This window comes from Bacillus sp. JJ1609, from assembly GCF_036967045.1.
Classification (GTDB): domain Bacteria; phylum Bacillota; class Bacilli; order Bacillales; family Cytobacillaceae; genus Mesobacillus.
The window spans coordinates 243765-287998 of the sequence record NZ_JBALSS010000008.1 but is presented as its reverse complement, the minus strand read 5'-3'; the positions used below and the strand labels follow the sequence as shown (position 1 = coordinate 287998).

General features: G+C 41.5%; 40 protein-coding genes, 9 tRNA genes, 1 pseudogene and 1 riboswitch. Of the genes and pseudogenes, 39 read left to right on the top strand and 11 right to left on the bottom strand.

Going from position 1 to position 44234, the window contains the following annotated elements; all coding sequences use genetic code 11:
- The first annotated feature begins 1 nt into the window (after position 1).
- The 9 genes from V7654_RS10200 (at position 2) to V7654_RS10160 (ending at position 935) form a co-directional block, all read left to right on the top strand.
- Positions 2-77, top strand: a tRNA-Phe gene (locus tag V7654_RS10200).
- Between the two features lie 72 nt (positions 78-149).
- Positions 150-234 (top strand) — tRNA-Tyr (locus tag V7654_RS10195).
- A 9-nt stretch (positions 235-243) separates the two neighbouring features.
- Positions 244-317: transfer RNA gene (locus V7654_RS10190), tRNA-Trp, on the top strand.
- 11 nt (positions 318-328) lie between these two features.
- Positions 329-404, top strand: a tRNA-His gene (locus V7654_RS10185).
- A 40-nt stretch (positions 405-444) separates the two neighbouring features.
- Positions 445-519: transfer RNA gene (locus tag V7654_RS10180), tRNA-Gln, on the top strand.
- Between the two features lie 5 nt (positions 520-524).
- Positions 525-599: transfer RNA gene (locus tag V7654_RS10175), tRNA-Gly, on the top strand.
- Positions 600-607: 8 nt separating this feature from the next.
- Positions 608-682, top strand: a tRNA-Cys gene (locus V7654_RS10170).
- A gap of 42 nt (positions 683-724) precedes the next feature.
- Positions 725-809 (top strand) — tRNA-Leu (locus V7654_RS10165).
- 52 nt (positions 810-861) lie between these two features.
- Positions 862-935 (top strand) — tRNA-Gly (locus V7654_RS10160).
- A gap of 205 nt (positions 936-1140) precedes the next feature.
- On the opposite strand, the gene V7654_RS10155 is transcribed toward V7654_RS10160, so the two are convergent.
- The gene (locus V7654_RS10155; protein ID WP_335430221.1) at positions 1141-1809 is read right to left on the bottom strand and encodes a B3/B4 domain-containing protein; all 669 of its coding nucleotides are present in this window, start codon (positions 1807-1809) and stop codon (positions 1141-1143) included.
- Positions 1810-1961: 152 nt separating this feature from the next.
- On the opposite strand from V7654_RS10155, the gene queG reads away from it, so the two are divergent.
- From queG to yhbH, 8 genes are all read left to right on the top strand, one after another.
- Positions 1962-3119 carry a tRNA epoxyqueuosine(34) reductase QueG gene (gene queG / locus V7654_RS10150; RefSeq protein WP_335430220.1) on the top strand — a complete coding sequence of 386 codons (1158 nt, stop codon included), beginning with the start codon at positions 1962-1964 and terminating at the stop codon, positions 3117-3119.
- Positions 3120-3264: 145 nt separating this feature from the next.
- Complete coding sequence (locus V7654_RS10145; protein WP_335430219.1) at positions 3265-4146, top strand: amidase domain-containing protein; 882 nt, start codon at positions 3265-3267, stop codon at positions 4144-4146.
- A gap of 149 nt (positions 4147-4295) precedes the next feature.
- Positions 4296-4775: a tRNA (uridine(34)/cytosine(34)/5-carboxymethylaminomethyluridine(34)-2'-O)-methyltransferase TrmL gene (trmL, locus tag V7654_RS10140; protein WP_335430218.1), complete on the top strand. Its 480-nt coding sequence runs from the start codon at positions 4296-4298 to the stop codon at positions 4773-4775.
- A gap of 68 nt (positions 4776-4843) precedes the next feature.
- On the top strand, positions 4844-5593 hold the full coding sequence (gene nfsA, locus V7654_RS10135) for an oxygen-insensitive NADPH nitroreductase (protein ID WP_335430217.1): 750 nt from the start codon (positions 4844-4846) through the stop codon (positions 5591-5593).
- Between the two features lie 288 nt (positions 5594-5881).
- On the top strand, positions 5882-6043 hold the full coding sequence (locus V7654_RS10130; protein WP_335430216.1) for a hypothetical protein: 162 nt from the start codon (positions 5882-5884) through the stop codon (positions 6041-6043).
- A gap of 44 nt (positions 6044-6087) precedes the next feature.
- Complete coding sequence (locus V7654_RS10125) at positions 6088-7983, top strand: PrkA family serine protein kinase (RefSeq protein ID WP_335430215.1); 1896 nt, start codon at positions 6088-6090, stop codon at positions 7981-7983.
- 90 nt (positions 7984-8073) lie between these two features.
- On the top strand, positions 8074-8250 hold the full coding sequence (locus V7654_RS10120; protein ID WP_335430214.1) for a hypothetical protein: 177 nt from the start codon (positions 8074-8076) through the stop codon (positions 8248-8250).
- A gap of 718 nt (positions 8251-8968) precedes the next feature.
- A complete protein-coding gene (gene yhbH, locus V7654_RS10115) occupies positions 8969-10138 on the top strand; it encodes a sporulation protein YhbH (protein WP_335378704.1) in 1170 nt (389 codons plus the stop codon).
- A 29-nt stretch (positions 10139-10167) separates the two neighbouring features.
- Here the strand turns inward: yhbH and V7654_RS10110 are convergent, their stop codons facing one another.
- The 3 genes from V7654_RS10110 to V7654_RS10100 all read right to left on the bottom strand — a co-directional run bounded on the left by V7654_RS10110 (position 10168) and on the right by V7654_RS10100 (position 11907).
- On the bottom strand, positions 10168-10368 hold the full coding sequence (locus V7654_RS10110; protein ID WP_335430213.1) for a YgaP family membrane protein: 201 nt from the start codon (positions 10366-10368) through the stop codon (positions 10168-10170).
- A gap of 156 nt (positions 10369-10524) precedes the next feature.
- Positions 10525-10854 carry an FAD-dependent oxidoreductase gene (locus V7654_RS10105; RefSeq protein WP_335430236.1) on the bottom strand — a complete coding sequence of 110 codons (330 nt, stop codon included), beginning with the start codon at positions 10852-10854 and terminating at the stop codon, positions 10525-10527.
- 207 nt (positions 10855-11061) lie between these two features.
- Positions 11062-11907: a C39 family peptidase gene (locus tag V7654_RS10100; RefSeq protein WP_335430212.1), complete on the bottom strand. Its 846-nt coding sequence runs from the start codon at positions 11905-11907 to the stop codon at positions 11062-11064.
- A 533-nt stretch (positions 11908-12440) separates the two neighbouring features.
- Here V7654_RS10100 and V7654_RS10095 point away from each other — a divergent pair.
- From V7654_RS10095 to V7654_RS10085, 3 genes are all read left to right on the top strand, one after another.
- Entirely contained in the window at positions 12441-13379 is a 939-nt protein-coding gene (locus V7654_RS10095; RefSeq protein WP_335430211.1) for a sugar-binding transcriptional regulator, read from the top strand.
- 752 nt (positions 13380-14131) lie between these two features.
- Positions 14132-15307 carry a glucose-1-phosphate adenylyltransferase gene (locus tag V7654_RS10090; protein WP_335430210.1) on the top strand — a complete coding sequence of 392 codons (1176 nt, stop codon included), beginning with the start codon at positions 14132-14134 and terminating at the stop codon, positions 15305-15307.
- 94 nt (positions 15308-15401) lie between these two features.
- Positions 15402-16157 carry an NRDE family protein gene (locus V7654_RS10085; RefSeq protein WP_335430209.1) on the top strand — a complete coding sequence of 252 codons (756 nt, stop codon included), beginning with the start codon at positions 15402-15404 and terminating at the stop codon, positions 16155-16157.
- An 82-nt stretch (positions 16158-16239) separates the two neighbouring features.
- Here V7654_RS10085 and V7654_RS10080 read toward each other — a convergent pair whose 3' ends face one another.
- Positions 16240-17202: an NAD(P)H-dependent flavin oxidoreductase gene (locus V7654_RS10080; protein ID WP_335430208.1), complete on the bottom strand. Its 963-nt coding sequence runs from the start codon at positions 17200-17202 to the stop codon at positions 16240-16242.
- Positions 17203-17361: 159 nt separating this feature from the next.
- The gene (locus V7654_RS10075) at positions 17362-18192 is read right to left on the bottom strand and encodes an aldo/keto reductase (RefSeq protein ID WP_335430207.1); all 831 of its coding nucleotides are present in this window, start codon (positions 18190-18192) and stop codon (positions 17362-17364) included.
- A 154-nt stretch (positions 18193-18346) separates the two neighbouring features.
- Here V7654_RS10075 and V7654_RS10070 point away from each other — a divergent pair, with 154 nt between their 5' ends.
- From V7654_RS10070 to V7654_RS10060, 3 genes are all read left to right on the top strand, one after another.
- Positions 18347-18553 carry a hypothetical protein gene (locus V7654_RS10070; protein ID WP_335430206.1) on the top strand — a complete coding sequence of 69 codons (207 nt, stop codon included), beginning with the start codon at positions 18347-18349 and terminating at the stop codon, positions 18551-18553.
- A 444-nt stretch (positions 18554-18997) separates the two neighbouring features.
- Entirely contained in the window at positions 18998-19843 is an 846-nt protein-coding gene (locus V7654_RS10065; RefSeq protein ID WP_335430205.1) for a DegV family protein, read from the top strand.
- A gap of 109 nt (positions 19844-19952) precedes the next feature.
- Positions 19953-20861: a Gfo/Idh/MocA family protein gene (locus V7654_RS10060; RefSeq protein ID WP_335430204.1), complete on the top strand. Its 909-nt coding sequence runs from the start codon at positions 19953-19955 to the stop codon at positions 20859-20861.
- A 45-nt stretch (positions 20862-20906) separates the two neighbouring features.
- On the opposite strand, the gene V7654_RS10055 is transcribed toward V7654_RS10060, so the two are convergent.
- Positions 20907-22199, bottom strand: a complete 1293-nt coding sequence (locus tag V7654_RS10055; protein ID WP_335430203.1) for an NCS2 family permease — start codon at positions 22197-22199, stop codon at positions 20907-20909.
- A gap of 100 nt (positions 22200-22299) precedes the next feature.
- A riboswitch (purine riboswitch) is annotated at positions 22300-22401 on the bottom strand.
- Between the two features lie 338 nt (positions 22402-22739).
- Between V7654_RS10055 and V7654_RS10050 the strand changes: the two genes are divergently transcribed.
- From V7654_RS10050 to V7654_RS10025, 6 genes are all read left to right on the top strand, one after another.
- Positions 22740-23060, top strand: a complete 321-nt coding sequence (locus tag V7654_RS10050) for a hypothetical protein (RefSeq protein WP_335430202.1) — start codon at positions 22740-22742, stop codon at positions 23058-23060.
- Between the two features lie 135 nt (positions 23061-23195).
- Positions 23196-23873 (top strand): hypothetical protein, encoded by a 678-nt coding sequence (locus V7654_RS10045; protein WP_335430201.1) that lies wholly within the window; start codon positions 23196-23198, stop codon positions 23871-23873.
- A 14-nt stretch (positions 23874-23887) separates the two neighbouring features.
- Positions 23888-24118 carry a 4Fe-4S binding protein gene (locus V7654_RS10040; protein WP_335430200.1) on the top strand — a complete coding sequence of 77 codons (231 nt, stop codon included), beginning with the start codon at positions 23888-23890 and terminating at the stop codon, positions 24116-24118.
- Positions 24119-24135: 17 nt separating this feature from the next.
- On the top strand, positions 24136-25200 hold the full coding sequence (locus V7654_RS10035) for a 3-methyl-2-oxobutanoate dehydrogenase subunit VorB (protein WP_335430199.1): 1065 nt from the start codon (positions 24136-24138) through the stop codon (positions 25198-25200).
- Positions 25201-25202: 2 nt separating this feature from the next.
- Positions 25203-25955, top strand: a complete 753-nt coding sequence (locus tag V7654_RS10030) for a thiamine pyrophosphate-dependent enzyme (protein WP_335430198.1) — start codon at positions 25203-25205, stop codon at positions 25953-25955.
- Positions 25955-26497 (top strand): 2-oxoacid:acceptor oxidoreductase family protein, encoded by a 543-nt coding sequence (locus V7654_RS10025; RefSeq protein WP_335430235.1) that lies wholly within the window; start codon positions 25955-25957, stop codon positions 26495-26497. Before V7654_RS10030 ends, V7654_RS10025 begins: the two co-directional genes overlap by 1 nt.
- A gap of 33 nt (positions 26498-26530) precedes the next feature.
- Here V7654_RS10025 and V7654_RS10020 read toward each other — a convergent pair whose 3' ends face one another.
- Positions 26531-27058, bottom strand: a complete 528-nt coding sequence (locus V7654_RS10020; protein WP_335430197.1) for a D-glycero-alpha-D-manno-heptose-1,7-bisphosphate 7-phosphatase — start codon at positions 27056-27058, stop codon at positions 26531-26533.
- A gap of 19 nt (positions 27059-27077) precedes the next feature.
- Positions 27078-27707, bottom strand: coding sequence for a DNA-3-methyladenine glycosylase (locus V7654_RS10015; protein ID WP_335430196.1), 630 nt, complete (start codon positions 27705-27707; stop codon positions 27078-27080).
- A gap of 448 nt (positions 27708-28155) precedes the next feature.
- On the opposite strand from V7654_RS10015, the gene ytvI reads away from it, so the two are divergent.
- Positions 28156-29187 (top strand): sporulation integral membrane protein YtvI, encoded by a 1032-nt coding sequence (gene ytvI, locus V7654_RS10010; RefSeq protein WP_335430195.1) that lies wholly within the window; start codon positions 28156-28158, stop codon positions 29185-29187.
- Between the two features lie 76 nt (positions 29188-29263).
- Positions 29264-29443 (top strand): H-type small acid-soluble spore protein, encoded by a 180-nt coding sequence (locus V7654_RS10005; protein ID WP_335430194.1) that lies wholly within the window; start codon positions 29264-29266, stop codon positions 29441-29443.
- A 112-nt stretch (positions 29444-29555) separates the two neighbouring features.
- On the opposite strand, the gene V7654_RS10000 is transcribed toward V7654_RS10005, so the two are convergent.
- Positions 29556-30812, bottom strand: coding sequence for a HAMP domain-containing sensor histidine kinase (locus V7654_RS10000; RefSeq protein WP_335430193.1), 1257 nt, complete (start codon positions 30810-30812; stop codon positions 29556-29558).
- A gap of 352 nt (positions 30813-31164) precedes the next feature.
- Between V7654_RS10000 and V7654_RS09995 the strand changes: the two genes are divergently transcribed.
- From V7654_RS09995 to V7654_RS09960, 8 genes and pseudogenes are all read left to right on the top strand, one after another.
- The gene (locus V7654_RS09995; RefSeq protein WP_335430192.1) at positions 31165-32781 is read left to right on the top strand and encodes a GGDEF domain-containing response regulator; all 1617 of its coding nucleotides are present in this window, start codon (positions 31165-31167) and stop codon (positions 32779-32781) included.
- Positions 32782-33828 (top strand): HEAT repeat domain-containing protein, encoded by a 1047-nt coding sequence (locus V7654_RS09990; RefSeq protein WP_335430191.1) that lies wholly within the window; start codon positions 32782-32784, stop codon positions 33826-33828.
- The gene (locus V7654_RS09985) at positions 33825-35234 is read left to right on the top strand and encodes a glycosyltransferase family 2 protein (RefSeq protein WP_335430190.1); all 1410 of its coding nucleotides are present in this window, start codon (positions 33825-33827) and stop codon (positions 35232-35234) included. Before V7654_RS09990 ends, V7654_RS09985 begins: the two co-directional genes overlap by 4 nt.
- Positions 35231-38485 carry a hypothetical protein gene (locus V7654_RS09980; RefSeq protein WP_335430189.1) on the top strand — a complete coding sequence of 1085 codons (3255 nt, stop codon included), beginning with the start codon at positions 35231-35233 and terminating at the stop codon, positions 38483-38485. Before V7654_RS09985 ends, V7654_RS09980 begins: the two co-directional genes overlap by 4 nt.
- Positions 38482-38847: a response regulator transcription factor gene (locus tag V7654_RS09975; RefSeq protein ID WP_335430188.1), complete on the top strand. Its 366-nt coding sequence runs from the start codon at positions 38482-38484 to the stop codon at positions 38845-38847. The genes V7654_RS09980 and V7654_RS09975 overlap by 4 nt, the downstream gene beginning before the upstream one ends.
- On the top strand, positions 38840-41302 hold the full coding sequence (locus V7654_RS09970) for an ATP-binding protein (RefSeq protein WP_335430187.1): 2463 nt from the start codon (positions 38840-38842) through the stop codon (positions 41300-41302). The genes V7654_RS09975 and V7654_RS09970 overlap by 8 nt, the downstream gene beginning before the upstream one ends.
- A 166-nt stretch (positions 41303-41468) precedes the next feature.
- Positions 41469-41693 (top strand): annotated as a pseudogene (locus tag V7654_RS09965) (glutaredoxin family protein); the annotation flags it as partial.
- 343 nt (positions 41694-42036) lie between these two features.
- Entirely contained in the window at positions 42037-43389 is a 1353-nt protein-coding gene (locus tag V7654_RS09960) for an L-cystine transporter (RefSeq protein WP_438825280.1), read from the top strand.
- Between the two features lie 75 nt (positions 43390-43464).
- Here the strand turns inward: V7654_RS09960 and V7654_RS09955 are convergent, their stop codons facing one another.
- Positions 43465-44040: a YitT family protein gene (locus tag V7654_RS09955; RefSeq protein ID WP_335430185.1), complete on the bottom strand. Its 576-nt coding sequence runs from the start codon at positions 44038-44040 to the stop codon at positions 43465-43467.
- Positions 44041-44234: the final 194 nt, after the last annotated feature.

Below are 44234 nucleotides of genomic sequence, written 5' to 3'. Positions count from 1 at the left end.
TGGCTCAGTAGCTCAGTCGGTAGAGCAAAGGACTGAAAATCCTTGTGTCGGCGGTTCGATTCCGTCCTGAGCCACCATTTATAAAAATACTTATCTTCACATGAAACATGATTAAATGGGTTTTTCATAAATCAAAATCATGTTATAATGGAGGGGTAGCGAAGTGGCTAAACGCGGCGGACTGTAAATCCGCTCCCTCAGGGTTCGGCGGTTCGAATCCGTCCCCCTCCACCATTTTTCTTTAGGGGTATAGTTTAAAGGTAGAACGAAGGTCTCCAAAACCTTTGGTGTGGGTTCGATTCCTACTACCCCTGCCAATTTTATAATGGCGATTGTGGCGAAGTGGTTAACGCACCTGATTGTGGTTCAGGCATTCGTGGGTTCGATTCCCATCAGTCGCCCCATTATAATTCACAAATTTAATAATAAGTGCATACAATATATTGGGCTATAGCCAAGCGGTAAGGCAACGGACTTTGACTCCGTCATGCGTTGGTTCGAATCCAGCTAGCCCAGCCATTTTTGCGGAAGTAGTTCAGTGGTAGAATACAACCTTGCCAAGGTTGGGGTCGCGGGTTCGAATCCCGTCTTCCGCTCCAATAAGTATGGCGGCATAGCCAAGTGGTAAGGCAAAGGTCTGCAAAACCTTTATTCACCGGTTCAAATCCGGTTGCCGCCTCCATTAGATTATTAATGGTATTTGCAAAGTAAGACATTTTAATACGCCGGTGTGGCGGAATTGGCAGACGCGCACGACTCAAAATCGTGTTCCTTCTGGAGTGTCGGTTCGACCCCGACCACCGGTACCACTTTTATTATTAAACAGGGATACCTGTTTTCTTTATTTCATTTGATATGTATGCGGGTGTAGTTTAGTGGTAAAACCTCAGCCTTCCAAGCTGATGATGAGGGTTCGATTCCCTTCACCCGCTCCATACATACGTAACTAACGCAGCATTTCGTTTCCAGAAAACGAAGTGTTGCGTTTTTTTATGTTTTACGCTGAAATGATTGTATGATCACTTGCTCGTAAATCAGAAAATTCTTATGAGGGGTAAAAAGGTTAGGAAAAAGGTAAATGACTGTAATCCCCTTTTGAAGGAAATTTGAGTAAAACAAACTAATTGAAAAAAGGATGCCTCAGCATCCCACAATTTTATATGTACCTGATCCCCCGTGAATTTGGATGAACATGTTCATTAGTGATTCTGTCATTTTTTCTTTGCTTTCCTGTGAAACCGATGGTCTTAAGTAAACGATTTGCAGAGCGTTAGTAGTTTCTAGCGTTACAGCAGTCCTTTCTGAGTCAACGAATGGGCTGCCAAATGGTCCTTGATCATCTGTGGAAACGATTAGGTTACTTACATTGTTTATTCTGCCATTAAGACCTGCGTATTCTTCTGTTTCTGCACCTATTCTTATCTGGACATTGCCGCTGAACTTATCACTGTCATACACACCAATAGGAACCTGATATTCAAGCGAGAAGAAGTTATTTAAGTCTATAGCGCTATGAACAGGTTGAAGATAGTTTTGTCTGGCTATCCTGCGGTATAAGGCTTCGGCGGAGTGCCTGTAGCGGTTTGGATCTTTTCCTGTATTTTTGAAAATACTTCGCCATTCCTTAATGCCATCTAGATCTGTTACATTTTTTTCTAAGAGATCAAAGTAAATGGATTCCTGGAAAAGCTGAAGCCTGCCTTTTAGCATTTGCGGCGAGTCCCCTACCTGAATATCTTTATATTCTATAACCCCGACCGAAAACCCGGGTATGAGATCACATATTGTACTGGATACCTTAATTTCCATAGATTCCACCTCCAAAACTGCTTAAAAATAGTTTATCATAAAAGTGATGTACATTTAAAATTAGGACTTTAAAAATGAATTTTAAAAAAAGATGTGTTTTTTAGATAGATATACGGTTTGAAAACTAATCTAATATGAAAGGAGGTACCTAAGTGTACATTATCCAACTTAAGCAAGACATCATTGAATATAGCAAAAAAATTGGAATAGATAAAATTGGATTTGCTGCACCATCGACTTTCGAGGAAATGAAAATTCGATTATACAGACAGCAGGAGCTGCAATATCAATCTGGTTTTGAAGAAAAAGATATTGAAAAAAGAACGGAGCCTGCGCTGATCTTTGAACACCCAAAATCAATCATATCGATTGCGCTCGCTTACCCATCTAAGATGAGAACAACGGTTGTCAGCAAGAAGGGTGAGCGAAGAGGTATTTTTTGCAGGGCATCGTGGGGAACGGATTACCATGCGATTTTAAGAGACAGGCTGAAAAAGATTGAAGACTATATTGCTGAAAAGGTCCCAGGTGCTAGATTTAAATCCATGGTCGATACAGGTGAACTGGTGGACAGGGCTGTAGCTGAGCGTGCAGGGATTGGCTGGAGCGGTAAGAACTGTTCTATCATTACCCCTGAATTCGGATCATATGTGTATCTTGGTGAAATGATCACAAATATTCCTTTTGAACCGGATACACCTATGGAAGACAGATGCGGAAGCTGCAATAAATGTGTTGAGGTTTGCCCGACCGGTGCCCTTATCCAAGGAGGACAGCTCGATGCTCAGAAGTGCATTGCATTTGTCACACAGACTAAAGGTTTTCTGGCAGAAGAGTTCCGTGAGAAACTTGGCAACAGGCTATACGGCTGTGACACCTGCCAGACTGTGTGTCCGGAAAATAAGGGGAAGGATTTTCACTTCCACCCAGAAATGGAGCCCGATCCGGAAATTGCAAAACCGTTGTTAAAGCCATTATTAACAATCAGCAATCGTGACTTTAAAGAGAAGTTTGGACACGTATCAGGATCGTGGAGAGGAAAGAAGCCAATCCAACGAAATGCGATTATTGCATTGGCGCATTATAAGGATGAAACAGCCATTCCGGAGCTGATCGTGGTATTGAAGGAAGACCCTCGTCCCGTACTAAGGGGGACGGCTGCTTGGGCTCTGGGCAAAATTGGCGGACAAGAAGCGTTTACTGCACTCACTGCAGCATTTAAGGCTGAAAAAGATGCAGATGTTCTTAATGAGATAGGTAAAGGGCTGGAGTTCTTTAAGGGTGGTTCAGAAACAACTCTATCAATATAAAGAGGAATGGATTTGAAATGAATCCGTTCCTCTTTCTTTTTCCTTGATGTGCAGGTGTTAAGCTATATTCTTTATAAAAACAGTTTTTATATGCTTGAAATCCTGACTCTCTTCATAAATATGAATGATGAAGGGAGAGATGAACATGCGTGAACAACTGCAGGAGCTGCTTGAACAGCGTGTCCTTCAATGTGTCTCAATGCCACGGAATCTTTTGCATGAATGCCCGGCAATCGAGAAAAAGAAGCAGAGCTGCTCAAGAAGATCTGCTGAAATAGTAAAAGCGAAAGCAAAGGGCAGGATTGAAAAAAAAATGGAGGGCAAGGAGACAGCAAAGGTATTGTACGATGTCCATTTCCAATACTTAATCAAGCTAAAGGGCCACTTTTATATGGAAGAGGAAGTGGAAAAGAGGCAGGCCGAGTTTTATAAAGGCGTGCTGGTTAAAGATGAAAAGTTGAAAGAATCTGAGCCAGCTGGAGAAGATGGCGCAGCCATGCCTGTTTTTGCAGAGGAGTCATCACAAAATAGGGCGGGATATCAATATGACCGTTTAAAAGCTGTTCAATATGCCGAGAGATGGTGGAATGACTTTAATCCTGCGTATAAAAAATTCGAGGTCGACTGTACAAACTATATTTCACAATGCCTGCATACTGGTGGAGCTCCGATGAGGGGTTATCCAAACCGCAGCAACGGCTGGTGGATGCAAAATAATAATTGGAGCTTCAGTTGGACTGTAGCCAATGCGATGCGCTCGTATCTTCCTGCCTCAAAGCTCGGATTGAGGGCGAGAGAGGTGAGCGGTGCTGAGGAGCTTAAGCTTGGGGATGTAATCTGCTATGATTTCCAGGGTGATGGCCGGTTCGACCATACGACGATTGTCACGGGGCATGATGCTAACGGGATGCCACTTGTGAATGCCCATACGTATAACAGCAGGATGAGGTACTGGGCGTACGAGGATTCAACAGCTTATACTCCAAATATTAAATATAAATTCTTTACGATTAACGATGATCAGTGACAGCCTTAGTATATGCTCTTTTGATGTCAAATTGGTTCTCTTGCCGCTTAAAACTTAAAAGCTTTCTCTCATGCAAACTGCGCTTTTCTTTGTCGTCCCGGAGTGTAGTGGTATAATAGCTGTTAGAGTTTTAGATAGAGGTGAAAGTCATGGCATTGCATGTAGTATTATACCAGCCCCTGATTCCAGCGAACACAGGAAATATCGCTCGTACATGTGCGGGAACGGATACAGAACTGCATTTAATTAAGCCGTTGGGGTTTTCGACGGATGACAAGATGCTGAAGCGTGCTGGATTGGATTATTGGGAGCACGTTAAAATACATTATTATGAATCGCTTGATGATTTCTATGAGAAGAATCAAGGCGGAGAATTTTTTTATGTAACGAAATTTGGAAAAAAGGCACACTCTGATTTTGATTATAGTGTGGCAGAAAAGGATTTCTTCTTTATTTTTGGCCGTGAAACAACTGGCCTTCCAAAAGAAGTAATTGAAGATAATATTGAAAGATGCCTGAGGCTGCCGATGAATGAAAATATCCGCTCCTTAAATCTCTCAAACACAGCGGCTATTTTGATTTATGAGGCGCTGCGCCAGCAGGATTATCGTGATTTGCGGAAATATTAAGGAGACCATTATAATGGGTCTCCTTTTTGGCATTATATATTAAAACAGACCTAAAAGGAGTTGAGGGCATGAACAATGTAATTGAAACTATTATGCAGCATCGTTCAGTAAGACGATTTGAGGACAAGCCTTTGGATCAGGACCAAATCGAAGCGATCGTGAAAAGTGCGCAAGCTTCCTCCACGTCAAGCTTCATTCAGGCATACTCAATTATTGGTGTAACAGACAAGCAAAAAAAGCAGCGGCTGGCGGAACTTGCTGGCAATCAGTCCTATGTCGCAGAAAATGGTCATTTTTTTGTTTTTTGTGCGGACCTTTACCGTCATAAGATGATTGGCGATCTAGAAAATGCTGATCTTTCGGATTCCATAGAGAGCACTGAAAAGTTCATGGTAGCACTGATCGATACAGCTCTTGCTGCACAAAATGCTGCGATTGCAGCCGAATCAATGGGCCTTGGCATTTGCTATATTGGCGGGATCCGGAATGATCTCGAGGCTGTTAAAGAAGTATTGAAGACTCCGGAGTATGTAGTGCCTTTGTTTGGTCTCGCTGTAGGCTATCCTGATCAAGAAACAGATCTAAAACCACGACTGCCTCTGGAACATGTCTATATGGAAAATGAGTATGAGCAGGATCAGAATGTGTTGGAGCAACAGCTGAAAGAGTACAATAAAACGACATCCGACTATTATCGAGAGAGAACAGGCGGCAAACGGTCAGATACCTGGACTGGTCAAATGGCCAAGATGCTTGGCAGAAAGTCGAGGACGTATATGAAGGAGTTTGTTGAGAAACAGCAGTTGAACAAGAGATAAGACAATTTAAATGCAGGAATTCGTAGCGAGTTGTTTTATAAAAAAGCGATAGCCTAAAAAATACATTTGTTTTCGAGATTTGTAAAATTGCTTAGGTAATGAAAGAAAGCAGTCAAGGCTATAAGCAGGGAAAATCAAAGACCAAATACGATTGTGAAAATAGCCAAATAAAAAAGCTGCCATTCGGCAGCTTTTTATTTTTTATTGATGCCCGGCTTATCATTGTATCCTGCAGTGAAGATTGCAGATAAGAATGCAACAGTAACGCCTATGATTATTAGTAGTTTCATGTATGTAAGCCTCCCTTTTGTTGGATTTGTCCATATAGAATTTATTATAGCCTATAAGTTTGAAACTGTGAAGGAATGGCATGATTTTTTACCAGTAGAAATAAAAAGGACAATCATGGAGCTTGAACCTTTACGCATGTTCAAATTGTTTGCTGCATAGAATTTATTAATCGTCTCTTGATAACGCTACATGGGGAGGTCCATATGGATATTTTAAAAAAGATTGAGTTGTACCGCAAGGATGAAGAGAAGCTGAAGTGGGAAGGGACGTTCAGGGAATACCTTGAAATCGTGAAGGAACAGCCATGGGTTGCTCAATCGGCACATTCGCGTGTGTATAATATGATTAAAGATGCTGGAATTGAAAAAGAAAAAGGAAAGAAACGATATTCCTTCTTTAATTCACAGCTGTTTGGCCTTGAGGAACCATTGGAGCGGCTCGTTGAGGAATATTTCCATCCTGCTGCAAAAAGGCTGGATGTCAGGAAAAGGATCCTCCTGCTGATGGGACCTGTAAGTGGTGGTAAATCCACTCTAGTAACCATGCTGAAAAGAGGGCTGGAGGCATATTCGCATACAGACAGAGGAGCTATTTATGCGATTAAAGGCTGCCCGATGCATGAGGATCCGCTGCATATGATTCCCCACCATCTGCGCAAGGATTTCTATGATGAATATGGCATTCGTATTGAAGGAAATCTGTCTCCGCTTAATATGATGAGATTGGAACAGGAATATGGCGGCAGAATAGAGGATGTAATTGTTGAAAGAATTTTCTTCTCAGAAGATAAGAGGACGGGAATCGGTACATTCAGTCCATCCGATCCAAAATCACAGGATATTGCAGACTTAACAGGAAGCATCGACTTTTCAACCATTGCAGAATATGGATCTGAATCTGACCCAAGAGCATACCGTTTTGACGGGGAATTGAACAAAGCGAACCGTGGAATGATGGAATTCCAGGAAATGCTCAAGTGTGATGAAAAATTCCTCTGGCATTTGCTGAGTTTGACCCAGGAAGGGAATTTTAAAGCGGGAAGGTTCGCGTTGATTAGTGCCGATGAACTAATAGTGGCGCACACGAATGAAACAGAATATCGTTCGTTCATTTCGAATAAAAAGAATGAAGCCTTGCATTCACGGATCATTGTTATGCCAATTCCATACAACTTAAAGGTTACTGAAGAAGAAAAGATCTATGACAAAATGATCAGGGAAAGCGATGTAAATGATGTCCATATTGCTCCACATACACTAAGGGTAGCTGCAATGTTCACCATTCTTACACGCTTGAAAGACCCGAAAAAAGGCGATATTGACCTGGTAAAGAAAATGAGACTGTATGATGGTGAAAACGTTGAAGGCTACAATAGTGCTGATGTGGAAGAATTGAAGAAAGAACATCAAGACGAAGGCATGAGCGGTATTGATCCACGTTACGTCATCAACCGAATATCTTCAACGATTATCAGGAAAGAAATTAAGACCATTAATGCACTCGACGTATTAAGATCTCTTAAGGATGGCCTGGACCAGCATCCATCGATTACCTCAGAGGTACGTGAGCGTTATCTGAATTATATTTCACTTGCTCGCAAAGAGTATGATGATATCGCGAAAAAAGAGGTCCAGAAAGCATTCGTGTATTCATACGAGGAATCTGCCAAGACGCTTATGGAAAATTATCTCGATAACGTCGAAGCATACTGCAATAAGGCTAAGATGCGTGACCAACTTACTGGAGAGGAAATTAACCCTGATGAAAAGCTAATGCGTTCCATTGAGGAGCAAATTGGTATTTCCGAGAATGCGAAAAAAGCATTCCGTGAAGAGATTCTAATCAGAATTTCTGCTTATGCGCGTAAAGGAAAGCGATTTGATTACAACTCACATGACCGCTTACGTGAAGCTATCCAGAAAAAGCTGTTCGCCGATCTCAAGGATATTGTAAAAATTACAACTTCTGCGAAGACTCCGGATGAACTGCAGCTGAAGAAAATCAACAATGTCGTCGCCAGGCTGATCGATGAGCATGGATACAATTCCACATCTGCCAACGAGTTGCTGCGCTATGTAGGCAGCCTGCTCAATAGATAATAAAACATGAGAGCCTGCAGATGTTATTGCGGGCTCTTTTAAGTTTATAGATGTATAAATACGGGAATAGTACAGCAAGAGGTGATTGGAATGAGCAAAAATGAATTGCCGAAAAATTATGTCCCTAAAAACAGTTCTATGGCCCCAAATGAAGAGGAAATGAAAAACCTCGGAAAGCAGATGGAAAACCGCCGCACTGGTCAAGTTTTGAAGGAAGACTATGACAAAGCGCCAGACCCGGTTCAATTTGATAAGGATAAAGAGTAGCCTTTGCTGAAAGCGAAGGTTATTTTTTTTGAAGGCTCTGTTTAAGCTCAATTTGTTTTTTAGCCTGTTGATTGGAGCGGAAGGCACGAGACTCCTCCGAAAATGCTCACGCATTTCCATCGTGAGTGGACAGATCCGAGGAAGCTATTCAGTGTCCTGCCGGATGAACGGGTCAGGGGCTAGGTGAAATGATCCTCGTGAGGATCATTTACTACTCCGCAGGCGCGTCGATCGCAGAGGAGGCTACCCGGGTCGCCAGCGGAAAGCGAGTGCCTGAAGCGGAAATCAACAGTTAAGGTTAACAGAGCCTTTTTTGAAAAATGTCTCATGATAATTCCAATCTGTTTTCCATAAATCATAAAAAGTAGTTAACAAAACTACCATTCTAGTATAGTATCGTATCGTCATTCTGTTTGGTAAGTCGCAGCCGCCGCATGGGTAGTGGGAGAGAGCAAAACCATGGACAAAAACTTTGAAGATTAAATTTTTCCAATGAATCTTTGGAGGGACAACAGGCTTTAAAAGGTATGCACAGAAAATGGGCTTGTCCAGAACAAGAGAAATAGAGAATTGTCAAAATTATTTGTAAATTATTTTCGCTTCCTGCATAAGATAGAGTAATTACAATTCCCTTAGAGCTTATGGCCATCGGGATATTGTATGACAATAAGAACATTTCTGTTACAGTCAATTGGATAATTAAAAGGAGGGGTTGAAAATGACCGATGAGAGTAGTCACCAGTTTGTGATTTCCCAGGAAGATTGGTCCCTCCACCGCAAAGGACATGATGACCAGCAGCGCCATCAGGAAAAGGTGCAGGAAGCAATCCGCAATAATCTACCCGATTTGATCACAGAAGAAAGCATTGTCATGTCCAACGGCAGGGATGTCGTAAAGATACCGATTAGGTCACTGGATGAGTATAAAATTCGTTATAACTATGATAAGAACAAACATGTCGGCCAGGGGAACGGCGACACGAAGATTGGGGATGTCGTCGCGCGCGATGGGTCTGGACAGCAGCAGGGACCAGGAAAAGGGCAGGGTGCTGGAGACCAGGCTGGCGAGGACTATTATGAAGCAGAAGTATCTATGATGGAAATTGAAGAAGCGTTATTTAAACAATTGGAGCTCCCGAACCTTAAGCGTAAGGAGCAGCAGGAACACCTTGTGGAAAACATCGAATTCAACGATATCAGGAAAACAGGGTTGATGGGCAACATTGATAAGAAACGAACGATGATGACCGCGTATAAACGAAATGCGATGACCGGAAAGCCAGCATTTCATCCTATTTACAAGGAAGATCTGAAGTTCAAGACATGGAATGAAATCGTGAAGCCGGATTCCAAGGCTGTTGTCCTTGCCATGATGGATACGAGCGGCTCAATGGGATTATGGGAAAAGTATATGGCCAGAAGCTTTTTCTTCTGGATGACGCGTTTTCTTCGTTCCAAATACGAAACTGTGGAAATAGAATTCATTGCCCACCATACTGAGGCAAAGGTAGTATCAGAGGAAGACTTTTTCTCTAAAGGCGAGAGTGGCGGAACGATCTGTTCATCCGCCTACCGCAAAGCACTTGAACTTATTGATGATAAGTACAATCCAAGCAAGTTCAATATTTACCCATTCCATTTTTCAGATGGTGATAACCTGACCTCCGACAACGCCCGCTGTGTGAAGTTAGTTGAAGAACTGATGAAGGTCTCCAATATGTTTGGTTACGGGGAAGTCAATCAGTACAACCGCCACTCGACCCTAATGTCCGCGTATAAAAACATTAAAGATGAAAACTTCCGTTACTTTATCCTCAAGCAGAAAGCCGACGTATTCCATGCGATGAAGAGCTTCTTCAAGCAAGAAGAAAATAAGCTGTATGCATAATCAGAGCCAGCCGCGCAGGCTGGCTTCTCTCATGAATTCTTTGCCTTCTTTGTATTAATGCCAAATAAGGTATAAAGCGGGCAGAACTTAATAAAGGAAGTTAGTACTAAAACTAATCCAATAATTCCTATATATTTCAGGCTGCCATCTAATAAGAAAAATAAAGAAATAAGGATTAAACCTAGTACAATCCGAATAATTTGGTCGATTTCCCCAACGTTAGCTGTCAATAAAAACACCCCTATTTAACTTAATGATAAGTTAAATATAGCTGTTGTGGGTGAATTCTCCTGTGACTTTTCACACTCTAAAAAAATAATATTATTCACAGCATCTATGGGCAATTTGAAAGAGCCGATTGGGCAGTTAGTTAAAAAATCGAATCCTCACCGATCCAGCTTCACAATCTCAGCATCCTTGTTCGATCTGCCTAAAATTAAATCTTTGAAAATAACAGACCCGAGCATACTGTATACTGTTCCGTTTCCGCCATACCCTAATAAATAGTAGATCCTGTCTTTAGTCGGATGTTTACCGATAAAAGGGAGATTGTCGACAGATTCCCCAAAAACTGCACCCCAGGTAAAGGCAACCTTAATATCTAGCATAGGAAATAATTTTTCAACTTCCATTCTTATGCGGTGAGCTCGGTTATTGATCCAATCTTCATTCTGTGGTGTTTCAGGTTTGTCCTCATCCAAACCTCCTGCAATGATACGGCCGTCTTGAATAACTTGCCGTTATGTAGGTCCACTTATAAGCCCCCATTTAAATTATATGGTTAATTTTACCCGTAATAAAAGATCTAAAAACATAGTTCTATTTAACGTGCCTGTTAATTTCCGCTCCTTTTTGCTGGAAAAAACAAAAAAAGAAGCACTGCCAATAGCAGTACTTCTTAAGTCTATAAAATAATAAAGTTATTACTTTATAGCGCCAATCGCCTGGCTGCCCATCTGGACCCAAGCCTGTTCAAAAGCATTTCTTGGAACGGACTTATAACCTGTATCGGCAAGTGGATCGTTGATGAAAACAGACTGGCTGTCATATCCGACAATCAAGACACTATGCTCATTATATGTAATCTTTACTTTTCCAGTGTTCGTATTCCAGACTGTAAATTCGGATTCTGGCAGAGGAGCAAAGGTTGAGTTGGTGATTACCCAAACTGGTGATCCGCTGTCAATTAAGCTATATACAGACTTGATCGTCTGGCCAGTCACATCCTTGATTTTCCCTGGAAGGTATTTCTCAGCGAGCTGGGCCACTGGACCATGATAAACGCCATATCCTGATTTGCTGAAAGTATAAATATCGCCAACGAATCCATCATATGGATTACTGCGTACATAGTTTGCATCGCGGAAAGGAAGCTTATGTATTTGCTTCGCCAGAGTCATTTTATCGGCTGTAATCCCTTGTGATTGAAGAAGCATCGTTAAGCTGGTAACCTCGCAGCCTCGCTCTAATTCAGGCAGCTGGCTGATGAGGGGTACGCCATCTATGATTCTCTTGTTTTCATGGACCAGGTCATTTTTGTTTTTAAGATCAGCTCCAGTTGATGCGGAGCTATTCGTGCCTTCCTCTATTCGATCATCGGCCAGGGTTTTCTTTATGACTTTTGCATCTGTCCGTGTGATTTTTGGAACTGCGTCAACTTTTGTTTCAGCTGAGGTATTTTCAATCGACCGGATTTTCTCAGAGCTCAAAAAAGTGATAAGAAATATTGCAGCAATTGTCATAGTTCTGATGGAGATTTTTTTATTCAAAATATTTGCTCCTAACTAATCGCTTTTTCTAGTTTTATAATGACAGGCATTTCATGCTCTTTTACACAATTTTAAACAAGAATCGACATGTATTCAATAGATTAGTAGTTTTATTGCTACTAAGACACAAACTCGTAATATACGAAGATGGATTTACGACCTTCAGAAATGCGGAAATTAACGTTTGCAGCTAAGACTCTGATAAATTTGCCTGTTGTTTTTCGCTCTAAACACCAGGATTTTTAAAAATTAATATCGCCATTTAGCAGAGCCGCAGCTATGTCTTTCTTTTGTTTGCATAAGGTTTTTCTCCATCATCACGAACCCTTCCTTTTTTGTTCTGTATCTTGATGGCCCTATAACTGGTAAGACATTGTGAAATGTTTGATAAAAATGTTATATGATTGATTTTACAAATGTAAAGAAATGGTGATTTATGAACATTTTGTTCTTATTAAAAATGTAAATGTTTTCATTCGGATTTTTTGTTAAAATGAAATTATCAATTATGTCGTTGCCAAAGGTGATCAGAAATGGAAAAAGAAAAGCTATTAAAGATAATCGCGGCTGCAAAGCTTTATTATTTATTAGATTATAATCAGAACGATATTGCCAAGGAGCTTGGTGTCTCAAGGCCTACAGTATCGAGATTCCTTCAGCTGGCAAAGCAGGAGGGAATCGTTGATATCAAAATCATGGATCCGACAGAGGATGTAGAAAATTTGTCCTCACAGCTTGAACAAAAGTTCGGATTGAAAAAGGCAATCGTCACTCATATACCGCAATACGACGATAGTGTAATCAAAACATACTTAGGGGAAAAAGCAGCTAGCTTCCTAAATGAAGTGGTTGACCATGATGATATTATCGGAGTAACGTGGGGAACAACGCTTTATCACGTTGCTCTTGAATTAAAACAGAAGGCGTTGAAGAACGTTAAAGTGGTCCAGTTAAAGGGTGGAGTCAGCCACTCTGAAACAAATACGTACGCAAATGAAATCCTGTATTTATTCGGTAAAGCATTCAACAGTGCGCCTCACCATTTACCTTTGCCGGCAATCGTCGACCATGTAGTTGTAAAACAGGCGATGGAGGCTGACAGGCATATAAAACGAATCCTGGAAATGGGCAAGCAGGCCAACATTGCTGTATATACAATTGGCCCCATTAAATCGGAATCGATCTTATTCCAATTAGGCTATTTTACAGAGGAAGATCTCAAGGTTATCGAATCTAGGGCAGTGGGGGATATATGCTCAAGATTTTTTGATAAAGACGGGAATGTCTGCAATGAGAATTTGAATGCCAGGACATTGGGCATCGAACTGGAAGAATTAAAAAAGAAAAAGTATTCCATCCTGGTTGCAGGCGGCGCTCAAAAAATTGAAGGAATTTATGGTGCATTAAAAGGGAAATTTACAAACGTACTTGTTACAGATCAATTCACAGCTAAATTCTTATTAGATAAGTAAAGAACAATCCAATACCTGATAGGCTCTCTGCCTAGCGGGTTTTTTTTTTGAAAAATGATAAGGGATAACTTTGCATTTGTTCAGGTGAATATTGACAAACGTTAATCTTAAATATATATATCCTGCGTGAAATTTTTTCTGATTTAAATGTAAGTGTTAATTTCCAAGACAAGCGAAGCATTGCAGGATTTGTTATAACATAACAAGACTTAGATGGAGAGGGTGTCTATGGATACTCTCTTTTTTGCAGATAATTAATTGAATTTTTTTTATATTCAAGATACATTCACAATTGATGTTAATTTTTAAAAAATCTTTTCGACATAATTAGGTGGGAATCGAAGAAGAACACTAAAAAAACCATTAAGAGTGGTTCGAACTTATTGAAAGTGACACTAATTATGTCAAAAACTGCGATAAAAGGGCGAACGGTTCTGATTTTAGAAGCTGTTTTGTTTTGCTAAAATGAAAAAATGTTATTGAATTTACAGCGTAAACAGCATAGGAGCGGATCCGATGGACAAAAAAACTTGTGAGAAGAAGGCTGAAAAGCCGGTACGTTCTTACATAGATGAAACCGAAGAGAACGAGCAGGAAGAGCTATATTACAAGCTCTGGGAAGATGACCGAAATTAATAATTAGTAACCAATTATTAGTTACATCTTCGGTTCTAAAAAAGGACCTGAAGATTTTATGAAAGAATAAGCAAACTCTCAAATTAAATCAATCAAACGAGTATGAGGAGGCAGCTATGACAAAGAAACAATGTATTGCCATGCTATTAGCAGGTGGAAGGGGCTCACGCCTAGGGGAGCTGACACAATATATTGCCAAGCCAGCGGTTCCGTATGGAGGGAAATACCGGATAGTTGATTTTACGCTAAGCAATTGCCGCAATTCAGGAATAGACACGGTAGGTGTTCTGACTCAATACCATCCTCATGTGCTGCAAAATTACATTGGGAACGGCAAGAACTGGGATTTAGACCAGAAAAATAGCGGGGTTACCCTTTTACCTCCATATCAATGTGAGCTTGGCGAGCGCTGGTATGAGGGCACTGCACATGCTATCTTCCAAAATATCCGATATATTGAGACCTATGACCCTGAGTATGTCCTGGTAATTTCAGGCGATCATATCTATAAAATGGATTACAAAAAAATGCTGGATCAGCATATAGCAACTGCTGCAGACGCTACCATTTCAGTAATTAATGTACCGTGGAGCGAAGCAGACAGGTTTGGAATCATGAATGTAGATCGCAGCACAAATAGGATTGAAGAGTTTGAGGAAAAACCGAAAACACCAAAATCCAACCTTGCTTCAATGGGAATCTATATCTTTAACTGGCAGGTATTAAAAAGTTATTTGCTAAAAGAAGAACAAAACATGACTTCTTCCAAGGATTTTGGAAAGGATATCATCCCTGCGATGCTCGAAGAAGAGAGGAAGCTTTTTGCCTACCATTTCAATGGTTATTGGAAAGATGTTGGAACCATCGAAAGCTACTGGGAGGCTAATATGGATTTACTGTCGACCGATACGAATCCAATCCTTCAGCATCCTGAATGGCCGATTTATACTGCGGATTCCCTGCAGCCGCCGATGTATTTAGATGAAGGGGCAGAGCTTCAGCAATCCTTGGTAAGTGAAGGCTGCCAAATAGAAGGACGCGTTGAGAATTCAGTCCTGTTTTATGGAGTCAAGGTTGGCAAAGGGGCTGTCATTAGAAACTCCGTTATCCTGCCGAATACAGTGATAGAAGAAAATGCGACTGTGAACCGAGCAGTGATCGGAAGCAGCACAGTCATTGAGCGTGGAGTAAAAATAGGGACCACGCAGTCCTTTGGTGAGATTGCTTTGGTTGGGGATAATAAAAGGATTGAAAAAGATATTGAATCCGAAGTCAAGCTGAACATCGTTTGACCATTCAGGCACTCCGTCATGGCGGAGTGCCTATATTTTTCGATGATAAGATATAATAAGAGATAGAAAATATATATATAAGGCCGTGATTTTAATGTGTTTAATATTATTTGCTTATAAGGCTCATCCAAAGTATAAGCTGATTGTTGCCGCTAACCGTGATGAAGCTTATGGCCGTCCAACTGCTGCTGCTCATTTTTGGGAGGACAGACCTGATATTCTTGCGGGCAGGGATTTGGAGAAAATGGGGACGTGGATGGGAGTGACAAGTGCAGGGAGGTTTGCTGCCTTGACCAATTACCGCAATCCCGATGAAAATACGGCAGGGAAAAGGACCCGGGGTGAACTTGTGGCCGATTTTTTAAAAGTTGTGGAAAACGGAGAAGATTATCTTCAGAAAGTAGCGGCAAGACGAAATGACTATCCGGGATTTAATCTTTTAGCCGGTGATGTAAATGAGCTTTTCTACTATTCTAATGTAGGAGATTCATTGCAGAAAATTGAACCAGGTATCCATGGAGTAAGCAATCATCTCCTAAATACGAATTGGCCTAAAGTTGAAATAGGAAAGGCTGGCCTGGCGAGAATCATATCTGATGACCACCCTGACATGGTCAATGAATTATTCTCTCACCTTGAAAGTTCCGACCCAGCACCGGATCATTTACTGCCTTCTACAGGAGTGCCGCTTGAATGGGAACGCTTACTGTCACCCATGTTTATCAAGAGTGAAGGCTATGGGACAAGAAGTTCAACTGTGATTCTTATGAACGACGAGGAGATTTCCTTCCAGGAACGGGTATTCCAAGGTGAAATAAGGACGGACCAGGTATTTAAAATAAAGCTGTAAGCCTGCTCTTTTACTTAATAAAGCTCCTGAATGCGAAAGGCATCAAAAAGGACAACCAGCTCAACGGTTGTCCTTTATTTTTTTAATATGAAATTGAAGCAGCACTAAATTCAGACGTTAAATTATCGATAATTTTCTGGACAGGCAAAATCTCCTTGATTTCACTTACCCTCGCCCCAGCAAATACGAGGCCGTTTTCAACATCTCCTGCAACTGAAGTGAGAAGGGAGTCAAGAGTACAGAACCGGTATGAACAATTTTTTAGACAGTCCCGGCATTTTGTGATTCTTAGTTTGTCAGAAGTTGTGATTAAATCAGTAAATGTATTCGCAATCGCTCTGCCTTGCAAACCTACTGTTGTTTTTACAAGCAATGTATCTTCCTCTGTTGCGGCTACATATTTTTCTTTAAAGGATTGAGGGGCATCGCATTCTGTACTTGCGACAAATCTTGTGCCCATCTGTACACCTGATGCACCCATCGATAAAGCTTTTGCGATATCCTCGCCAGTCATGATGCCTCCTGCAGCAATCACTGGTATGGATACAGACTCAACGATTTCAGGAAGAATATCGAAAAGGGGCTTGTCCGTTCCAAGATGTCCGCCCGCTTCAAACCCTTCGACAACTACCGCGGCAGCACCGAGTCTTTCAGAGATTTTTGCCAATTTAGCAGAAGAAACAATGGAGATGACGGGTATCCCTGACTGTTTTCCCCAGGAATACATATCCCGTGAAATTCCGGCACCAGAAATAATAAAATCAACTTTTTCTTCGAGAGCAGCTTTCATTTTTTCGGCAAAATCATTCATGGCAAACAACACATTTACCCCTATATAGCCACGACCCTTGATCAGGCTCCGTGCTTGCCTAATATGGGAACGCATTTCTTCGACTGTGATACCGGTACCGGAGATAATGCCGATACCGCCAGCATTTGCAACAGCAGATGCTAGTTTGCTGAGTGAAATCCCAACGCCCATTCCCCCTTGCATGATTGGCACCTTTGGAACCATATGACCGATTTTAAGCTGTGGAAAAACCATGTTATTACCCCTTTCATCTAGTATTCCCTAAAAGTTTAACATGGATTATTTTGAAAAGATGTGATTTTTGGCACCAGGTAATAAAATCTGATATAAATATTTAGTCATGAATTAAAAAAACGCGGGAGCCTTCGCCCCGCGTTCTCTTTTGGAATCATATTAAAAATCAAAATTATCCGGATCTGGACCAACACGCTCGTCTTTGTTCAATCCGTTTAAACGATCCATATCCTCAGCAGAAAGCTCAAAATTAAATACATCAGCGTTTTCAACAATTCGGTGTTCTTTGATGGATTTTGGAATCGTCACGACTCCATTTTGCAAATCCCAGCGCAGGATTACCTGAGCTGGAGACTTTCCATGCTTTTCAGCAATCTCAACGATTGTTGGTTCTGATAGAAGTTCACCCTGCTTTAAAGGAGACCATGCTTCCATCTGGATACCTTCAGCTTTGCAGAATTCAAGCAGCTCTGTTTGAGAGAGATGAGGGTGGTATTCAACCTGATTGACCATCGGTTTGATTTCAGCATCAGCCATTAAATCTTTTAAATGGTGAACATGGAAGTTGCTGACCCCGATTGCACGAACGCGTCCGTCTTTGTACAGCTTTTCAAGTGCCTTCCATGTATCCTTATATTTGCCCGCTACAGGCCAGTGGATTAAATATAGATCAAGATATTCTAGACCAAGCTTCTCCATGCTTGTTTCAAAAGCCTTAAGAGTAGTTTCATAACCTTGTTCAGCATTCCAAACTTTAGTGGTTATGAATAGTTCCTCACGAGGTGTTCCGGCTTCCTTGATCGCCTGTCCAACCCCTTCTTCATTCTGGTATACAGCAGCTGTGTCAATGCTTTTATAACCATTCTTGATTGCTGCCATCACTGAATCAACAACCTCTGACCCTTCCTTCACCTTGAACACGCCAAGCCCGAACCATGGCATTTTGACACCATTATGTAATGTAGTTGTATCCTGGAGACTATTAGGCATTATGATTCCTCCTTTAAAATTAGATTGCTCTATTATTTAATCATCTTTTTTTTGCTGGGACAAAGAAATAGACTCGTATGGGTCATACTTTAAATTTTAAATAAAATCTTCGTCTAGTATAATAGAGACGGGAACGGCTGGAGTGTACGAAGTAATGGATGTTCGGAGTAGCTCAATTAAGGTAAAAGATATAAAAGGTCGAGGGAGCAAGATATATTCCATTATGTTATCGGATGAAACACTAGAGTTTATCGAGCCTGGAGTGTTGATTGCCGGGAGCATTATCAAAGGAAATATTAATGCCTGGGAATTCGAAACTGTAGAAAGAGTGTTTCCTGGCGTCGCAAGCAAATATTTATAAGAAGCAAAAGGACTTAAGGACTTTTGTCGTTATGAATATTGAACTGGTGAATCAGTAAATGAAGAAATCACATTAGAAAAAATCACAGCTGGCTCATCTGTGATTTTTTCTTTGATCAAGAAATACTTTTGTAGCCCATAAAGAATAGCCGTATTTTATTCCCAAAAGGAATAAAAGCAAATAGGAGAGGGAATAAAAAGCGTATATAAAAGTGTCGATACAGTGGCCACCTGACAGGATGATTTATTATATATTTCCCTCAGCTGCTAATCAAAAACATGTGTCCATGTTATTAACATTTGCAACAATTATAAGGAATAAAGGGAATTCTTAAAAATTACTAATAGATTTTAGCAGGCTTCATCATATATGATGGTTGTAGATAGGATTGATGAATGATGTAAGCCTATTCAAGCCATATTTTGACGAAGAACAGGAGAAATTATGACGACACAAAATGACATTGCATGGGTAACAGACAGTACAGCTTCACTTTCTGATGATTTTATTAAAAATAATCATATATATGTTGTGCCTTTAAGCATTATCTTTGGTGAAGAAGCTTATTTAGAAGGTGTGGACATCACAGCTGAAGATTTTTATCCAAAACTGGCAGCTTCAAAGGTGCTCCCTAAAACCTCGCAGCCTGCGATTGGTGAATTTGTCGAGCTTTACAGCAAGCTAAAAGAGCAGTACAAGCATGCTATTGCGATTCATGCTTCTAGCGCACTAACTGGGACATATCAATCTTCAGTTGCAGCTTCAAGCATGGTTGATTATAAAGTGGAAGTTATAGATTCTAAAATTGGTTCATTCCCTTTAGGCAACATGGTCGAAAAAGGAATTGCCATGCAAAAAGAAGGGAAATCGTATGAGGAGATTGTTTCCTATCTAAGGATTCTCCCTGATAAAGCGAACCTTTATATGGCCCCTGGAAGCCTGGACCAGCTTCATAAGGGCGGACGCCTATCCACTACACAGGTCATTATCGGAAGTCTGATCAAGTTGAAACTGATCGTCAGGTTCGAGGATGGCAAGGTTGTTCTTTTTGATAAAATTCGTACTGAAAAGAAGGTCAAAGAGAGACTGTTCCAAATTTTTGATGAGCATGCACATAGTGTTAAGGAAGCAAGTGTCATTCATGGTAATGTAAAAGAGTTGGCAGAAGAATGGCGTGAGGAATTGCAGCAACGCTACCCTCAGGTTTCATTTACTACCATGAACTTCAGTCCAGTGGCTGGAACACATACCGGTCAAGGAACAATTGGGCTGGCATGGATTAATGAATAGAAGATAAGAGAAGGAAATCAGCTTATAATGGGCTGATTTCTTTTTTTACCTTTCACACATGTGTAAACTTAACTTATGCAAAAAAGTTGAGGAATCAGGGGGAAAAGAAGTGTTGAAAATTGGCATAATCGGATTAGGTGACATAGCGCAGAAGGCGTATCTGCCAGTATTCGCGGAAAAAGGAGATATAGAGTTCCATCTGTTTACGCGGAATCTATCTAAGTTGGATACACTTGCTAAAAAGTATCGGTTTCCTCATATCCATCCTAGCCTTGATGAGCTAATATCAAGCGGAATTAAAGGTGCTTTTGTGCATAGCGCGACAGAAACGCATTACGAGATTGTTAAACAACTCCTTATGGCTGGCATACATGTTTATGTCGATAAACCCATTGCCTACGAATTCGAACAGGCAAAGGAATTGACTGAGCTTGCCGATGAAAAGAGTTTGATTTTAATGACGGGTTTTAACCGAAGATACGCGCCTGTCTACAAACAGCTTGCAGAGCTTAAGGACCCGAATATGGTAATCATGCAAAAAAACAGGAGAGCCCTCCCAGGAGAAATACGTAATTTCGTGTTTGATGATTTTATCCATGTTGTTGATACATTAAGATTCTTATTTCCATATAAGATCAAGCAGGTGAACGTGACAGGCAAGAAAAACGGTGCCTTTTTACATCATGTCGTCATTCAGTTAGTTGCAGCTGAAGGAATTGCGATTGGCATAATGAATCGTGACAGCGGTGTTGTCGAGGAAAAAGTCGAAGTGTTCCATTCGAATGAAAAAAGAACTGCCCTGAATGTGTCAGAAATGATAGTTCAAGAGAATCGGAATGAAACAAGAAAAGGCGGCAATGACTGGGAGCCAACCCTTCATAAGCGAGGTTTTGAACAAATCATTTTTGATTTCCTGCAGGCTGTTAATAACAACACCTCCACTATAATCCCAGCAAGGGACAGCCTTGAAACCCATAAAATCTGCGAGGAAATTGTAATGGAAATTGAGAAGCTGTAATACAGAAAGCCCCGTCCTCTTTGAATGAGAAACGGGGCTTTCGATTTATACGTATATAAAGTAACCAACAAACAAGACTCCCAGTACATACATGATTGGATGCACGTCTCGTTGTTTGCCCATGCCAAGCATCATCAGCGGATAAAGAATGAATCCAAGCGCGATGCCGGTTGCGACACTGAAGGTCAATGGCATCATGATGATCGTAACGAACGACGGAATGATGACAGCAAGATTGTTCCAATTGATTTTGCTGATCTCAGAAGCCATTAACGCTCCAACAATAATCAGTGCAGGTGCTGTCACTTCCGGAGTGATGACAGATAAAATCGGTGAAAATAAAAGTGCCACGGCGAAACAGGCAGAGATGATGACGGATGTGAAGCCTGTCCGTCCGCCGACTGCAATACCAGCTGATGATTCTACAAAGGAGGCTGTTGTCGATGTCCCCAAAACAGAACCGGCAACTGCTGAGGCTGCGTCTGCAAGCAAAGCGCGGCCGGCATTTGGGATTTTATTATCCTTCATCAATCCAGCTTGGCTGGCAACAGCAATCAGGGCGCCTGCTGTATCAAAGAATGCTACAAATAGGAAAGTGAAAATAACAGCCAATACATCTGGTGTGAAAATGTCGCCAAGATGATGGAAGACAACACCAAAGGTTGGAGATATGTCAGGAACCTTCCCGATGATGGCTCCAGGTTTATCGATCAATCCTGTCAGAATACCAACAATCGTCGAAATCACCATTCCGTAAAAAATACCCCCGCTTACCCCGCGCACCATCAAAATGACGCTGACAATGAAACCGAATAACGCAAGCAGGACTGGTCCTGAAGTCAGGTTGCCGACTGAAACAAACGTTGCGTCACTGCCGACAATGATGCCAGCATTTTTCAATCCGATAAAAGCAACGAAAAATCCGATTCCAGCAGCAATTGCATGCTTTAAATCCTGAGGGATGACATTAATAATTTTTTCGCGGATCTTCAATAGACTAAGAATCACGAATAATACGCCTGCAATAAATACACCAGTAAGAGCAATCTCCCATTTTACACCCATTCCGATGCTGACGGTGAAGGTGAAAAATGAATTCAAGCCCATGCTAGGGGCAATCCCGATCGGGAAGTTCGCCAGCAGTCCAATTAGAAGCGAACCAATGATCGCTGAAATGGCTGTAGCTGTGAATACGGCTCCCTTATCCATGCCGGCCTGGCTCAGAATCATGGGGTTGACGACCAGGATGTAAGCCATCGATAAGAATGTTGTGATACCAGCAAGTGTTTCTTGTTTATAATTTGTATGTCGTTCTGCGAATTGAAAAAAGTTTTTCATATGCTGTCCTCCTGGTTGATTTCTTCGCTTAAAATAAAAAACTCCGGCAGTTTATGCTGCCGGAGTACCACAAAGGACAAATAGATGCCAAAAAAATATAGCAAATATTTAAGTCCCTTGTAGTCACGCAATTTACGGTAGCATGGTAGAAACGTTCAAGCCATATTCTTGAACATATACAAGGAATAACTATATAGATTTAAATAATACTAGAGATAGTATCAGCATTTCTTAGGCAGGTCAATTAGATTTCTTAATGTTGTTCTATTTGATTTTTTCAGATTATTAGTTCGGGGAGTTTTTTTCTACTTTCCAAGTTGCCACGCACTTCACCGCATTACCACGTCGGGGGTCAGACCCCCAGTGCTTTAAAGCGTTACATTATATCCCTGGTTGGGTATGGTGAATCCCTTTGTTATCGAGTTTTTGACAGATTTTTGTCGGTAATATGTGAAGATTAATTGAACTAAATTGTAAAATGCTCCTGTTTGGTTTCTAAATTACTATAATGATAGTGTAATACAAACGGAGGTGCCAATAATGAACGTGACAACGATTATTGAACTGGAAAATCGTGAAGTTGAGAAGATGACTGGTGCGAAATTAGTGTTTACACAGGAACAGATTGATACAAATATCGTCGAGACATGCGTTGATTGTTTTAAATATGAGGGTACGGATGAATGCCTCGATACAGACGATGCTATGCAAAAGGTTTTCAACACATTGAAGCAAGAAGGGCTTATTCCTGAAACGGTAGAAGATTTTTCATATGAAATGCCGTCTTGCGAAAGATTAAAACAAGATGTATACAGTGAGCAGGATATGCCGCAAAAGGTGGTCCTGAGCTTTATCCTATAAAGAAGTTCTCTATTGAACTTCTTTTTTTTATCTCATTTCAGTAAAACGTGACTTTTATCAAAGATGGAACAGCTGGATGTTTATATAATGAAGATGTCATTTATGTAAACGCTTACAATAGTGGGGTGATTGACAGTGAAAAAGGGTGCAAACATTACGATAATCACTGGGCATTTTGGCTGCGGTAAAACAGAGATTGCCTTAAATCTTGCGATGGAGGCCATGTCAGCACATACGAAAGTCGCTGTGGCGGATCTGGATATAGTGAATCCATACTACAGGTCAAGGGATGCAAGAACGATCTTAGATGAAAACGACATTGAATTGATTGCTCCTGCAGAAAGGCTGGCAGCAGCCGATTTGCCGATTGTTCCAGCTGAGATATTCGGAATCATTTATGATCCCAAATATACACTTATTGTCGATGCCGGTGGTGATAAGGATGGCGCAACTGCTTTAGGACAATTCTATAACGATTGGAGAGACATGGAGCCTGAAGTGCTGTTCATCCTGAATGCAAACAGGCCTTATGTCAGCACATTGGATGGCGCTATGGAGACAGTGCTGAACATCGAGAAAGCATCCAGGTTAAAGATTACAGGAATCATCAATAATTCCAATGTAGGAAGTGAGACAACGATTGCGGATGTGCGAAAGGGAGTGGAATTGAGTCAGAGATTATCACAAGAACTGAACATCCCCCTTTTAACAACTATCTTATCGCCACACCTTCAAGCAGAGGCAGAAGCAGTTTCACCGGGACATCCAGTAAAAGTAATTTCGAGATATTTAAAATTGCCATGGGAAAGTTAAAGGAGGCAAACGTCATGGAGCAACGAGTTGTTTTTGATGAGAAGACTTGCAAATCATGTCAGCTATGTGTAAAAGCTTGTCCCACTAATGTGATTTATCTTGCGGATTATCTGAACGAAAAAGGATACCGTCCAGCAATCGTGACTGACCAGGAAAGTTGTATCAGCTGCGGAAAGTGTGCCCAAATGTGCCCGGATTCGGTTATCACAGTCTACAGGCCTGAGAAGTTAAGAAAAACGGTTTAGCAAAGGAGATATTGATGATGGGAAAAGTATTGATGAAGGGAAATGAGGTTATTGCGGAAGCGGCTGTTCATGCAGGCTGCAAGTACTTTTTCGGGTACCCGATCACCCCTCAGAGTGAGCTTGTTGCTTATATGGCAAGAAGGCTTCCTGAAGTTGGCGGATTATTTCTGCAGGCGGAAAGTGAAGTGGCGGCGATCAATATGGTGTATGGCGCTGCTGGAACAGGCGTGCGAGTTATGACTTCTTCCTCAAGCCCGGGTTTTAGCTTGAAGCAGGAAGGGATTTCTTATCTCGTTGGAGCAGAGCTGCCGGCTCTTATTGTAAACGTTGTGCGCGGAGGACCTGGACTTGGCAATATCCAGCCAGCGCAGTCTGATTACTTCCAGGTTACTAAAGGCGGCGGTCATGGCGACTATCATACACCAGTGTTGGCTCCATCAACACTCCAGGAAATCATCGACCTGACTGATGCAGCTTTTGAGATCGCAGATAAATACAGGACTCCAGTCATCCTTCTTGGAGACGGCATGCTTGGACAGATGATGGAACCAGTTGAATTCAAGGAGCTTACAGAAAGACAGCCTGAACAAAAGAGGTGGGCGACGACAGGTATTCGAGGGGACGGCAGGCCAAGAATCATTACATCGCTTGAACTGAATGCTGAAGCCCTTGAAAAACGTAATGAGCATCTGCAGAAAAAATTCGCGTTGATCAAACAGAACGAAGTCCGTTATGAAACCTATGAAATCGAGGATGCAGACTATATCATCACGGCCTACGGAACGGCTGCACGAATAGCGATGAATGCAATCAATAAAGCGCGTATGAATGGGGTAAAAGTGGGATTGATCCGCCCGATTACATTGTGGCCATTTCCAGAACAGCCATTCATTGAAACACGAGACAGGGTGAAGGGATACCTATCTGTCGAAATGAGTGCGGGCCAGATGGTTGAGGATGTAAGACTAGCCGTGGATGGCAGGGCGCAAGTATCATTCTTCGGCCGGACTGGCGGAGTCGTTCCAACTCAAGAGGAGATTTACGAACAAATCATCCAGATTTCCGGGGGTGTGGAGGTATGACAATGAAATCGGTGTTTGAAAAAACGAACGGCCTTACCGATACACAAACACACTACTGTCCCGGCTGTACACATGGAATTATTCACAGAATGGTAGGGGAAGTGCTCGAGGAGATGGACATTCTCGAGGATACAGTTGGGGTTGCTTCTGTCGGCTGTTCCGTGTTGTCCTATGAATATTTTAATTGTGATATGACCCAGGCTGCGCATGGCCGGGCTCCTGCTGTGGCAACAGGGATCAAGCGCGTCCTGCCAGACAGGTTTGTTTTCACCTATCAGGGAGACGGTGACCTGGCATCCATTGGCATTGCGGAAGCCGTCCATGCAGCAGCAAGAGGCGAAAATATAACGATCATATTTGTCAACAATGCAATTTACGGCATGACAGGTGGCCAAATGGCACCAACTACCTTGATTGGCCAAAAGACAGCAACGAGTCCTTTTGGCAGAGAGGCCAGTCTCCAGGGGCTGCCGATCAGAGTCAGTGAGATGTTGGCGACACTGGATGGAACGGCTTATATTGAACGTGTTTCAACACATGACGTCCCAAACATCATCAAAGCTAAAAAAGCGATCCGGAAAGCGTTTGAAACTCAAAAACAGAGACTTGGTTTTTCGATGGTCGAGGTGCTGTCAAGCTGTCCAACCAATTGGGGGCTGGACCCGAATGAATCTCTAGATTGGATAAAAGACAACATGGTTCCTGCCTATCCTCTGGGAATCTACAAAAACATCAAAGAGGAGGTGGGTGAGTGATGGAAGAAATCTTGATTGCAGGCTTCGGCGGCCAGGGAGTCATGTCGATGGGGCAACTGATTGCCTATGCTGGAATGAATGAAGGTAAAAATGTTTCATGGCTTCCATCATACGGACCCGAACAGCGGGGCGGCACGGCGAACTGTGCTGTTGTAGTCAGCGATGAAAAAGTCGGATCGCCGCTCGTATCCCATCCAACTGCAGCAATTGTCCTGAACAATCCCTCTTATGAAAAATTTGAACCTAAGGTCAGGACAGGAGGGCTTTTGATCGTCAATGCTTCGCTTATTTCCAAGACATCGCAGCGAACCGATATTACAGTATTAAATATAAAGGCAACCGATTTAGCCAACGAACTGGGGAATTCGAAAGTAGCCAATATGATTCTGCTTGGTGCCTTCCTGGAAGAAACGAGCATTCTATCAGTTCATTCGATTTTAGAAGCCCTGAAAAAAGTTCTTTCTCCTGAGAAACATTCATTACTGAATATTAATGAGCGAGCCCTCATACTTGGAAGGTCAATAACCGCAGTGGAAAAATAAATAAAACGCTGCCGATTATTTGGCAGCGTTTTTTCAGGACTCTAGTAAATGAAGGATCAAGGGTACTGCAGCTTGAAGCGTAGGTGCTTTTTCATCGGCACTCGTTTCTTCAGTACCAATGAAGACGGTTCTGCATCCTGCTTTCTTGCCGGCCTCGATATCCCGTTCGTGGTCACCAACCATTACGCTGCCTGGCAGATCAATGTCATGTCTGCTGGCAAGGTCGAGAAGCATTCCAGCATTCGGTTTTCGGCATTCACAGCCTGCCTTTGGTTTATGAGGGCAGTAGGCCACTTCCTTTATATGGCCACCATGCTCTTTAATCATTTCGTTCATGCGTTCATGGATCTCATGGAGACGCTTTTCCTTCAGGAAGCCAAGACCGACACCTCCCTGGTTTGTCACTACGAAAATCTCATAGCCTGCTTTGCTGAGCTCAGCAACCGCTTCTGCAGCCCCCTCTAGGAGATAGAGCTCCTCTGGACGATTCACAAACTTAACACGGTCTGATAAAACCTCATTCAAGACACCGTCCCTGTCCAAGAAAATTGCTTTTTTCATCTTTTTCCTCCTCTTTATGTTAAGGTTTACTCACGCTCTCCGCTTTTTGATGCCTTGATACATACCGGTTACCAGTGATCCAAAAGCGCCAAGGATAATCTCTTGCTTCCCCGGAATTATCAATTCCGATCCTTTTTCCCGAGGAAATGCTTTCTGGCAAATGGCCTTTTGCGATAAAAAGTGGCGTCATGGTTAATGGATGCCCGTAATCAGACATATTTATTCCAAGTGCTTTCGTTAGCTTGCCCGGGCCGTTGGTCAGGTTCACTGAATCAGGCATACTTCTTCGATTGATCATCAAATCTATGCCTGCCATCGGTTCCACCGCCCTTACTAAGACTGCCTCTGGATTCCCGGCTCCCCCGCTTACGATATTAAAAAGGCAGTGGGTGTGCATGACATATGTATAAGCCAGCCCAGATTCATGGAACATGATTTCCGTCCGTTTTGTCCTCCTATTATTGTAGCTATGGGCTGCTTGGTCCATTGGCCCGATGTAGGCCTCCGTTTCGACGATCAAGCCCGCCGCAATCCCTTCTTTTGTTTCCTTCACAAGCTGACAACCAAGCAAAGAAGTCGCAAGCTTAAGCGTTGGCTGATGAAAGAATTCTTCTTCCACAGGGATAAAAAGCTGATTATTTTCTTCCATATAGCCTCCTTGAATCTCTTATTAAAAAATCCAGAACTTGTCGTCTAAGGCAAAATCTTTTATTTTTTGTATACCCTGAGTTTTCTAAAGACATGCTTTTTTTAGAAAAGACTGTGTTAAAGTTCAATGTTGATTATTAGCACCTGACGCCCCGCGGAAAGCGAGTGCCTGGAGCGAAAATCAACAGACAAGTTTAACACAGCCTTAGAAAACAAGAATAATTTTTTCCTGGCGCAGGAAAAAGGGAAGCACCATAAAGGTACAAAGTGAACATTTATAAAATCAAAAATAAAAGCTAACATACTTTTATAAAATAGAAACAAAGCATTCAAAAAAGAGCTATACTATATGAATAGCTATAAAAAACAAGATAGTTTATAGTTAGTTTATAGTCCATAAATTTCAAATAAAAAATAATTTTATACATATAAGGAGAGTAACGAAATACATGTGGAAAAAATGGGTATGGACAGCAGTCATTGCTGTGATCATTCTTTTCCTTGTTCCATACAGCCTTCCGCTAATCTTTGCTTTTTTAACAGCGGTTATGCTCGAAGGGATGGTTCAATGGATCATCAAAAGATTTTCTTTTAAAAGAATCCAAGCTGTTATCGCAGTATTTATTGGCTATGTCACGCTGCTTGGTGTAATAGGGTATAACCTGATATCCATTATTGCCCATCAGGCGGTATCACTATCGCAACGGACACCGACCTTTGTGAAGGATTTTTATCGTACAGCCATTTTGCCGCTTATGGGGAAATGGGAATTTTACTCTAAGAATTTCCCCCATGATGTAATTTTGCAGATCGAGGGAACGATTGAAAAAAACGTCAATACACTCGACTCGTTTTTACAGCAATTAATTGCTGGCACAATCAACCTATTGACGGCCATACCAGGGTTCCTGATAGAATTCCTTGTTTATTTAATCGCGCTCTTCCTGTTCAGCCTTGAGTTGCCTAAGCTTAAATTTAAGCTTGAATCGCATTTAAAGGAGCAAACAAGACAAAAAGTATTCCTCGTTGGGGGCCAATTAGCTAAGGCGGGGGTAGGCTTCTTGAAGGCTCAGGTCATCCTCAGCCTTGTCACCTTTATCATGGCCATGACAGGTTTAAGCATACTTGGTGTGAAATACACCGGCCTCCTTTCCTTGTTAATCGTGATTGTTGATATTTTGCCGATACTAGGGACAGGTTCAGTCCTTGTGCCTTGGGCAGTGATTGCCATTTTGCAGGACAACAATTTCCTTGGAATTGGCCTGATTGTTCTATTTTTTGTGATAACGATTGTCCGCAGGGTCATTGAGCCTAAAATCTATTCTTCAAGTCTGGGAATATCGCCGCTCGCTTCCCTGGTCAGCATGTATATCGGCCTCAAGCTGCTTGGAATTTCGGGTATCTTTATAGGCCCAATCTTATTCATCATCTATGACACATTAAGAAAAGCAAATGTCATTCAAATGAATTTTAAAATCTAATTCATACTCCTTTCATGGATAGCAACTCATAAAAAAGCATAAATTATGATTGTCATCAAGAAGGAGGAAAGTAGGAATGAACGTAGGCCGCGCAAAAGAAATCGTCCAATCAGGCGACATGATCAATGTGACATATGAAGGGGCGTCAGTCATCATTCAGCATGTCGATGAAAATACGAAAATGGCCAGGATTTACTCGAAATCTGAACCAGACATAGAAAGAGATGTACCAATCCTGAATCTTATAGAGGAATAATCAGTTGATAGATTTTTCCCTGGAAATTTCACAAAAGCTTGGAGATGATCTCCAAGCTTTTTGCTGTATTATTATGCCTAAAATTCAATCCCAAAAGCTGTGTATACAGGTGTTAATTCGAAAGCGGCAATGTGATGGTAAATTGCGTACCTTCATTCAGCTTGCTTTGTACCTCGATTGTTCCGCCCATTTCGTGGATGATCTTGTATACGACCATCATTCCTAATCCGGTTCCTTTTTCGGCTTTGGTAGAATAGTAGGGCTCGCCAAGCTTGGCCAATTGCTTCGGTGACATGCCGCATCCTGTATCTTTAATCACGATCGAGAATAGATCATTTTCTTTCTCGCGTGTGCTGATCAGCAAGTCCCCACCTTCCGGCATTGCCTCAATACCGTTCTTGATAATGTTAAGGATGCATTGATGGAATTTTGGGGCTTCACCAGAGAAGTATAGGCCTGTCATTAAGTCTTTTTTTATTTCCACCGAAAAATGATTAGCGTATGGAAGGATTAATTCTAATGCTTTGTCTATTTCATCCTCGACGCAAATCGCTGATGTAATTTCGGACTGGGGTTTTGCGAATGACAAATAGTCCTTGATAATTGTTTCCGCTCGGTCAAGTTCGTCGATTGCGGTGTTCAGATAAAACAATCTTTTGTCCTCTGGTATCGACGGGTCTTTCAGCATCTGCAAAAATCCACGAGTGACTGTAAGCGGATTTCGCACTTCATGGCTTACACTGGCCGCAAGATGTGAGACAACCTCGATTTTATCTGATTTAATCATGGCTTTATGCAGATAATTATTTTGTTTTGTGATTTCTATAAAGTAAGTGACGATAAAGATGCCTACTGTAAGGGTGATACCATAAATGAAGATGAATAATAATTCGGAGGGATCATTAAAGATGGCAGCTTTCATCAAAAAAATCAAGATTGTATAAGAAACAGCAATGCCAACAACCGTGCAGAGCTTTTTAGCTAGCGGATAATCCTTGAATGAAACAGATATATAGGAAACAAAAACGGTAATTGTAAGCGTATTGAAGAAGCTCAACCATATGCCGCTGCCGCCGAATGGAATTCTCGCCACAATGCCAATAATGAATAAAACAATACTTACAATTGGGCCTCCATATAATCCTCCTAGCACGATTGGAATCAATCGGAGATCAAATATGAAATGCTCCGTTGCAATGAGAGAAAAGGATATACAGAAACCAATTTGAATCCCAGCTATAAGGATAATCAATGGCTTAGCAAACTTTTTGAAAAAAGCAGACAAGTGCTCAGCAATGATGTATTGGGCAGCGAAGGTGGAAATCAGAATAAAGATAAGATTTAATACGAGAACTGTTAATAGGTCCATGATAAAAATCTCCAGTCTAATTGCTAGTCCATTATCTGGGTTGGAAGATAAAGAACTTCAATAATTGACAAATTATTCGGATATATCACCTTAACTTTAACACATAAATATATTAAGTATGTGTTAAAGTTTTAACTTAAGTAAGTATTTATCTTAAATTTTAAGGAATAAAAAGGAAAATGAAATTGGTGAAAATTGTCGACAAGCATATCTGATGTTGATATATAATCAAAATAAAACCTACAATATATACGGCCGACTGTCAGGTCGTTTTTTTTAATAGTTCATACTCCAACAAAACTATTTATTTTGGTTAAAGATTAATGTTGGTGAGCAGAGAGGTGAATGAAAAGTGGCGTTAGAAAAATATCAAAAACTATTGTTCGAAAAAATAAAGAAACAAATTTCTCAATGGTTCGATACAAATCCTAATGAATTGGTGGAATATGAAGAAGTCTATCGTTTTCTACATTCCATTAAAGGCACATCAGGCACCGTCCAGCTTGGAGGATTGCTGATTGTAGCGTCAAAGCTGCTTGCCCAGCTTGAATCAATAGAGGAGCATCCGTGGATTAAGAATGAACTACGGGACTTTCTCTTTGAACTGATTCGTCTTAGCTACGATTACGAACATTTTAATGATCCAGCTGTTGAAAAAGACGAGCCGTGCTGCGGAAGTGTTCCTCTAATCCAAATTATTGATGATGATGTTTCCATGCTGATACTTTTAAAAGAAGCACTGGAGGAAAAAGGCTGGATGGTCATAACGAATACAGAGCCTGAAAAGGCAGTCTCTCAATATTATGACCTGCAGCCGGACTGCCTAGTGCTCGACGTCGATCTGCCTTCGAAAAATGGATTTCAATTATTAGAAGATATTCAGCAGCACAATCATAAGCAATTTATACCAAAGGTAATCACGAGTATACAAAAAGATCGTAAAACAAGAATGAATGCTTATGAAATGGGCGCAGATGATTTTATAGAAAAGCCGATCGATATAGAGGAGTTCATTATCAGGATCAATCGCCAATTGCAAAGAAAGCAAATATTTGATCAATCGGTGCTGATCGATGAATTAACTCAGGTTTATAACCGCCGTTTTTTATTTGACCTGTTAGAACGGTACATAAAAGACTATGAACGGACCGATGTTCCATTTTCGGTATCGCTTCTGGATCTGGATTATTTTAAAAATATTAATGATCGCTACGGGCATCTCACAGGTGATAAGGTCCTCGAAGTTTTTGCATCTTACCTTAAGGAAAACATCCGGAGTACCGATATTGTCTTCAGGTATGGTGGGGAAGAGTTTGTCATCCTGTTTCCGCGGACAACTGCTGAAGAGTCAAAGGAAGTTGTAAAACGGATTCTGGAGGAATTTTCAAAGGTTATTTTTATTGAACATGGTGAGTCCTTCAATATAAGTTTTTCAGCAGGAATCTACATGGTGAATAATCATGAAGAAGGCAGTCTAGAAATCCTGAAAATGGCGGATCAGGCTTTATATGAAGCGAAGGAAAATGGACGAGCATGTGTGGAAAGCGCAAATGAAACAGTGCAGCCTGAAAATAAAGTTCTCAATGTCTCTGTGATAGATGATGACGCGATTATCCGGACTCTGCTTGTAAGGGTATTGCAAAATATGGATACCAGCAAGGTTTTGCTGAATATTGAATCCTATGAAAACGGCGAGAAATTCTTTGGAGCTGGCCGTTTGGATGAAAAGGGGAAGCATTTTCTTGTCCTTGATGGCGTGATGCCGGTCATGGATGGGATAGAAGTCCTGACAAGAGTAAGGGAATCTGAACATGCAGACAGAGCGCATGTCCTGATGCTAACTGGAAGAAAGACTGAATACGATATTGCCCGGGCCCTAAAGCTTGGAGCTGATGATTATGTTACGAAGCCATTCAGCATCACCGAACTTCAGGCCAGAATTCAAAGGCTGATTCAAAGGATGTTTTAAATGATAACAGATGAAATTCAATTTCTTGTTGCAGCCTTCGTCGTGCTATCAGGCATTCTACTGATTTTGCTGGTGTATTTAATTTGCAGAAAGGCTTTTGAAAACAGGCAACGGCGGAGGATCGAGCATTTTAAAATAATAATGAATGATAAAATGCTCCATTCAGTCTTCACTGGTGAGTTCCTCCGTTCTTTGCAGGCTGATACTAAGGTAAAGAAGCTTGCTCTTGAAGAATTACTTAGCCACTATGCTGAAATCCTCGAGGGTACGGAAGAAAAAAACAATCTTATTAAACTGGCAGAAAGCAGGCTTACTGCCTACTATCGCCAAAACCTGAGCAGCCTTAGGTGGAGTTCGCGGATGAATGCTCTTTTTCACATAGAAGCCTTTCAAATGGAAGGGCTTAAGGAAGACATCATCAGCATGCTGAACCGGAGACGTATAACGAAAGAAGAGAAAATCAGAGTCCTGACAATTTTAGCTCAGCTTCAATCTGCAGAGATGTTTGATCTGTTGACAGGGAAATACAGAGATCTTTCATACCTGGAGTACAGGAATATCCTGTCCCGGTTAAATACCGATGGCTTTGATCAATTTGTGCTTGGCTATCATTCCTGCCAGCCGGAGCTTAAGTTTGCGATCATGGATCTTTCTGGCTTAAGAAAGGAATTAAATTATTTAAACTTTGCGGAAACGATTTTTTCGGTTAGTTCCGGAGAAGAACGAGTCAGGGCATTAAAAGCAATTGTTTCAATAGGGCATGTGAGAAAGCTGGATCAGTACCTTCACTTATTTCAATCCGGAAACTGGGAGGAACGAATGCTTGCTGCCAGATTGGCAGGGGTTTTGAAAGCTGAAAAGACATTGCCTGAACTAGTACAGCTTCTTCAGGATTCTTCCTGGTGGGTACGCTCACAGGCAGGCCAATCGATTACAATGTTTCCTCAAGGAAAAAAAGTCCTAGAGGACGTTATGTCTGACAGCAATGATTCGTTTGCCAGGGACATGGCATGGGAATGGATCAACAAAGGAGTTTATCAGACATGAATCTTTTGCTGCAAAATCTTAGTATCTATTTTGCATGGTTTATCATGGTGTACATGCTCGTCGTTATTACATTTTATTCAGCTGTCATGCTGATTTCGGTCATACAGTTAAGAAGAGAATATAAGCTTGATCGTAATAAGTCTTATAGCGACTATACGGAAGATATTTATACAAAACCGGTCTCGATCATAGTACCTGCTTATAATGAGGAAGCCGGTATTGTCCATAGTATTCGTTCTCTGCTTAGCATCAATTATCCTGTATTCGAGATAGTAGTCGTGAATGATGGTTCCTCGGATGCCACGATGGAAAGAATGATTGAACATTATGATATGAAAGAAATTCAAAAAGTAATTCGTAAACAGGTAGAATCAAAACCTATTAAAAAGGTCTATCAATCGCAGGTTCTCCCATCTCTGTTTCTGATTGATAAGGATAATGGAGGCAAGGCAGATGCGCTCAATGCTGGCTTGAATTTTTCCCATTATCCTTATGTCTGTTCCCTGGATGGGGATTCGGTCCTTGAGAGAGATGCATTTTTAAAGGTGATGAAGCCGATCATTGATTCAAATGAAGAGGTCATCGCCTCAGGTGGAAGCATTCGGATTGCAAATGGGTGCGAAATCAGGAATGGTGAAGTCCTGAAAATCGGTTTATCAAACAATCCACTTGTCATCATGCAGGTAATCGAGTATTTGCGTGCCTTCTTAATGGGCAGGATCGGGCTTAGCAGGCATAATTTGCTGTTGATCATTTCCGGTGCCTTTGGGGTGTTTTCGAAACACTGGGTCGTCCAGGCAGGAGGCTATAGGACCGATACGGTTGGAGAGGATATGGAGCTTGTCGTCCGCATCCACCGGCTGCTAAAAGAAACCGGAACAAAAAAACGAATTGTCTATGTACCTGATCCAGTCTGCTGGACGGAAGTACCTGAGAGCATGAAGTATTTGCGAAGGCAAAGGCGGCGATGGCATAGGGGACTCTTCGAGAGTCTCTGGATTCACCGGAAACTGATGCTGAACCCTAAGTATCGTCAGATTGGCTTTATTTCATTTCCTTATTTCTGGATTGTTGAATTTTTCGGGCCAATCGTCGAGCTATCCGGCTACTTGTACATTTTATTCTCATTGTTTGCAGGTGGAATTTATCTTGAGTTTGCGATATTAATATTTTTATTATCCTGTTTGTATGGCTCACTATTTTCTGCTTTTGCCATCCTGCTGGAGGAATGGAGCCTTAGAAAATACCCTAAGATATCTGATTTGCTTAAGTTGTTCTTTTACTCGCTTACAGAAACGCTATGGTATCGGCCACTGACTGTTTTTTGGCGCTGCCAGGGTATTTGGCAGATGATCAGAGGAGAAAACGGCTGGGGAGAAATGAAAAGAAAAGGTGTATCTCAATGAAGTCTATATTCAAAAATAAACCTCAGCTGACTGTTCTGATCCTTGTATTCTTGGTTGTAGCCATAGTTTCCAGCCCATTTTGGCTCTGGCACTTAAAAGCGGATAAAACCCTGGACGTTTTGATTGTCGATAAAACCGTCCCAGACAAAAGCTTTCGCGAGCATAAAGGCGTCACTTGGGTTCTGAACAACGAGAAATTTAAGAAAAGCAATGGCAGTCCATATTCAGCCGAGGAAGACTATGTTGGCTTTGTACATGAAAAGACAAAATCATTTACCGCCGGCAAGCTGCCAGATGATTTAGATCCATACAAGGTAATGTATCTTGCCGACTTTTACGGAGTATATGAAGAAGAATTCCACGGTCTTAATGAGTCAGGAAGCAGGTCAAAACAATTATATGGAGGTCTACAGCAGGAGGATGTAACCACGCTGGAGAAAGCTCTGCTTAAGGGAAACAAGACGCTGATCGCAGAATTCAACACATTTGGCAGTCCTACAGAGGAAGCTGTCAGGAAGCAGATGACCAATCTGTTGAATGTGAAATGGAGCGGTTGGACTGGCCGTTATTTTCCGAAATTGGATGGAAAAGAAGTTCCACAGTGGATCATTAATCAATATAAAATGCAAAGTGGAGGCTGGAATTTTACCGGTGCTGGATTTGTATTCGTCAACGAGGAAGACTTCATCGTTGTAATTGGCAAAGAGGATATTGATGGTGAAGGATTGAAATTTTTGCTCACCCAGAAAGGTGAAAAGACTTTCAACGCAGACTTGAATTCGAGATACACGTATTGGTTCGATATCATTGAACCAATAGATGAAGCCGAGGTACTTGCAAACTATCAGCTGCCAGTCAGAGAGCAGGCGATGGAAAAGTTGGAATCCTATGGAATTCCTCTGCAGTTCCCGGCTGTCATTAACCACAAAAATAAGCGTTATACTTCCTATTATTTTGCCGGAGATTATGCAGATGAAGCCGAAGTGCCAGGAATTTATCAAACAGCAGGTTTATCGACATGGAGAAAGATTACAGGTGGCAGGAATTCTTTTTATTGGACCACGTACGTTCCAATGATGAAGGAAATCTTAGTTGAGGGGCTTCATAAGAAACAAAAGAATCATGTGCCAGAGATTGCAGTGGCCGAAAAGGTTCAATACAATAGCAAAACCAATTCTGATTCCATTCAAATCCAAAAAGATGGTCAATGGGAAAGTATCCTGATAAAAGGTGTCAATATCGGGATGGGAAAACCAGGAGCATTCCCAGGTGAGGCTGCCATTACGAAGGAGGAGTACCTTCGCTGGTTTAAACTGATTGGGGGAATGAATGCGAATGCAATCAGGATTTATACATTGCATCCCCCGGCGTTTTATGAGGCTTTATATAAATATAACCAGATGGCAGAAAAGCCTATATACCTGTTTCATGGTGCGTGGGTGAACGAAGAGAATTTTGTTGGTTCCCAGGATGCTTTTTCCATCAATGTCATGGATGATTTCAAGCGGGAATTGAAGCAGATGGTGGACATTGTCCACGGCAACGCAGATTTAAAGCCAACTCCCGGACATGCATCAGGGGTTTATCAATATGACATTTCACCATATGTATTGGGCTTTGTCATTGGAACTGAGTGGGATCCTGGAGCTGTGCTTAATACCAACAACGTTCATAAAGGAATGGATCAGTTTTCAGGCCGATATTTTACAACAAAGGATGCTGAGCCTTTCGAAGTCTGGCTGGCAGGGATGATGGAATTCACAGCGGCATATGAAACAAAACAATACAGCTGGCAGCATACCCTCAGCTTTACGAACTGGGTAACGACGGATTTACTTGATCACCCGAGTGAGCCTTTGGAAACAGAGGACATGGTATCGGTGAATCCTAACCATATTGAAAAAACGGAGAGCTTTAATGCGGGAATGTTCGCTTCCTATCATATTTATCCTTACTATCCAGACTTTTTGAACTACGAAAAGAAATACCTGGAATACAAGGATGAAAAGGGAAAGACAAATCATTATGCAGGGTATTTGCACGAGTTAATCAATGCACATACAATGCCAGTCCTTGTTGCTGAGTTTGGGGTACCGTCTTCAAGGGGACTGACTCACCGGAATATGTCCGGAATGAATCAGGGATTTTTGACCGAGAAGCAGCAGGGAGAAATGAACAGCAAAATGTTTAATTCTATTGTCGAGGAAGGCTATGCAGGCGGAATCGTGTTTGCTTGGCAGGATGAATGGTTCAAAAGGACATGGAACACGATGGATTATGACAATCCGCACCGTCGACCATACTGGGCAAACCGCCAGACGAATGAGCAGAATTTTGGACTGATGAGCTTCGAGACCGGGAAGCTGAGCTCAAGTATTTTTGTAGATGGAAGAATAGGAGATTGGGATAAAAAAGCAATCCAGCCATTAGCAAAATCATTAAAAGGTGATTTGAGGCAAGTATTTGCAGCTTCGGATGCAGCACATTTGTATCTTCGCCTTGATTTTTCCAAACCGCTAGACTGGAAAAAGCAAAGCACTTATGTGTTCTTGGATACCATTCCTGGACAAGGGCAGCAACAATTGAAGCTTAAAAATGGAATAAACTTAAAGTCTGATTTTGGCGTCGATTTTGTCATCGAGCTCTCAGAACCGGATCATTCCAGAATACTCGTAGACAGTTACTATGATCCTTATTATTTTCAATATGGGAAAATACTAAAAATGATTCCTGAGCAAAAATATGCAGAGCAGAATAACAATGGAATCTTCCATCCCATCATGCTGACGCTAAACAAGGAAATGACACTGCCGGGAGAGAACATTAAAATTCCTTTTGAATCATATGAAACGGGCATTTTAAAATATGGAACAGCTAATCCTTCTGATGAAAAATTCGATTCGCTTACCGATATAAGTATAAGCGACGATCAAAAAACTGCAGAAATCCGCATACCCTGGCAGCTGCTGAATGTTAAGGATCCAAGTACCAGGGAGATAATGGGCAATCTTTATAAAAGTGGCCTTACAGGAAGTGAAAAAATTGAAGGGATTCATTTAGCAGCTGCAGCAATCGAGGGGAGCAGTATTACTACTATTCTTCCAGACAATAATTCTGGTGCACTAAAAAATAGTGTCCACTATAAATGGGAGGAATGGGAAGAGCCGCAGTTTTACGAACGGACGAAGACTTCATACGGTATCTTGAAAGAAACTTTTAAGAATGCCCGCAGCAAGGGGGAAAACCAGTGAAACGGATTTTGCTGGCTGAGGATGATGAAATTTTAAGAATGCTGATCATTGATACTCTGGAAGAGGAAAAATTTCATGTGGAAGAAGCAGAGGATGGACTGGCTGCACTGAAATTTGCTGAGGAGAGCCAATATGATCTTATTATCATTGATTATATGATGCCGGCTTATTCAGGGATCGAAGTTATTGAGAAAGTGCGAAAGGGAGGCATCAACAATGCTGTTCCCATACTAATGCTTTCGGCTAAAAGCCAGCTGTCAGAACAAGAAAAAGCAATTGGGGCGGGTGCAGATTATTTTATTGCGAAACCCTTCAGCCCTTTAGAACTACTGGGTAAAGTGAGAGATATCCTGCATGAATAAAATATTGTTTAAAAAGAACAGTATCGTACGGCGGTTTATTTACTTGATGAGTGTGTTTATCACCGCTTTTTTAATTCTGGCAGCAATCTTGCTGTATTCCTTTTATGACCTCAACCAAACCTACACTTCAAAAAACAGGGAGCTAGAGAAGAAGGAAAGAATCGTCCAGAAAATCAGTGAGGATTTTAACAAGGTTTTCATGGATATCCGGGGTTACATTGCATTTGGTAATAAAGATTTAAAAAAAGCGGCACTCAATAAGGAGCCTGAAATACGGGAACTTACAAGACAGTTTGCGGAAGTGGCATCCGATTATCAGGATCAGGAATTCCTCAATCATCTTGAGTTATTTACTGATTATTACTTTGTATCGACTTTGCCTGTTTCACTGGCAAACTATGAGAATGGAAATTACGAAGCAGTCGTTGAAACAGCCAATACCGGGGCAACTTACAGGATCAATAGCATAAAGACAGAAATGAATGGCTATATCGGGGAAATTGACAAACAAATCGATCAAAATTTTCAAGAACTGTCAAAAATGCAGGCATATGTGCAAATTGGTTTTGTTTCTTTCATTCTCGTATTTTTAATTGTGCTGCTCCGGATTACCAGAATCATGTTCAGTGAAATCGCTCAGCCGCTTGCAAGCTTTGCATCGGCTGCAAATGAGATAGCCAGTGGCAGGGAGGCTGTCATAGAAGTGGATTCCCAGCGGAATGATGAGCTTGGAATCCTCTCTGTTGCTTTTAATAGAATGGTTGCGAGCATTCAGGAGAATGAGCAAAACCTCCTGGCACAGAATGAAGAGCTGGTGGCACAGCAGGATGAGCTGCATGCCCAGCAGCTCGAGCTTCAGGAAGCACTTGAAATTGTGAAGGGCAATGAGCTGAAGCTCAACAGCCGAAATGAACTCGTTAACAAGATTGCAAATTCTCTTGATAAACAGGAAGTATTGGAAAGTGTCGTCATGAACATGTGCCCGATTATCGGCGCTGAAAAAGGGATCATTGCTTTCGTTGATGACGATTCGTATGCATCTTATGGAATATCTTCAGAAGGTGTAAAGCAATTCAGAAGCACCTTATTATTCAGTGGAATAGTTGAACGACTGCAAATGGATAGAAAGCCCTTTATTTTGCAAAGAGATTCAAGGGAAGAAGAAAAAGGATTCCACACAAATATGCTGTATTCGCATGACTTATACCTCCCAATCTTTTTATCTGGTAAAAAGCTGATAGCCGTAATGGCGTTCAGCCGTTCTGATGCTCCTTTTGAATTAAGGAAAATGGAAGAGTACGAGGCTCTTGCTAAAAACATCGGGATTTCTTTAGATAAAATCAGCCTGTACCAAAAATCTGAGGAGGCTAGGCGACTGAACCAGGACATCCTCGATACAATTCAGGAGGGTGTTCAGCTGGTCAATACAGATGGTGCCATCCTTCAGGTCAATAAGCAGTTTTGTGAAATGTTTGGCTGCCCTGACCGACTTCAGAAAATGGACGGCTGTTCATGGGAAGAATGGACTGGACTGCTTTCAAGGCATATTGCTGAATCAGAAGATTTTATCGGTTTTTTAAGAAAAGAAGCATCAAGTCTCGAACGTTTTCCTTCAGCTGACCGCCATTATGTTTATAAAAGCAATAGTGGGCAGGTGTACAAGGTTTACTGTGAAGGATTATTCCATGGGAATGCAAAACTAGGTACAATCTTTGTCCATCGCAATATTACGAAGGAGTTCGAGGTCGACAGGATTAAATCCGAATTCGTCAGCACGGTAAGCCATGAGCTGAGGACCCCGCTTGCAAGTATCCTTGGTTTTACCGAGCTGATCCTGACGAGGGAATTAAAGCCTGATCGCCAGAAAAAATATTTAACGACTATCTACAATGAAGCAGGGCGGCTGACTGCCTTAATCAATGATTTTCTTGATATCCAGAGGATGGAGGCAGGAAAGCAATGCTATGAAAGCAAGGAGATCGAATTGCTGCCAATCATTAAAAAGGTGATTGATCTCCAAAAAGTGCAATCAGATAAGCATGAATTAATCCTCGACTTTGCCGCTGGCAGCGACAGGATCATCGGTGACAGAGAGAAAATGGAGCAGGCCCTTACCAACCTTGTTCATAATGCGATCAAATATTCTCCGGATGGAGGAGAAGTAAAGATTGCTTTGTACGAAAAAGAGGGTCTGGTGAATATAGAGATTAAAGATGAAGGGCTTGGGATTCCGCCGGAAGCAATGGATAAGTTGTTTGAAAAATTCTACCGGGTGGATAATTCCGACCGCAGGTCCATAGGCGGCACAGGTCTGGGTCTTGCAATTGTCAAGGAAATCATCCATTTCCATAACGGTGAAATAAAAGTCGACTCAGAATATGGGAAAGGAAGTACCTTTACCGTATCATTGCCAGTTCAGGCAGCGTCTTTATCTTCAATGGAGATTAAAAAATAGAAAAGCGGCCAAGCGCCGCTTTTTTCTTGTCTGATACGCGTATCTCTGGATGGTCTATTCGTAGTGGAGATATAATACGTATAACAGTATGTAGACGAGGAGGGGCAGCATGGCAAAAAAATCGCTGACATTATTCACAAGGCCAATGTGAACGGATTGCCAGGAAGCGAAGGAGTTTCTTTCGCAAAATAATATCCCTTACGAGGAAATCAATGTACAGGGAGCACCTGATAAAGAAAAGGAAATGAAGGATCTTACCGGAACGATTATTGTACCAGCCTTTATTTTTACGAACACAAAGCTGATGTTCATAAAGCAGAAGAAGGTGCTAATTGGATTTGAAAATAATCGCATTGAAATCGAAAAGCTCGTTGACAATGTTAAACATTAAAAGCCATCGAATGATGGCTTTTTTTGACCTTTGTTCATTTAGTAAAACTTTTTCTGATGTAACCTTGTTATTACCTTAAACAAGGTTACCTCTTCAAAAGGTTCATTCCCTATGATGTTCAAGTTATGGATGATTCGAGTCAGTCTGATTCTGGATATCAATAAATATTTTAACAGGAATGGAACGTTTAAGTTTTTCATAAATATGAATATATTAATCTTGAGGAAGGAGAAATATAATTCCGAGTTGACTCATAGGAATACATGTATTATATTGTTCAATATGATACTTATAGGAGGGGAAACCCGTGACAACTGGACTTGTTATTTTAAATATTGCCATTATGCTAATCATCATCGCTGGTCTATTTTACATGCAAAAGAAACATGTATCTTTTTCTAAACGTGTTTTCATTGCACTTGGAATCGGGATTGTGTTTGGCTTTGCCTTACAGTTTATTTATGGAGCTGGTTCCGAGGTTATTGCTAAAAGTGCTGACTGGTTCAGCCTTGTTGGCAGCGGTTATGTGAAATTCCTGCAAATGGTTGTCATGCCACTTGTGTTCATTTCGATTCTTGCCGCTTTTACAAAATTGAAGCTTACAAATAATATCGGTAAAATCAGCACTCTGATCCTTGGTTTGCTTGTAGGGACAACAGCGGTAGCCGCTGCAGTTGGTATTGCGACTGCAGTAGGGTTTGATCTTGAAGCTGTACAGATTACCCAAGGCGATGCTGAACAGGCCCGTGCAGAGCAACTTGAGCAAACATATGGGGGAATTGAAGGACGTACAATGCCGCAGCAGATTCTCGATCTACTTCCGGCCAACCCGTTCCTCGACTTCACAGGAGCACGCCCAACCTCTACAATTTCGGTCGTAATCTTCGCAGCGTTCCTGGGAATTGCTTACCTTGGTGTCAGAAGAAAATCGCCTGAACAGGCTGAACTTTTCGCTAAAATTGTAGATGCATTCTACGCTGTGATCATGAGGGTTGTTACTCTAATCCTGCGTCTGACTCCGTATGGTGTCCTTGCGATCATGACAAAAACAGTAGCATTGAGTGACTTTGATGCGATTCTTAAACTCGGTAAATTTGTTCTTGCTTCATACGTAGCACTAGCAATCATGTTCATCATCCACTTGTTGCTATTGACGATTGCCGGTCTGAACCCGGTAACATATATTAAAAAGGCATTCCCTGTACTCGCATTCGCTTTTACTTCGAGAACAAGTGCCGGCGCATTGCCATTGAACATTAAGACACAAAGATCACTAGGAGTGCCAGAAGGAATTGCCAACTTTGCTGGTTCATTCGGATTATCCATCGGCCAAAACGGCTGCGCTGGGATTTATCCAGCGATGCTCGCAGTCATGATTGCCCCAACCGTTGGTATTGATCCACTTTCACCATCATTCATTGCAACAGTAATCGCGATTGTTGCAATCAGTTCCTTCGGTGTAGCTGGAGTAGGCGGCGGAGCTACCTTTGCAGCATTGCTCGTACTTTCTGCACTGAATCTGCCGATTGCCCTTGCAGGTTTGCTGATTTCAATCGAGCCATTGATTGACATGGGCCGTACTGCAGTTAACGTCAGCGGATCAATGACATCCGGTATCCTGACAAGCAGAATCACAAAAGAAATCGATTCATCTGTCTATGGGGATATGGATGCAAAGATTGAGGCAGAAGCATAAATAGGAACAGACATATAAAAGAAGCCAGCCAAGTTAATTTGGCTGGCTTTTTCATAATTTTTATTAAAAGGAAGGCTATATTAGCTGCTCCCGCTTAATAACACATAAAGAGGTCATCAACCCCACACAGGTGATGGTCAAGAGTGAATAAGTGAATTTCTCCATCCCAATCACCTTCAAGCCTGATAAAATCACTAGTCCATCTATAGCAAATATCAGCACCCCTACATTGATCGAGACGAATTTATTGATTAACTGAGCCAGCAGATCGGTTCCTCCAGTACTTGTTTCATGGCGGAGCATGAGTCCAATTCCACAGCCTACAAGTACACCGCCTAAAATTGCACTTGGCAGGACACCAAGATTCAGTCCTTTTTCAGCCGGAGCGAATAAATCAATGAACAAACTGGAGACCATTAAACCATGAAGACTGTGAAAAAAGTACTTTCTTTCCAGAAACCAGGCTAATAAATAGAGGGGAATGCTTAATAAAATAATTGTCAATCCAGTGGGCCAGCCATAAAAATAATGGATGATCAATCCGAGTCCAATCATTCCGCCATCCAGTAGATGGTGCGGAACCAAAAATCCATTGACACCAATGCCCAATAATAAGCTGCCGACCAATACAGCGAGTATTTTCCCTAACATTACGAATCACCTGCCTTGTCCGTATTCCTTTAGTTATTTTTATGAAATTAGACAAGCATTAGAACAAACCATAAAAAAAGAACCCGCTTAAATGCGGGTTCACTGCTTGTCGACAAAGATATAGGTCACAGATCAGTTATTAAAAACCTGTTGATTGGAGTGGAGGGCGCGTAGACTCCTGCGGGCTTAGCTGG

Bases quoted from the DNA above. Each gene is read 5' to 3' on its own strand.
- V7654_RS10005 (WP_335430194.1), top strand. From the start codon at position 29,264: ATGAACGTAGGCCGCGCAAAAGAAATCGTCCAATCAGGCGACATGATC.
- V7654_RS10040 (WP_335430200.1), top strand. From the start codon at position 23,888: ATGGAGCAACGAGTTGTTTTTGATGAGAAGACTTGCAAATCATGTCAG.
- V7654_RS10155 (WP_335430221.1), bottom strand. From the start codon at position 1,809: ATGGAAATTAAGGTATCCAGTACAATATGTGATCTCATACCCGGGTTT.
- V7654_RS10090 (WP_335430210.1), top strand. From the start codon at position 14,132: ATGACAAAGAAACAATGTATTGCCATGCTATTAGCAGGTGGAAGGGGC.
- V7654_RS10035 (WP_335430199.1), top strand. From the start codon at position 24,136: ATGGGAAAAGTATTGATGAAGGGAAATGAGGTTATTGCGGAAGCGGCT.
- ytvI (WP_335430195.1), top strand. From the start codon at position 28,156: ATGTGGAAAAAATGGGTATGGACAGCAGTCATTGCTGTGATCATTCTT.
- V7654_RS10080 (WP_335430208.1), bottom strand. From the start codon at position 17,202: ATGGTTTTTCCACAGCTTAAAATCGGTCATATGGTTCCAAAGGTGCCA.
- V7654_RS10145 (WP_335430219.1), top strand. From the start codon at position 3,265: ATGCGTGAACAACTGCAGGAGCTGCTTGAACAGCGTGTCCTTCAATGT.
- V7654_RS10065 (WP_335430205.1), top strand. From the start codon at position 18,998: ATGACGACACAAAATGACATTGCATGGGTAACAGACAGTACAGCTTCA.
- V7654_RS09985 (WP_335430190.1), top strand. From the start codon at position 33,825: ATGAATCTTTTGCTGCAAAATCTTAGTATCTATTTTGCATGGTTTATC.
- V7654_RS10125 (WP_335430215.1), top strand. From the start codon at position 6,088: ATGGATATTTTAAAAAAGATTGAGTTGTACCGCAAGGATGAAGAGAAG.
- V7654_RS09970 (WP_335430187.1), top strand. From the start codon at position 38,840: ATGAATAAAATATTGTTTAAAAAGAACAGTATCGTACGGCGGTTTATT.
- trmL (WP_335430218.1), top strand. From the start codon at position 4,296: ATGGCATTGCATGTAGTATTATACCAGCCCCTGATTCCAGCGAACACA.
- V7654_RS10050 (WP_335430202.1), top strand. From the start codon at position 22,740: ATGAACGTGACAACGATTATTGAACTGGAAAATCGTGAAGTTGAGAAG.
- V7654_RS10055 (WP_335430203.1), bottom strand. From the start codon at position 22,199: ATGAAAAACTTTTTTCAATTCGCAGAACGACATACAAATTATAAACAA.
- V7654_RS10025 (WP_335430235.1), top strand. From the start codon at position 25,955: ATGGAAGAAATCTTGATTGCAGGCTTCGGCGGCCAGGGAGTCATGTCG.
- V7654_RS10000 (WP_335430193.1), bottom strand. From the start codon at position 30,812: ATGGACCTATTAACAGTTCTCGTATTAAATCTTATCTTTATTCTGATT.
- V7654_RS09955 (WP_335430185.1), bottom strand. From the start codon at position 44,040: ATGTTAGGGAAAATACTCGCTGTATTGGTCGGCAGCTTATTATTGGGC.
- V7654_RS10020 (WP_335430197.1), bottom strand. From the start codon at position 27,058: ATGAAAAAAGCAATTTTCTTGGACAGGGACGGTGTCTTGAATGAGGTT.
- V7654_RS10070 (WP_335430206.1), top strand. From the start codon at position 18,347: ATGGATGTTCGGAGTAGCTCAATTAAGGTAAAAGATATAAAAGGTCGA.
- V7654_RS10075 (WP_335430207.1), bottom strand. From the start codon at position 18,192: ATGCCTAATAGTCTCCAGGATACAACTACATTACATAATGGTGTCAAA.
- V7654_RS10085 (WP_335430209.1), top strand. From the start codon at position 15,402: ATGTGTTTAATATTATTTGCTTATAAGGCTCATCCAAAGTATAAGCTG.
- V7654_RS10130 (WP_335430216.1), top strand. From the start codon at position 5,882: ATGTATGTAAGCCTCCCTTTTGTTGGATTTGTCCATATAGAATTTATT.
- V7654_RS09980 (WP_335430189.1), top strand. From the start codon at position 35,231: ATGAAGTCTATATTCAAAAATAAACCTCAGCTGACTGTTCTGATCCTT.
- yhbH (WP_335378704.1), top strand. From the start codon at position 8,969: ATGACCGATGAGAGTAGTCACCAGTTTGTGATTTCCCAGGAAGATTGG.
- nfsA (WP_335430217.1), top strand. From the start codon at position 4,844: ATGAACAATGTAATTGAAACTATTATGCAGCATCGTTCAGTAAGACGA.
- V7654_RS10030 (WP_335430198.1), top strand. From the start codon at position 25,203: ATGAAATCGGTGTTTGAAAAAACGAACGGCCTTACCGATACACAAACA.
- V7654_RS09960 (WP_438825280.1), top strand. From the start codon at position 42,037: ATGCTAATCATCATCGCTGGTCTATTTTACATGCAAAAGAAACATGTA.
- V7654_RS10015 (WP_335430196.1), bottom strand. From the start codon at position 27,707: ATGGAAGAAAATAATCAGCTTTTTATCCCTGTGGAAGAAGAATTCTTT.
- V7654_RS10120 (WP_335430214.1), top strand. From the start codon at position 8,074: ATGAGCAAAAATGAATTGCCGAAAAATTATGTCCCTAAAAACAGTTCT.
- V7654_RS10095 (WP_335430211.1), top strand. From the start codon at position 12,441: ATGGAAAAAGAAAAGCTATTAAAGATAATCGCGGCTGCAAAGCTTTAT.
- V7654_RS09990 (WP_335430191.1), top strand. From the start codon at position 32,782: ATGATAACAGATGAAATTCAATTTCTTGTTGCAGCCTTCGTCGTGCTA.